A 57,671-nucleotide genomic window follows, 5' to 3' on the forward strand; every position below is an offset into this window, starting at 1 on the left:
ACCAGTCTACGTCAACGTTTCGACAAAATTGACAGACCACTCTCCCGACGAAGAACGCACAGTCAGCACATCCCCAACCAGCCACACCTCGGGAGCGGACGACAACAAGCGGTCCGGTGGTAAAGACGCATCCGACACGCGCTGACCGAGAAAACCATGAATCAGCGTCCCGTCTCCTATCGAGAATTCCTGCGTTAGCATAGGAATCACCGTCGCCGGAAACAACAGATGCGTGTTCGGCTCCGCCTCGACCCATGTGTAGTCCGCATGGCTCCCATAGTCGACCACGCCAGACGCAAGTTGACGGTGCACCCCCAACTGTCCTCGCTCGAAGTTGTGGACGGTAGATTCAAATTTCGGCAGGGCAAATCCGCCGTCTGCCAACAGCAGGCGTCGACCCGACACCACTCGATGGACGCGAATGTGCCAAGGTAGCAGCGGAACAACCCACGTGGTGATGGTGACATCTGGCCACGGCTGCCATGTTCGGCGCACAAACTGCTCCGTAACCGTGTCGTCTGAGAGCCCATATGCCGATTCGTAGAGAGGAACCGCACGGCCTGCTTCAGCAACGGCCAAACAGTTGTCAAATGCCCCTTGCCGCAACGCGAGACGTCCTTTCGGAACACTGAAAGCAAAGCTTGTGGAGTAGACAAATTTCTCATACTTGGCATCCGCGTGCGCGTGTTGTGACGAATGTTGGCCGGCAGTGAACGCCTGCACCTCGTCTCCCTCAGGACTGCGACAGACCAACATTCGCGGTTCGCGTTGAAGCTGTACGTGAGCGCAGTCAACGGGTTGTGGCTCGGCCTGCCAAAACGGATGGGCGTCGTTCACCGCCAACAACAGGTATGTTTTTAAAGCCCAGTAGGGCGATCCCGCTGCATTATAGCCCTCCGCCATCACGACATTGGGGTACTTGTAGCCGACCGTGAGGTACCCACCCTCGCCGATCATCTCCGTATCATCCCAGTACTCGAGGTGACGAAACAGCAACTGTTTGATTTGACCCCAGGGAAGCGCTTCGACATCGGCAAAGACCAAGGCCGAAAAGAAAGCCCCGTGAGCGAACCGATAGGTCAGGCTCCGTCCGAAGGGAATGCTCGCTCCCGTCGAAGCAAACCAGTGGACGTAGTTTGCCGCAAATTCGCGCGCACGGGAACAAAATCGCTCGGCACGTAGCGGATCGTCCAAAGCCATAAACTTGGCGTAAATCAACGAATAATAGTGAAAGGCCATCGGAACATAGTAATCAATTTGGTCGACAAACCCGTCGCAGTACCACCCGTTTCCAAGATACAATTGTTCGAGCGTATCCAGCGCCTCTTCCATGTGCCGCGGTGACCACGCGCAGTTGCGCTGCTTGAGCGCAACATTGACCAGCACGCGAAAAAACAGCCAATTGGTGGCGGGCATCTCGTAGTCGTTGATTTGACCGAGCCAAGTGGCTAGATGCTGCTGCTGTCGGGACGTCAGCGTGTCCCAGAAGCGCTCCGGATGCAACAACAGCGCCGTGGCCAGAGCTGCCATTTCGACCATGCGCTGATCAAACGGGCCAATGTCGCCCCAGTAATGCGGACTGTCTGGATGAGTTCCGGCAATCACGCCCTCAACAAAGACGTTCAACCTCGCGTCGTCAGGCTGTGCACAGCCAAGCGGTGCCACGCCCCAGAGCAAGCGCAAAAACGTCTCCATGTGGCGAATCCGAGGGGCATAGACAGAGCCGCCCCCGGACAATGCGTAAAGCCCTGTTTGAAGCATCTCCGGATGCGCGAGAAACGGTTCCAGGAACTGCTTCACGCGCGCCACCAAGCGCCGCTTGTCAGCGGGCATGTCGATTCGAGGTGAAATGCGAGAGGACCTTGGAGCGCAGCCATCCTCGATGCCCTCTCCCACGGAATGTCGATTCTCGCGCACCACCCCATGCCTCCCCCTTTTCTCGTCAGCGGATGAAAGCGGATGAAACATGTGCCTTGGCTCTCTCAAGGGCGCAAATCCGTGAGTCTTACTGGCTGGCCAGCGACCGCAGCCAAATTGGACGCCTCGACTAGCTTTGTCAAATCGACGGCTATCTCGTTTTGTTCTGCTGCGTCTCGCCCCGTTTCGATGTTCTCCACCCACTGGTGGAAGGCGGACGGTTTAGCTTCTCGCATCGGATACGGCGTCCACTCTGCGAATCCATGAGCTGCACTTTTCACTCGGACTGAAGAACCTGAGCCATCCGTTTGGCTGTAGACGGCGGATCCGCTCATTCCATGCACTTCCATCGTAAACGGGGAACTGCCCGACACAAATCCGGTTTCAGCAATCCCGATAGCTCCACTGGCATACTGGAAAATCGACACCGCGTTGTCTTCCACGGCTTTTCCGAGCATCCGCCCGTAATGCGCCGATACTCGGTCTGGGAGACCGAGCAAAAGCCTCGTCAAATAAAGAGGATGGCAACCCAAATCGGTCAAGGCGCCACCCCCGCACTGCTCGTAATCATAAAAATGTGCGGGCAACCAGTCGTCGGAAGCTCCACCGTGGGCCAAGCGCACTCGCACTTGACTGATGGTACCAAGCAGACCACGGTCCACCACTTCTTGAAACGTAAGGGTATACGCGTCATTCAATCTTGGTAACGAGACCATCAACTGTACCCCTGCCGCACGAACACTGGCGATAATGCGGTTCGCGTCGTGTAAAGTGAGCGCGAGCACTTTTTCAGTAAAAATATGTTTTTTCGCCTCTGCCGCGCGGATCATCACGTCTGGGTGTAAGTTGGTCGGCGTATCGACGACGACCGCATCCACGAAGTCCTGAGCCAATACTTCGTCCAGGGAGTCATAGAAGGGAACTCCGAGACGACTTGCCTCTTCCCTGCCTCGTTCGGGAACTTCATCCCAAACTGCCACTACTTCCGTCTGCGGATGTTCCAACGCCTGTTTCCGGTAGTCTTTCGCATGCACATGCCAAAAACTGAGCATTGCAATTCGAACCATGAGAACCCCTCCTCTGCCGGCGCGTGCCCTTTCATTATACATGTCCCACTTTTTTGCGTCTTTCCTGCGCCGGGCCGGTCCGGGAGTGGAGGTTCCGTCCGAGATAGAACCCTCATTCGAACCCTCCACCCACGCGAAGAGGCAAATGTTCCGATGAATGCATCGCATGGTCGATGCGAGAGAATCAGTCACATCGTGTCAGAGGAGGAGGCGACGACATCTCGATTCCCAAATTGAAAAGCGGCCAACTCACCGCGCGTCTCTCGCAAATCCCGGCGCAGGTCTTCGGTCGCCACCTCGTCTACCTCCGTAGTACCAGGCTTAAAGACAACCCCATACGACTTGGCGGCCTTGTCTCGACTGACAAGCCCCCGGGCCACATCCGCACGAACGCGGTCTGGGTGGCGTTCGAGCGGATCGCCAAAACCACCACTGCCACCCGTCACAAACAGCACCTGATCGCCTTTATGAACCTCCACACCATCGAGTTTCGACGGCAAGTGTTCGACGGTTCCGTCGCTGCGAATAAGAATTTTATACGAGGATGTACCTGGCTCTCCTCCATTGATACCCCACGGTTGAAGTTTGGCCCGGTCATCGTGGATAGACACCAAACCATCGGCGAGACACGTATAGAGTTTCTCGTTGCAATTGCCACCGCGGTGAAGTCCCGCTCCTCCCGAGTCCATACCCGTTCGGTAGTACTCCACACGGAGCGGATAGTATGTCTCTAAGTACTCGGTAGGAATGTTGACGAAAGCAGGCCACCAAGAGTGACCATCCAAACCATCGCCAATCGGTCGGCCCGGCAACCCTCCGTACATGACTTCCATTAAGTGGTAGTCGCGACCGTCCGCATCCGTTCCAGAGTAGATGAAATACGGACTCGTACCGTAACCGGCAGCCGGACTATTTTCCGGAGTGTTCAGCGACAAAGCTCCACTCAACACGTCGAATAGGCGACTCAGCACATGCGTCCGACAACCGAGAGCAGCCGGGAAGTTGGGACGGAGCAGACTGCCTTCTGGGGTCGTGACGTGAAGTAAGTCGTAAAAACCATCATTGAACATGATGGCCGGGTCAAACACAGAAATGAGAAAGGCACCAATGAACATTTTGAACATGGCGTCGCTGAGGTAGTAGCTGATGGGGCCTTGTGCCTGCGGATCGGTTCCCGTCCAGTCAAAGAAAGCTTGGTCTCCCTCTCGCCAGATGCTGAGCTTCATCTTAAAGGGTCCATTGCCGAGCCCATCGTCATCCACGTAATCTTCGAAAGACACGGGTTGCTCCGGTAAAAACCCTTGAATCAACTGACGCATCATGCGATTGGTGCGCGCAAGGAGTTCATCAAGGGCCTCTTGGTAAGTGTCTGGACCAAATCGTGCGCACAATTCCACGACTCGCTTCTCGGCAGTGCGGCAAGCCGCAACAAGTGCCATCAGGTCGCTGTAATTTTCTAGAGGAGTCCGCGTGTTCGCTTGAATGATGCGCAGCACCGCGTCATTCAACTTGCCTCGCTCATAGAGTTTGACAGGGGGAAAGCGCACCCCTTCACCAAAAATGGAGGTTGCCGTCACGGGCAAACTGGCCGGCACAGGACCACCCACGTCCATCACATGTCCAAACATCGAAGCGTATCCGACCAGGCGTGAGCTAAAAAAGATTGGGATGATAATCATCCAGTCGTTGATATGCGAGATAGACCCACCACAACTGTACGGGTCACTTAGAAAAATGACATCGCCTTCGGCCACTCCCTCGGGAAAGTGCGCAATGACTTCCGGCACATGCGACCCAAAGTTGCCAACCACCATTTGACCGTGGACATCCGTAATCATCGGAAAACAGTCGTGTTGCTCCCGAATGACTGGAGACATCGCCGACCGAAACAGGGTCACATCCATTTCGTCTTTAATGTTTTTGAGCGCGTTCTCGACAATGTCCACCGTAATGGAATCCATCGCCATGCCAATCCCTCCCACACATATTGTCAACTCACTCCATCTGTAGCACTGTTGGCACTGTCTTCTCCTATTCCACGACGGTCGATACCGGGGTTATCACCAAGTTACTCAACACGTCCACCGTTGCCACAAACCCCGGAAGCACCAGTGTCGTACTGTCCTTCTGGATGACGATGGCAGGCCCCTCCACTTGGTTCCCAGGTACTAAGCGCGCCCTATCGTACAGTGGTGTACGCCGAAATTCTCCGTCGAAGTATGCTTCGTGCTCCGCATCCACCAGAGCGTGAGATGCATCCTCGTCCGACAGTGCAAGCATCGGCGCTACCGGAGATGTCACCTTTCCGACCGCCACAGCTCGCAAATTGACCACTTCGAGTTCCATGTCCATTTTGAATCCGTAGGTACGCTCGTGAATCTCGTCAAACATTTGCTTGAGCACGCCAAGCCCTTCTTGCTGTAACATATCAACCGAAACCTGCAGCGGAATTTCAAAGCCTTGCCGGAAGTAGCGTACATCCACCTCGTGTGTCACGGAGCGCAGAGCTTTGGCCACCTGCTCCGCCTCCAGCCATCGCTCTGCCTCTTCGGACAGCGCCTTCAACTCTGCAATGAACGTCTCGAGATGCATTTGGCTCTGCGTTTGAATAAAAGTACGAGAAAACTCATTTCGCACATCCGACTCCAAGAATCCGAGCGCGGAGAGCACTCCAGGAGTGGGCGGAATGACCACTGGGTACGATCCCGCTAGATTCGCGAGGGCATTTGCATGCAGCGGTCCCGCTCCGCCCAATGCCAGCAAAGCAAACTGACGTGGGTCGTACCCTTTCTCCACAGACACGACTCGCAGTGCTCCGTACATGTTCTCATTGACGATATCGTAGATGCCTTTGGCGGCACGGTACACGTCAATGCCGAGTTTTTCAGAAATGCGGAGTACAGAAGTCTTCGCCGCCTCAGGGTCCAACTTCATTTCTCCGCCGACGAGACTCGGCGGTAGATAGCCGAGTAGCACATTGGCATCCGTAACCGTCGGTTCCTCGCCTCCCCGGCCATAACATGCGGGGCCAGGCACAGCACCGGCACTTTGCGGCCCAACTCGAAGCGCTCCCGTCAGCGGTACATGCGCGAAGGAACCGCCCCCGGCCCCAATGCTCACCACCTCTAGGCTGGGTGATTTGACGGGAAACACGCCGACTTTCGTTTCCCTTGAAACGCGCGGCTGCCCGTCATACGTCAAAGCCACGTCCGTGGAAGTACCACCCATATCGAAAGAAATAACATTTCGAAATCCCGTTCTTGTGCCGATAGAAGCCGCCGCTGTGACCCCACCGGAGGGACCAGAGAGCATGGTGTGCACTGGCCTCTCGCTTGCTGCAGCTACGCTCATCAGCCCTCCGTCGGAGCGAACGATGCTCACCCGGCTGCCGAGTCCTTCGCTCTGCAAATGCGCTTCCACGTTCCGCAAATAGCGCTGCATCACCGGGCGGACGTATGCATTCATGACCGTCGTCAAAGTCCGTTCGTATTCTCGAAACTCCGGCAGAATCTCGTAAGAAATGGAGACCGGAATATTTGCGTCAATCTCGAACGCGATGCTTCGAATCCGCTGCTCATGTTGCGGGTTGGCATAAGAGTTCAAGAGGCTGACGGTCAAACTCTCTACTCCGGCGTCATACAATTCGGAAATTTGTTCACGCACCGACGCCTCGTCGAGCGCGACGTGAACTTCCCCGCGCGCCGTCATTCGTTCTTTTGCGCCCCTCGTGAGTTCCAAATCTGCCAGCGGATCAGGCTTCAAAAATGCTATCCACGCGGTGACGGGCGCTGGCGTCCACGAGCGCGCCACATGCAGAATTTGTTCGAATCCAGCCGTGGTGATGAGTCCCACTTTCGCACCTTTGCCTTCTAACACGGCATTCGTCGCCACGGTCATACCGTGCACGATGGTGCGGATGTCGGAGACGTTCACATGGGCTTCCGCACAAATCTTGAGAATGCCCGCCAGTAGCCCGCGAGACTGGTCTTCCGGTGTGGATGGCACTTTTGTAGCGACAATTTGACCACTCTGTTCATCTTGCAGTACGACATCCGTAAAAGTTCCGCCTACGTCCACCGCCAAACGATACATTCAAAAGTCCCTCCTCATGTCCCCATTCGATGTTTTCAATCCGTCTTCGTCTCTTTGTCGATAGACCTCCATGACCTGGACGGAGGACACGACATCTGCGTATTTTTGTGCTAGATCGAACAGATTGGCCGCATGAGCAGACGGCGTTCTGTCTCCTACGCAATCGCTCGCTACCACCACACGGTAGCCATATTGCAGGGCGTCCACTGCCGTGGCCCGAACGCATCCGGACGTTGTGCATCCTGTCACAAGGACAGTATCCACACGGGTGCGAGAGAGCATGGAAGCGAGGGGCGTTCCGAAGAATGCACTGGCAAATTTCTTCACCACCAGTGGCTCCGAGTCGGGACGCCGCTGAAGACGCTCATCTAACTGCGTCAGTGCGCTACCTTTGACCAACTGCTTCAAAGCCGGCACTTTCTCCAGAAAATATCCCCCATCCAAAAAATGTGACTCGTATTCAACCGTCGTGAAAAAAATGGGCCAGCCCCTCTCGCGTGCGAACTCGAGCAGACGCAGAGTAGCCTCAAGTTCAGACGCGTAGTCGCTCGATAAGTCAGACCCCGGTTGGGTAAACGCTCGGGTGAAGTCGACCACAACCACAGCTGGATGTTGACCATACCCAGAACTGCCTGCAAACCCAGGAGTGCCAGAAGTGTTATCAGACATGGGACGACTCCTCTCTTGGCGCCTCTCGTCCGTTGGCTCGCTCGGTAGGCCCTGCTCGCCACACGTATCCAGGAAGTTCGTGTTCCACTTTGGATGTCACCCATGACGCGAGGCTGAGCAATCGATCTAGGTCGATCCCGGTAGACACATCCATCTGCTCAAACATATGGACCACGTCTTCCGTGCACACATTGCCCACGGAGAGCGGAGCAAAGGGGCAACCCCCGAGACCGCCAAACGATGCGTCGAATCGACGTGCGCCAGCCACATAGCCAGCGTATACATTGGCCATACCAAGCCCTCTGGTATTATGAAAATGAAGGCCCGGCAACTGTCCAAATTTTTTTTGAAAGACGGTACATGCTCTCTCCACCTGAGCCGGATGTGCCATGCCTGTGGTATCGGCGAGAGTGACCCTGCTGACTCCAACTGCGAGCAAGCGTTCCGTCACATCCCAGACGGTATTAGTCTCTATCTCTCCCTCAAACGGACACCCAAAAGCAGTACCGAGAGTTGCCTCGACAGTCAGTCCTGAGGATACGGCTTCTCGCGCCAGAGGAAGTAGCTCGGCAAGAGCTTCGTCTCGTCCCTTGCCAGCATTTTTGCGCTGGAATGTGTCTGAGACGGCAACAACCACATTGACGGTATCCAACTGTGTAGCCAGGGCTCTCTGCAGCCCAGTCGCGTTCAGTACCAAACCGACGTACTCCACGCCGCTCCGGCGAACTAGGTTTTCCATGACCTCTTCCGCACCGGCCATCTGTGGCACGACTTTGGAACTCACAAACGACACTGCTTCCACGCTTTGAATTCCACAATCGGTCAGTTTGCGAATAAACTCTGCGCGGTCGACGGTCGTCCAGTGAAGTCGCTCATTTTGCAGCCCGTCTCGGGGCCCGACTTCCCTGATGAACACCTTCTCCAACGGTTTCACACCTCCCCACCTCGTCGCTCTACTTCCCGCTAAACAATGCCTTCCCGCTAAACAATGCCTTCCCGCTTCAACTCCTCTAGGAACGTCTCTGAGTAGCCGAGCAACTGACCATAAATTTCGTCATTGTGCGAACCCATGATGGTTGGACCAAGCCACTTGACTTCCCCCGGTGTTCGACTCAACTTTGGCACAATGCCGGGTAGTTTAAACGCTCCGAATTTCTCGTGCTGCATCGACAAAATCATGTCCCGCGCCAAGTAGTGAGGGTCTTCAAGAATATCCTTGGCGCTATAAATTTTCCCGGCTGGAACGCCGTACTGCTCGAGGGTCGACAGCACGTGTTCGCTCTCATGCTCTCTGGTCCACTCTTCAATGATTTGGTCCAATACTTCCATGTTCGCCCCGCGTGCACCATGAGTCGAAAATCGCTCATCCTCGGCCAATTCTGGCCTGTTCATGGCAGCAGCTAATCTGCGAAAGACGGTGTCCGCATTCGCTCCCATGACAATGTACTTTCCATCCTTCGTTGCGTAGATGTTCGCCGGTGCCACACCCGGCAGAACATTGCCTGTCCGTTCGCGAATGTATCCCGTCAAATCGTATTCGGGAACAAGACCCTCCATCAGTGCAAATACCGCTTCGTAAATGGCTGTGTCGACGACCTGGCCTCGCCCAGACCGATGCCGCTCCTCCAATGCAGTCAGGCACCCAATCGTCGAAAAGAGGGCTGCGAGTGAGTCGCCAATGCTGATGCCAACGCGAGTGGGGGGCCGGTCTGGATATCCAGTGACGTAGCGGATGCCCCCCATGGCTTCACCCACGCTACCAAAACCAGCCCGCTCGCTGTATGGCCCGGTCTGTCCAAATCCGCTGGTTCTCAGGAGAATGACGCGGGGATTCACCTCAGCCAAAGCATCGTATGACAGTCCCCACTTCTCAAGCGTTCCTGGCCTGAAATTTTCCAGGACGACGTCCGCGTGGCGAACCAAATCAAGGAAAACTTGTTGTCCCGCCGCTTCCCGCAAATTCAGAGTGACACATTTTTTATTGCGCGACTGAATGGGCCAGAGCAATCCGTCGCCATCCACTTGCTGCCCCCATCTGCGCATCGGATCTTCTCGGTCCGGAGGCTCAATTTTAATGACTTCCGCGCCAAAATCGGCAAGAAATCTCCCGGTGAGCGGGCCAGCAAGCAGGGTTCCTATCTCCAGAACCCGAATGTTCTCCAGTGCACCGGTCAAGGTCATCCTCCCTTTCTTGTCTCACGGTGCAAATTAGCCTTGATTGTATACAATCATATCATTATGCCTATTTTCAGAAAAGAGAACATAGCTACCGAATTTTAAAAAAGCCGGCATATCGAGAATTTATTGCACTGTTGTAAAAGAGGGAGCGTATCTTCGGGTTTCTTTTGTATACAATGAAGCAGATCTATACCGATAGGGGAATGCGTATGAATGCGTACGAACAGCTGAGAAGTGATATTTTATGCGGAAATTTAAAGCCTGGGGAAAGATTGCTCGAAGAACAACTCGCGCTTCGACTTCAAATGAGTCGAACGCCCATTCGCGAGGCTATCCGTCGTCTTACATCGGAAGGATTGCTCATCCATGCCCAAAATCGAGGGGTTACCGTCCGCACGTATCTACCAGACCACGTTCGCGATGCTTACAACCTGCGGGCGCAGGTCGAATCTTATGCCGCAGCATTGGCAGCCGGACAGGCGTGTCATGCCCCCGAAAGCCTCATGCGGCTTTCGGAAGCCAATAAAGAGTGCGAAGAGATGGCGGACCGAATACTGCATCAAAAGTCGGACGAAAACGTCTTGGCGATGGTCGAAGCCAATCGCAAGTTCCATCACCAGATGGCAACGCTGTCGGGCAATCAGTACATTTTGGAATTTTTACAGACCGTCATGGCCCTGCCTGTCACATACAACGGTTTTTATTGGTTTAGCGAAAATGAACTGCGAGAGTCCGTCCAGCAACACCGCATGCTGTTTCAAGCCATCAGCAACGGTGACGCGGAAGCCGCCCGCGCCATCATGGCTTCGCATATATATCACGGGCGGGACGGCGTGCTGCAACACATCGCCGACGCACCCTCCTCAACATCGTAATCCATCCGCAACAGGCGTGTGAAATCTCTCTAGAAATATAGGTTAAAGCTCGCCATCACGGCCACGATTGCACCAACGCCAATGCAATACCAGGCAAACGGTCGAAGCGCCTTGACTTCATGGGTACGAAAGTATCGCATCAAAAACGCCGTGGAGAGAAAGGCCACGATTCCAGCGAGCAGTCCACCCACCAAGCCTAGGTGAAGCATCTGTGTCGAGTGGCTCTTGAGTATTTTCGGAACTTCCAAAATGCCCGCGCCTGCAATGATGGGCGTAGCCAGCAGGAACGAAAAGCGCGCCGACTCTTCATAGGAAAGTCCCGTGCCGAGACCCGCGGTCATCGTGATGCCCGACCTGGAGAAGCCCGGGATGAGCGCAAATGCTTGCACCAGGCCGATAAAGAAGCTCTGCACATAAGAGATTTGGGGCACCTCTTTGGTCGTGCGACGGCGACGCAGACGGTCTGCTAAGAAAAGAACAAATCCGTTGACAATGAGGAAAAGCGAGGCCGACAGAGCGTTTGGGAAGAGCTCTTCAAATTTGTGCTGCAGTAATTTCCCGACAATCGCCGCAGGTATCGTGGCGACTACGATGAGCCCGAGAATGCGCCGCTCCCGTGGCTTCTTCAGCCACAGAGAGGAAATCAAGTCTACCCAGTCACGCCAGAAGTAAATCAAGAGCGCCAGTGCCGTACCCAGATGAAGCATCACGATGAACGGAAGAAACACTTTTGAGCCCGAAATGTGAGTCCAGTGAAACAGGTACGGCAAGATAACCGCGTGGCCCACGCTGCTGATGGGAAACAACTCAGTAATTCCTTGCACCAGCGCGTAGATGTAAATTTGCGAGGCGTGCATGAAGATAAGCTCATCCTTTCGATAGAAACCGCAGTGTGAGACAGTCCGTGTGGACAGACCGCTTGCCAGTGATTATAGCGAATGGAGGCAAGTTCTGTCGATTACGAGAATTTCCATGCTGTCAAAGCGAGCGACCCAAATTCGTCGAAGCGGACCATTTGCTGTGCGCGGCGCCCCCCGTCAGCACTACCCATCGCGAGCAGCAGTGGAATAAAATGCTCATTGCGCGGAACCGCCCGCTTCGCATGCGGTCCTCGGTCCTCGTAGTCAAAGAGCGACTCCATGTCCCATGCCGTAACTTTTTCTCCAAGCCAACTCTCCCACTCCTCAACCCATGGCGCCGATTGACCTTGCGGCATATCCCACGACAGCGCACGAAGATTATGCGTCGTTCCTCCGCTTCCAATAATCAGGATGCCATCGTTTCGCAGCGGTTCGAGAATTGTGCCGATAGCATACTGCGCGGCGTTGCTCAGATGCGGATTGACGGAGAGCTGAACCACAGGAATATCCGCCTCTGGGTACATTAAGCGAAGAACTGTCCAGGCACCGTGATCGAGCCCACGGGACGTCTGCGGAGCGGCTTCCACACCTGCGGTCCGAAACGCCTGCACAATCCGGTCTGCCAGTTGCACGTCGCCTTTCGCCGGATATTGAATGCGATATAACTCCTGAGGGAATCCGACAAAGTCGTACAGGGTTGTGTACGTTGAGACGCTGGACACAAGTTGTTTCTGCGATTCAAAGTGAGCCGTAAAAAGGACAATCGCTGTCGGTCGTGAAATCTCCTCAGACAGGCGATTCTGCAAAAAATCTGTGTATGGATTGTGTTCTAGGACTAAAGTCGGGGCGCCATGAGCGAGAAAAAGAGAGGGTTGCTTCATTAAATATAGTCACATCCTATTTTATAGTTTATTCGATTATATCACAGGACTTTGGTTTGTGGTATTCTGAGATAGCAAGCAAATTGACTTGAGGGGGAAACACCGTGACCAAAGTAGCTCCTTTTGCTGATGCCTGGCTACGCCATCGCCTCATCACATCCGACATACTGGACGGACTGACGGACGACCACGCCCTTGAATTTAAGCCGTGGGACGGGGCTATGTCTCTGCGTGAGTTGGTTGTACATATGCTGGTCGCAGCAGACATGTTCACGAGCACCATACAGAATGGAAGTTTTTCACGCCCCAATCCGGACGCATTGCCAAAACCGACCACTCTCGCGGAATTGCGCGCCGCGACGCACGATTTTACGAACCGCACGAAGGACCAGTTGGCCAGTATCTCTGATGAGACCTACGACAAGATGATTGACACCACTCAGGTCTTTGGGCAACCCCTGCCGGCGCACGCGTTGCTCGGCATTATGAAAGACCATGAAATTCACCACAAGGGTCAGCTGTTCGTTTACGGACGCATGCTTGGCATGGAGAAAATGCCACCCATCGTCCGCCGCACCATCTAAATATGCGTCCTTCTACAGTCAGCATGCCGGCGTGCCGAGTTAAACACCACTCGACACGTCGGTCAACTGCCTGCGTTCGCTGGCGACAGGCGCCACTCTGGCATAGCCAAGATAGGAAATCGCGCCAAACAGTACAAGTAGAGAGGCCACTCCAAAGGCAGGCACATGAGCCCCGATAGTGACGCTCAGCGATGCAAGAACGCGACCCATCCCCCACGTCATTGAGGTGACGGCCAGATACGAAGTTCGTCCCTCGAGCGGTGCCAAATCTCCCATGTACGATTGACGCACTGGCACAGCCAACACTTCTCCAAACGTCGCCACGGCCATTGCCAAAGCCAGAGCCAGCGGGGCTGAAAACACGCATTGAAGTGCAAACCCCAGAGCATTCAAACCAACCCCAAACAACAATGTGGTCTTATCCGGCAATTTTTGCGCCAATTTGACCGCGAAGGAAGCGAGCAGAACCACCAACACAGTGTTCTCAGTCTGTAAAAAACCGACCATGGAAATACCATCTACCGGCACAATCCACTTCAACAAGTGCAAGGCATACGGATGAACCGTATCGGCCAAATGAACACCGATGTAGTTTGGCAGTTCACTTTCCACCGTAGCCGCCAATGTACCCGCTAATAAATAGATCAAAAACGGTCTATCCATCGCAATGCGACGGTAACTTTGCCACAGGTTTAGCCGCGTCCCACCAACTCTCTTGCCGCGTTCCGTTGTCTTTGGAGGATGATACGTTTCCGCGATGAAGAAGTACGTGATAAACCACGTCCCTAGAACGACGATGGCCATGACTGCAAAGAGCAGAAAGCGGTCTACGTTGAAAAACAGAGCACCAATCGACGAACCGATAGCCATGGTTAAATTCATCATCCAATAGAAGAGGGAAAACACATAACGGCGACTATCTGAGTCTGTGACGTCGAGGATCATCGCATCATCCACTGGTCCGTAAATGCCCCAGCAAAGATTTCCGATTATATATGCCACAAAGGTAATGACCGCCGAGTGATACCACGGACTGTTGGCGACCGCCATGGCCAAATAGGTCAAAAAGAACGTCGCCTCCGCATAGAGGAGGATGCGTCTGCGTCCAATCCCATCGGCAACATATCCTCCATAAGCGCTGGAGAAAAGGGCTAAAATGAGTCCCGCAGCCAATAGAATGCCCGTCAGGCCAGCACCAAAATGCTTGGCAAAATAGATCGTCATGAAGGGCTGAGTGGTCGCTTGTGCAATGCCAAACGCAAAAAACACAAAGACCCGAATGCGAATGTTGCGATGCAATCTTCCGAATTGCATGATGGTCTCCCTTCCGAATTTGAGGCGTGAACCAACCGTACCATCCTGTTACCTTCCTGGTGGACCATGGCGGATTCCAGCCAAGGAGCCTACTCGCTCGTCGACCCCGAGTTGGTCATGCAAATTCGGCATGCCGGGCGCACCGCAAAAAGGCGCCACGGGGCGACTTGCCCGTGGCGCCTTCGCGTTCAGAGAATAGAACTAACCGCGAGGTATGGACAAGCCGATGGAAGACACACGGATGGAATGAAACAGAACATAGCCACGTGTGACTCTCATCGACTGCCCAACCTCCTAGTGAAGCAAAGTACGATCATCATAACACAGCAACAAATTCTTGGCAATCGGCTGTCACAACGAGGGAAGGTCGGCGCCATGATAGGGAAGCCAAGTTTGATTGTCTTGCCAAATGTAAAATGCCGAAGGAACGGGCTTAAATCCTACTGAAATCGGGGCCGAGTGGTCCGTCGGACCATGACCTGTACCTACATCCCACGCTTCTGCACCTCTCACCGCTTCATGGACGAATGCCTTCGCGGCACTCATCGCGTCCAAAACCGACGCACCACGAGCCAACATGGCTGTCAGCGCGGACGAAAACGTACAGCCAGTCCCGTGCGTCTTGTGCGTGTCCATTCTCTCGCCAGCAAAATAGGTGAATTGACCCTCTGCATAAAGCAGGTCCACGACCAGATTCGAGGTATTCTTCATCCACTCTCGCGGCATGTGACCGCCCTTGATAACCACAGCCCGCGGGCCGAGAGCGGCAATGTCGATGGCAGCGCGGTGGCAGTCTTCAAAATTGCGAATCGGATATCCGCACAGTGCTTCAGTCTCCATAACATTTGGGGTAATGACCATCGTCAAAGGCAAAAGCTCTTCCTTGAGGGTCGCCACGGACTCCTGACGAAGCAGAGGAGCCCCACCCTTCGCGACCATCACCGGATCGACCACAAGGTTTTCCACACAGATGTGCCGAAGAAAATCAGCGACCGTATGGATAATGCCAGCATTCGCGAGCATACCGGTTTTGACAGCGTCCACACCGAAATCGGTGTAGACAGACTCCAATTGCAGCCGAACAAAATCCGGATTCACTTCGTAAATTCCCTGTACTCCAATGGTATTTTGTGCAGTCAGCGACGTCAGCACCGACATTCCATACACCTGAAATTGATGCATGGTTTTCAAGTCCGCCTGAATTCCGGCACCCCCGCCACTGTCCGACCCAGCAATGGTGAGCGCCCGAACAACATGGCCCTGGTTGGTTCGAATCATGATATCGCCCAAACATTCGTGAAGCTCTTGACATACGAAACCAGACGCGTGTTTAATTCCTTCCTAAACCACATACAAAAAGCCTCCTTATCCATGTAGAGGCCTCCAGGGGGCAGGAAGTTCCGAACTCTCGAGGGAGTTCCCACAAACCTCCGCCACTTCCCTACGCTGGTATTATCCAGATCAGGTATAAGGGTCCAAGGAGAATCTCCTGTCTCAGCATCGTGCTCCCCTAGTGGCTCTATTGCGTTAGAGTCAATATATCACGAGTCATAAAATTGAGCACATAGCGGCCGCACATACAATAAAGCGCATTTTCGGAGAAGGGGAAAAGGAAACTTGACGGTATCACCATACACGTGATAGCCTCAAATCGTGATCACAATAGCCTGTAAGAATTTCAATGTTGGCCAATGCTGAATCCAAATAAAAAACCGATGCAATCAACCAAAGCAAGGTGTCGTTTGTTGGGTTTAGATTGGAAACCCGCCGTCCCTAATTTATTAGGTGCGGCTTTTTTGTTGAGGTGAGATATGCGCGCAGTCTTGCACGTCATCAGTGATAGAACTCGGCATCAGACACCGCTTCTCGAGGCACTTTTACTTGCAGCCGAAGGCGGCGCCGATGTGATTCAGATTCGAGAAAAGAAAGCCCCGGTGGCGGAGACCTACTCCTTCGTCATGGAGTTGTTGGGGCATCTCATGCACAGACAAAGTTCGCCTGCACTCTTTGTCAATGACCGCGTCGACGTTGCTTTGGCGGCAAATGTCTCAGGAGTCCATCTAGCAGCAAAATCTCTGCCTATTCATGTCGTCGACCAACTCAGGCGGCAGGCCAATTGGTATGGGTAAATTGGTTGCTCTGTACACAGCCTAGAGGAAGCTCTAGCCGCTGAGCAGTCCGGCGCAGACTATGTCACCTTCGGACACATCTATGCCAGCGAGTCTCATCCAGGGATACCCCCTCGCGGTCTGACTGCGCTCCGAAAAGTGGTTGAGGCACTGTCCATTCCAGTTATCGCCATCGGAGGGATTGACCGATTTAACCTTGCTTCTGTTCTGGATACGAACTGTAGCGGAGTGGCCGTGATTGGCTCTGTGCTGAACGCGACAAACCCTTTCGATGCAACCAGGACGTTGAAAGAACTCATCGATCATTCACGAGCAGTACCTAAGATTCCCTTTACGTGGAGTCGTCGCAGATTGGACCAACGAAATGGAGGAATTGTGCCATGACTGACGCGTTCGACGTGATTGTCATTGGTGGCGGCGTGATTGGTATGAGCAGTGCTTGGCGTCTCGCAGGGACAGGTCGACGGGTGCTGTTATTGGAGCGAGATCGTACTGGTGCGGAAGCGTCCAGTGCCGCCGCTGGCATGCTCGGGGCTCAATTGGAGACCTCCAGTCCAGGTCCATTTTTTCAATTGTGCTTGGAAAGTCGGTCTCTTTATCAGAACTACGTCGACGAGTTGCGTGAAGAAACGGGTGTCGATGCTCAGTTGAACCACAACGGAATTTACCAACTTGCACTCACGGAAACCGAAGCCCATGCTTTACAACGGCGCATGGAATGGCAAATCCAGGCCGGTGGGCGCGCCCAGTTTCTGAGTAGCCGCGAGGTATATGAGAGTGAACCGCTCGTCGCAAGAAACTTTGGAGCGTTATATCTGCCGGATGACGGCAACATTCATGCGCCCCTTCTCATCCGGGCACTGTCTCTGGCAGTAAAGAGAACATGCACGGTTTTGGAAGGTGCCGAAGCCATTTCCATCGTCACTCACAATTCGCTTGACTATACGGTCTCCACGCACAGTGAGAAATACGTGACTAGGACCGTTGTGGTGGCGACAGGCGCTTGGGCACCCCATTTACTACCATCTCTCACCGGGCGAATCCGACCTGTTAAAGGCCAACTTCTATCCATTCGTCCGCGCCGTGCGACGCTACAGCGCACCATCTTCCATCATCACACCTACCTAGTGCCAAAGCGAGACGGAACCATTGTTGTTGGAGCGACTGAGGACAAGGAAGCAGGCTTCAATCGCGACGTGCGCGCGGACGCCGTCCAATATCTCTTAGACTCCGCACAACAGGTGGCTCCCGGACTGTCCGATGCCGTCTTTGTGCGGAGTTGGATTGGACATCGGCCCGGGTCGGAAGATGCGCACCCATGGATTGGCGAACTCGCCGAGTCTCCTCAGCTTCATGTAGCGGTCGGCCATTTTCGAAACGGGATTCTGCTTGCCCCTGTAACAGCCAACATGCTGCTCGACTCCATTGAGCGTCGACCGTGGCCAGTTCATTGGCAGGCATTCCATCCAGCAAGAGTGTCTCATGAAGGCGAGGTGACTATCTGATGGACGTGAACGTCAACATCAATGGCAAAGCGAGATGGATTGACGCCAACACCACGGTCGAGCAACTCATCAAACAACTTGACCTGGCAAATGAACGAATTGCCGTCGAACACAACCGAATCATCCTGGAAGCAACACAATTCCCCAGCATCACTCTAAAGTCCGGGGACGCACTGGAAATCGTCCGCTTTGTCGGTGGAGGCTGATAAGGACTTGATTCCCTCCAATGCTCGACTGTATCAACATGCCATATAGTCTCATAGAGGAAAAAATGAACGATTATAGTAGGAGGAATCGCTCTTGGAGAAGTTGACGATTGCCGGTCGCAGTTTTCGGTCAAGACTGATGGTCGGTACAGGCAAGTACACCACGTTCCACGAAATGAAAGCAGCACTAGATGAGTCTGGAGCGGAGATTGTCACCGTCGCTGTTCGCCGTGTCAATCTCGAAGAACGTGAGGAGTCCTTACTGTCCTATGTGGATGTCCATCGATACTTTCTGTTGCCGAACACGGCTGGCTGCAAGACCGCAGACGAAGCCATTCGCACCGCTCACCTGGCGCGTGCTGCAGGGCTGTCCAACTGGGTGAAACTCGAAGTCATCCCGGACGACGGTACACTGCTGCCCGACCCCGTTGCAACCGTAGAAGCAGCAGAAGCGTTGGTCAAAGAAGGGTTCGTCGTCTTGCCGTACACGTCCGATGACCACCACGTAGCCCGACGCTTACTTGAAGTTGGCTGCGCCACCGTGATGCCATTTGGGTCTGCCATTGGCACCGGACAGGGCCTACCCCACCCAGAACGACTAAAACGGATTATTGATATGGTGGCAGGACGCGTCCCTGTCGTCATCGACGCTGGCATTGGTGCCCCATCCGATGCTGCATTGGCCATGGAACTCGGCGCAGATGCGGTACTCATCAACACTGCTATCGCAAAATCTGAGAATCCGATTCAAATGGCGAGAGCCATGGCGATGGGCGTAGAAGCAGGCCGCTTAGCCTATCTCGCAGGACGCATCCCGCGCGCCACAACTGCCTCTCCAAGCAGCCCTGCGACAGGTCTCATTGGTTCAACCCTCTAGGAGGATCGACGTTGTCATGGATTTGCGTTATCTCAACGCCTTTGTCAAAGTCTGCGATGCGAAGTCGTTCACGGTCGCTGCGCTGTCGCTTGGACTCACACAACCTGCAGTCAGCAAGCAAATCCGGCGCCTCGAGCAAGACCTTGGCGTACCGCTGTTCAACCGCGACGACAACGGTATCTCGCTGACCGATGCAGGCCGTGAGGCCTACCATACCGCGACTCAGATTCTGGCCGAATGGACAAAACTGACCCTCGCCTGCAAGCCCTACTTCGAAAGCCTGCAGGGCACGCTTTCTATCGGATCATCCACAACGCCAGCAAGACATCTTCTCCTGTCCCACCTACAGCAGTTTCATGCCGTTCACCCGCATGTCACGCTTCGAGTCCAAGTGGAAGACTCGCAGAGAACCCTTGACGCCTTGTTGCAAAGCGAAATTGATATCGCATTTGTGGGTATTGAACCTCATTCTGCCGATCTCGTTCGCACGCCGTTAGCCTCGGACCGTCTGGTTGTGGTGGCAAGCGCATCGTACAACCTCCATGACGACTGGCGATTGTCTCCATTCTTGTTGCGCGAAGACGGGTCCGGCACTGGAGCTGCCGCCAAACAGGCATTGGCCGACCTCGGTGTAGACACGGAACGATTGAATGTCGTGGCGCGGCTGAATTCGTCGACTTTGGTACTCGACTTCGTGGCCGCTGGTCTGGGATTGGCAGTGATATCTTCGTGGGAAGCTGCACAGGCGGTACGTCAGGGCCGCATCCAAGTGGTAGCCGACCTCAACTATCGCCGTGAGTTCCACGTGGTGACGCGGCGCGTGCCGAAGCAGACCGAGCTCACTGACGCCTTTCTCCATGCGATTGCACCGCATTCATCCGGGCCAGAAGAGCAGGATGAGGAATAAAAGCGTGAGAAACCGGGACAGTATCAGAGAGGGAGGTCACGTCTTATGAATCGTCATGACAGGATGGAGGAAAGCCGTCAAGACCAGAGCCCACTCAGGGACGCGCAAGGTGCCGTTCAGAATGCGCTGCATGCGGCAAAGCAGGCTGAGTCTCACCCATCAGACACGATGCTCAAACAGGCAGAACAATCCTTGCAGCACGCATACCACGGGCTGGACGGCGCGGCTCAGACAGACAATGAGAAAGCGCTCGCGGAGGCGCATGCGGCTTATCGCGAAGCGCAAGAGCATCTACAACAAGCGAACCAGCAGCAAAGCCGAAAAAATTGACGATGGCGCAGTGACTGCCGCATCTAAGCGGTCTTCACTGCGCCCTGTATATACCCCTTATACCCCACACACCCATCCGTCACTTCAGCAACGTCACTCTCCTTGTGGAGTACGTCTCATGACGCTGGCCAAGGAGGAACGTTTGCAACCGAATTGCCTTCATTATATTTGACCTTCATCCACTGTGCGTCTCAATTTTGTCTCAATCTTGTCTCTCAACTTCTTTCCGACTGAGAAAGAGAGGATTCTGTACACACAATCAGCATGTTCTGACCTAGAAGTTCGGCCTAGCAAAACGCCGTTGATAAAATTGCACGTCCACCTTACAGGTGCTATCGTTATCATTGTAGTCATAATGTCATCATTCCGCCATAATTTTCGGACAACCATCGGCCCCGCACACAGATGAAAGCGACAATGCCAGTTGTTTTCTGTGCATTTCATTCTTCGTCCTATGCGGCAGAGGAGGTAGAGCATGTCGCAATTCCCTGGAAGGGTGTTGTCTGAATCGACAGCACGGCGTTACCTAGACTCTGGAACCTGGTCGCAACAGACATGGCTCGACATCTTCGAACAGAACGTTTTGCAACACCCGGAACTTACGCACCGAGACGACGAACGGACGCTCACCCATCAAGCGTGGTGGGGCGCATCGGAGTCGGTGGCCGCCACTCTCGTCAAACTTGGGGTGAACAAGGGGGACCGTGTCGTCATTCAGTTCCCGAGCACACTCGATTATCTGATTGCGCTCTTCGCCATTGTCCGGATTGGAGCAGTGGCCGTTCTCCTGCAAACGGATTTGGGACCGGACATGACCCGTCAAAGCCTGTCCACATCCGGGGCGAAAGTCTGGATGTGTGTGTCCAATTATCGTGGTGAGCCGATTCTCGAACATGCGCTCAAAATGCGAGAGCATCTGCCAGAATTACAACACATCATCGTCCTCGGAGAGGCGAACATGGCCGACGGTACGGTACTGCACTTTGAAGAACTCCGTGATGGTGGCGTACAGTTGGACCCTGAAGAGTCACAGACGCGGCGCCCCACCCCGGTCGATCCGTTTGTCATGCTCTTCACAGCTGGCACCACGGGTCAGCCGCGCGGCATTGTCCATCTGCATGGCAACTCCGTGTATGCTGCCAACGCTTACTGCCAACGCTTTGGCCTCCAAGTTGGCGAAGCCACTTTGGACATGGCGCCCATCTACCACCTAACAGGAATGTTGGTAGGAGTACTCATGCCGATTGCTTCCGGCGGACGCATTGTTCTCCTCGAACGATTCGCCGCATCTCGCGCCCTCCGTCTGATTGAGAATGAGGCTCCGAGATACTTGGTAGGTGCACCCCCGCATTTGATTCATCTTGCCGAACATCCGCAGTTGACTGAAACGAATACATCCTCAGTGCGCATCTACTTCTACGCTGGTGCACCTGTCCCACCAGAAGTTCTGGCAAAGTTGCAATCGGACACTGGGTGGATTGTTGGCGGTCTGTTCGGCTGGAGCGAAGGCTTCCTTGCTTGCTCGACGGAACTCACGGATTCTCCAGACGCCATCAGCACGACCGTCGGCAGACCCATTCCCGGCACCGAGATTCGGTTGGTCGACGAAGCTGGCAATCCTCTCCCTGAAGACCCATCATCGGTCGGCGAGATGCTCTGCAAAAGCCCGAGTTTTGCAGCCGGATATTACGGCGATGCTTCATCGGCCAGTGAAAAATGGGATGCGGAAGGTTGGTTTCACTCGGGTGACTTGTTTTCCAAAGACGCCGAGGGACGCTACCGATTTCGTGGCAGGCGCGACAACATCATTAACCGCGGCGGCGCGAAAATTGACCCTCGAACGGTGGAAGACGCCTGCAATCGCCACCCGTGCATTGATCAGAGCGTGCTCGTGTCCGTCGCAGATTCTACTCTTGGACAGAGAACTGCGCTCGGAGTCCTTCCGGCGCCTCTGGCATCCGTGCCGTCTCGAGCCGAATTGATTCAATTTCTGACCGCAGAGGGTTTGGCCAAATTTCAGATGCCCGACGAAGTGGTCAGTCTATCCGACCGTGTGACTTCAGCCGACGGGCCCATCCCAATTTCCACGCTAAGAAAAATTCTGCATGACGTGATGCGCACGACGAGTGTGGACGACCGAACTGAAGCGAAAGGGGACCGCTAACCATGGAAACACTCCTAACTAGGGAATTAGAAGAAAAATATCAGCATATTTGGCCGAACAAAACCATCATCGACTACTTAAAAGACGCTTCTGCACGCTTTCCAGACAAAGTCGCCATCCGAGACCACCGCTCGGAATATACATTTGCCAATCTGGCGAAAACGGTCGACACAATGGCTATGGGACTGCAACAACTAGGCGTAGGCAAAGGCGATGTCGTGTCATTTCAACTTCCCAACTGGAACGAATTTGTGCTACTACATTTTGCGGTGACACGCATTGGCGCCATTAGCAATCCGCTTATCCCCATCTATCGAGACAAAGAGATAAGCTACATGGTGAAAATGGCTGACTCTAAGGTTTTCGTCATCCCCGACCAATTCGCTGGATTTGACTTTCCAGAGATGGTCGAGCGGCTGCGACCCAACTGGCCTCAACTGGAGCACGTCCTCGTGGTCGGCGAACGTATTCCACCAGGCATGAAGGCATTCACGACTTTGCTTGAAGTCGACGCAACAGAGGAGGAGCGCGCAGAGCTAGACCGGATCGAACTTCATCCAAACGACGTGACCGAACTCGTATTCACCTCCGGTACCACCGGAGATCCCAAGGGCGTCATGCATACGCACAACTCGCTTTGCGTGTCCACAGAGTATTTCATTGAACGACTGAACATCACGCCGGAAGATGTCGTCTTTATGGCGTCTACGTTCGCCCACCAGACGGGTTTCCTCTACGGCGCGCGCATTCAGGTCCATGCTGGTTGCACCGCCATTTATCAGGACATCTGGAACCCAGTCGAATTTATCCGCCATATCGAACAAGATGGCGTCTCCATCACCATGGCGGCCACTCCATATCTCTATGATGCCGTCCACGTGGAAGGCATTGAGAACCGTGACTTATCGTCCTTCCGCGTGTTTTGTACGGCCGGAGCACCCGTTCCGCCTGCACTGGTTCGCGAAGCCGCAGAGAAACTGCCGTGCCGTATCTTGGCAGGCTGGGGACAGTCCGAAAATGGTTTGGTGACATTGACGTTCCTCGACGACAGTGTGGAGAAGCTGACAGAGACTTCCGGAGCTCCCTGCAAGGGGATGGAATTGCTCGTAGTTCACCCAGATGGCACAGAGTGTCCAGCCGGGGTGGAAGGCGATTTGTGGTGCCGCGGTCCGGCGATGTTTGTAGGTTATCTTAAGCGGCTTGACTACACACGCGAGCAGCATGTCGGAGATTGGTTTAAGACGGGCGATCGCGCTGTTATGGACGAGGATGGCTACATCCGTCTCGCCGGGCGCAGCAGCGACATCATCCGCCACCAAGGTCGAGAGGTTCCGGTGACACTCCTCGAGAACTTGCTCCACGAACATCCCGACATTGCCGTCGCGCAAGTAGTCGCCATGCCGGGGCGGGACGAGAGCGAAGGAGAACGTGCTTGTGCCTTCGTCAGCCAGAAAGCTGGCACAACACCATTCACCATCGACAAAATGCGAGAGTTCTTGCGCGGTCGCGGTGTTTCTCAACAAGACTGGCCAGAACGGTTGGAGGTTGTCACCGACTTCCCGCGCACCCCGAGCGGCAAAGTCCAAAAATACGTCCTCCGCGAGAGACTGCAACAGGAATTCAAGTCGAGCGCAACACATCCACACGCTTGACCGAAATATGCGGTCACGTCGGTCCCGTCAAACCACTGAAACCGCCCGCAGCGACCGTTCGCTGCGGGCGGTTTATCTCAATTTCATATGGATAATCAATGGATTATTGCTCTTTTCCCCATATCAAAACACCATTCTGACCGCCAAATCCAAACGAGTTACTCAGTCCTGTGCGAATCGCCGCGGCCCGGCTACAATTTTGCACAACATCAGGCGGAGCCAGTTCGTCCTTGTTATCACAGTTGAGCGTCGATGGAATCCACCCCGTCTCAATCGACTTCACAGTCGCGAGACTTTCAATGGCACCAGCCGTTCCTAGCATGTGTCCGACCGCCCCTTTAATAGAACTGACGGGAATGTGGTCCAGATGTGCCCCGAACACTGCCCGCAATGCGTGCGATTCTGCCCTGTCTCCTGCCGCCGTTGCCGTCGCGTGAGCATTGACGTAGTCAACGTCGTCCGCCTCCATTCCTGCGGCTCGCAAGGCTCGTTGCATGGCGAGGCGGGCACCCGCACCCTCCGGATGAGGAGCGGTCTCATGGTACGCATCATTAGAGGCACCGTAACCGAGAAACTCTGCGTAAATATGCGCCCCTCGTGCACGCGCATGGTCAAGCCGCTCCAGCACTAAAAATGCGGCTCCTTCGCCCATCACCATACCTTTGCGGTCGACATCAAACGGTCGCGACCAGCGCGAGACATCCTCTGGTCCTTCGACCGCAAGGGCTCCAGCACTGCGCAAACCGGCCATGATGGACGGCGAGAAGAGACATTCTGAGCCACCGGCCAAGACCATCTTGACCTCGTCACGCTCCAGCCAGTACGCCGCTTCTCCAATGGAATTGGCAGACGACGCACATGCAGTGGAATACGTCAGCACCGAACCGCGAATGCCGTACTTCATAGCCACGGCCGCGGCGCCCGCATTGGGAATCGATTTAGAGACAAGCCTTGGGCTGAGTCGCGCAGCAGCATTCTGTGCGAGTTTCGCACTCCCCGCTTCTAATGTCTGTACTCCTCCAAACGCACAACCCATGGCAATACCCACATCGTCTCCGTCCACTCCGTGAAGCGCTCCTCCTTCCTCAAGGAAGTTTGCATCAGCGAGTGCTTCTGCGGCAGCTACCAGTGCGAGCTGGGTAAAGCGATCCGTATCGTTGATCACCTTTTTCGTCAGCCAATCAGCAGGATTGAACCCATTTGCAGCGGCAACAACCGGAGCAAAAGAGCGCAGGGTCGAGTTCTCGGTCGCGCTTACCGCAGACTCGTTTCGCAGGAGTCTGTTCCAAAACGTCGATACACCGACTCCGAGCGGACTGACAGTGCCAAGACCAGTAACAGCGATTCTAACCCGGGAATTCATGTGGTCGCCTCTCTTTATCTGCCTCTGCAAGGACTGCAGGACGGAAACTGGATAAAAACATTTCTGGACATACTCCAGCAACCTTTTCTCATGGTATCAAAAGGTTGGTTTGTTGAACAGAATGTGAACACTTTCAGAGTTGCTTTTCGACTCCGAACACGGCAAGATATAAGGGTATTCACTCGTCTTTGGAGGATCGGTCATGCACCACTTTTGGTGGCTCTTGCACATTCTTGGAATTTGCTTTTGGCTCGGCGGCACGGCCACTGTGGCACTGGCATGGTCGCGCGCCCAAAAGGCGGTCACCACCCCCAAAGGTGCCGATTCCCGCAGCACTCGTCTCAGTTCCGCCAACGAGTTGCCTCTCCTTATTCGTCTCGCTAATCAGAGCGGACATTTGGGCGCGGGATTGACAGCCATCACTGGAACAGTGTTGTCCTTCTTAGTGGAACCGAAAATCAAGTTGGCCTATGTATGGCTGACATACATGCAAGGTATGGGTGTGGTTGTGTTTGTGTTCTCTGTCTTCGTATTGACGAGACGGGGGAAACAACTGATGCAACACTTGACAACAGAGACAGCGTCCGTCGAAGAGACAGCTCGACTCGCCACGATTTATCACCGCTGGTTGTGGACCATCGTGCTCCTGCTGCTTTCCATTCTCGTCTTTGCTGCCTTCAAACCGCGCTAGTTAAGCTGAACCTTTCCCAGCGAATTAGGTCCACGTCTGCGCCAATCTTTCGCTTCTCAGTCTTTGGTGAGCCGTACGAACATCGTCTATGGCCACATCCATCTCATGGATACTCAGCCAATCTGGAAAGGAGTTGACGGAATGACGCACTTTTCCGGTGCGACTCCAAAGCGCCTTTCCCACGACCATGGTCATCATCACGACCATAGCGGTGTCTTTCATACCCACGCTCCCGAAGGACAGATGAAGCGCGCATTTTTTTGGACTGTGATAATCCTCATAGTGGAAGTCTGCGGCGGACTGATTTCTCACAGTCTGGCTCTGCTTTCTGACGCTGGCCACGTTCTCACAGACCTGTTCGCCTTAGGCCTGTCCTGGTACGCGCTAACTCAGGCGAAGAAGCCCGCAACCGAACGGATGACCTACGGCTATCATCGCTCTGGAATTCTCGCCGCACTCATCAATGGCATGACTTTGCTCGTCATCACCGTCATCATCCTGGTAGAGGCTTATCAACGATTTCTGCATCCAACGCCCATCCAGCCATACTGGATGATTGGCCCCGCCGCCATTGGCCTCGGTATCAATTTGTACTTGGGGTTTGGCATGAAGGGTCACGACAACCTCAATGTAAGGAGCGCCGTACTGCACATGCTCGGAGATGCAGCAGCATCCGCCGGTGTCATCGTGGCCGCTCTGCTCATCGCTATCACTCATCGTGATTTTTTCGATCCGCTACTGAGTGTCCTGATTGCACTGTTGATTGCGTTTGGTGCCTGGCGGATTGTCGGACAAACGGTGTCCATCTTGATGGAAGGTACTCCGAGAGGGATTGAAACCGACGCAGTCGTCACCGCCCTCCGACACATTCCGAGCGTGGAGGACGTTCACGATGTCCACATTTGGAGCATCACGAGCGGCCGGAATGCGCTGTCTTGCCACGTGGTACTGGACGGGTCCCTGACGATTGCCGAAAGTCAAAGCATTCTCCGCACTATGGAGCATGAACTCGAACATTTTGGAATCCAGCACGTCACCATTCAAACTGAGGACGGAAGTCATCCGCACGAAGCGACCGTCCTCTGCGCTGAAGCCACAGAACGCTCTCACGGACATGGCTAGAGAGAAGAGCAACGTCCGCGTGCGAAGCGCAAAGTTTGCTCAAAAAAAGATGTTTTTATCTGTAACATTTTGTTGGTCTGTATCGTCTCATCTGTGAAACGCTCGCCATGAGCCGAATGGCCGAGAACATGACGCGCCGGATTGCACAAGAGGACAGGATGGTGAGAGAGATGAAGCGATGGCATCAGTGGGGACTTGCAGTCGTCGGCCTTGGAGTCGGCACTCTGGTGCTCACACTGAATTGGTCACCGAGACTGACCGAAGTGACGGTTCAACAAGCCTCAGCGGAAAGTTTGCAACTGGTTCCGAAGTCTGTTGAGTGGTTTGCCGACAAAGGGGTTCACTTAGCTTTCAACGAACCCGTCCAAAGCATTTCGTGGCAATACGACGGTACGAAGTACCACGCCAATTTTCCCAACCCAGAAACATCCATGTGGCTACCCGTTCCACTCAAGCAGGGCAGCGCAGCTTCTTTGAATGTGCAAACCGTGGTCACCTCCACCGGCACCACCTTAGACATGAACAAAGAACTGCAAGCGACGCTTCCCACACCGTTGACCGTCACCACCAGCCCTGGCCCATGGCAGATGAACGTCACTCGCAGCGGCCCCTGGACACTTCGCTTTAGTGCGCCAGTCAGAGACCGCGAAGCCATTGACCATGAAGTACAGTTTCAACCGGCAGTTTCTGGAACGTGGCAATGGATTGGCCGCACCATTGCAGAGTTTTTTCCCAGCCAGCGCGTGCGACCCACCGTGCTCGAGAGAATGACCCTTCTCGGAGGCCCGGAAGGACCTCAAGGAGTAGCAGGACAATTTTTAACACAAAAATCGATTGTGCGCCCTTTTTATACGGCAAGTAATCAAAAAATTGTCGTTCGCGAAGGAGACCCAGAGACATTGACGCTGTATCGCGATGGAAAACCCATCTTGGTCAGCAAGTGCAATACGGGAGTCGACCATGCGACTCCACTCGGTCACTTCTATGTTCGCAACAAATTTCTTTGGGTCAATATGATTGGTACCAATCCCAATGGAACGCATTACAACGTACCGCATGTGCCATGGGTCATGCCCATTGACGGGAACATCGCCATCCACGGCTATCCTCGTGCGGCTTACGGATTTCCTCAGAGTGCAGGTTGCGTAGAGCTCCCCATTCCTGTGGCTAAAAAACTTTGGCACATGATTCACGTTGGCACCCCAGTCACCATTAAAGTCTGAGAGAAAGTCTGAGAGAAAGTCTGAGAGTGAGCGGAGGTCTCGATACCTCCTCTGCTCCCTCCATGGCACATCATGTCGAATTTCGCAAGATTTTAGGGAAGGAAGGTCGAAGGAACCGTGCCCAAACCTGCAGAAGGAAAAAGCCGCTACATGGCGGGATTGGACGGGTTGCGCGCACTGGCCGTATTGGCGGTGATAGCCTATCATTTAAATCTCCCATTTGCTCCTGGTGGATTGCTCGGAGTGGACGTTTTTTTCGTCTTGTCCGGATACCTCATCAGCGACATGTTGCTTGCGGAACGTAAGAAATTCGGTCGAATCAACATGAAGCACTTCTGGCTACGCCGCGCCCGGCGAATTTTACCGGCCCTCTTTGCCATGTTGATTGTGGTCGTGGTCTGGGTCACCCTGTTGCAACGGTCACAAATTCCAGCACTGCGCGGCGACGTCATGGCAGCCGTCTTATTTATCAGCAACTGGTATTATATCTTTCACCATGTCTCCTACTTCGCTAAGTTCGGACCACCGTCCCCACTGACCAACTTGTGGTCTTTGGCTGTGGAGGAGCAATTTTATTTGATTTGGCCATTGTTTCTGTCTGTGTTGCTCACGTTTCGGGCTTTTCGCAGGCGCGGTCCGCTGGTCGTTCTGACACTTCTAGTCACTGCCGCATCAGCAGTCGCAATGGCTGTCCTCTACCATCCCGGGATGAACCCAAACCGCGTCTACTACGGCACCGACACACGCGCCTACGCACTGCTGCTCGGCGCCGCACTGGCGATGGTCTGGCCGAGCGCCAAACTGGCTACTACTCTATCTCGCTCAAAACGCACGCTGCTGGATGGAATCGGCATCCTGGGCCTTTTGACCATTCTCTATATGGTCTGGCAGACCACACAATATGAAACCTTTATGTATCGAGGTGGTATGGTCCTGTTGTCCCTCGCCGCAACAGTGCTCGTGGCCACGCTCGCACACCCGGCGAGCTTGCTCAGTCGCCTGTTTGCATGGAAACCTCTTCGTTGGATTGGCGTGCGCTCCTATGCCATCTATCTCTGGCACTATCCAATCATCGCCTTGACCAGTCCCACGATGGACATGGACGGATTTAACGCGACGCGCGACATACTCCAAGTGGGGGCCAGCATCGTCATCGCAGCCCTCTCTTGGCGATTCGTCGAGGAACCGATTCGCCACGGTGCCTTGACTCGGCTATGGAAGCAAGTCCGAGCGGCCGTGAAAGGTCAAGGCACATGGCCTAAATATTGGTGGGCAGCGTCTTCCACGTCTTTCGTCGCTTTGATGATCTCGTTCGTCGGACTCGCTAACTTCTTCCCTGTACAAGCAAAGACCTCGGCGCCTTCTGGAACCGAAATCACGCCCACAGGGACCAACCATGCAGCCGGCACAGACCCAGGCACTCCCGCGTCTCCGTCCACAAGTGCATCGACTCAGCCGATAACCACGGAAACTCTGCGTCAATTGAAAGCGTCGCTCGGTGCAAGCGCACGAACTCATGGAACATCAGGTCAAACTGCGCCTTCCACGGGCACCTACCCATCGACTGCAGCGGCCGTTTACAAACAGTCCGGTGCCGGCGTGACGGCTATCGGCGACTCCATCATGTTTGACGTGTATCCGGATTTAAAACAGATGCTTCCAGGCATCGTTATTGACGCCAAAGTTGGGCGCCAACTTTATCAAACGCCGCCCGTCATTCAGAAACTGAAGACAGAAGGAGACCTCGGACACCGGGCAGTCATCATCGAACTTGGAACCAATGGCTCTTACACAAAAAGTCAGCTGTTGTCTTTGTTGCACTCGCTTGGCCCCGTTCATCGTATTGTCCTGGTCAATACGCGAGAGCCGCGCCCATGGGAGCATGCCGTGAACAAGGTGATTGATGAAGTCGCTGCCACCTATCCACATACGGTCCTTGTCAACTGGTATGCGGTCAGTGCTCCACCCAACGACTATTTCTGGCCAGACCATGTTCACTTAAACCCAACAGGCGCACACTTTTTGGCAAGTTTGATGGTCAAAGCGGTAGAAGCTCCCCCGGGGACGAAAGTTGTTCAGTGACGCCGCGCGGCGGCTCGACTCCCGGGCCAACTTTTGAAGTCGATTCCATCATCGGTCAAGACCATGGCGAATGGCGTAGATGGCCGCTTGCGTCCTGTCTTGCACGGACAGCTTGAGGAAAATACTGCTGACATGAGACTTGACCGTCTTCAGGCCAATCCCTAAATGGTCGGCAATCTCTTGGTTGCTCTTCCCCAATGCCAGCGCCCGCAGCACCTCTCGTTCGCGGACGGTCAAATCCAGAGCAGCGTCCCTTTCTCCCGGGCGCTGCAATTGGCCAATGAGACTTTGCTGAACCTCTTTGGAAAGCGTCCCCTCTCCGCAGTACGCGGCCCGCAACGTGGCAAGAATTTCTTTTGGAGAGGACGTTTTCAGCAAGTACGACGTTGCGCCCACCTGCAAGGCACCGACGACATGTGCGTCTTCAACAGAACTCGTCAAAATGACAATCGGCACGAGACAGCCGCTCTCCCGCAGCAACTTGGTCACCTCGATACCATTCAAACGCGGCATCAGTAAGTCGAGCAAAAGAACATCCACTGCCTGAGCGGTGCACAAAGGGCGCACTTTTTCAAGCGTCTCGGCTCCATCCGCCGCATCGCCCACCACGACAAATTCGGACGTCATCGACAACACCGCCGAGAGTCCAGTCCGAACCACAGCGTGATCGTCCGCTAAAAACACGCGAATGCTCATGTCAGTTTTCCACCTTTCCTCGCGGAACCACAACATTGACGGTCAGACCTGGATTTCTCGGCAGCAGTTCGAGTCGCCCCCCGAGACGTTTGGCTCGTTCGCGCATCGTCTGAATGCCATACGAGTCCGCCGTCGGTTCGCCCATCCCCCGACCATCGTCAGAAATGGACAATTCGAACGAGGCAAGTCCTTCTACCAACTGAACGCGGATAGCGGTCGCCTGTGCATGTTTGAGGGCATTGGCGAGTGCTTCTTGCAAGATGCGAAAAAGCTCTTCTTCCATCCACTCAGGCACTTGCGATTCCACTCGCCACGTTCCAACTACCTCTATCCCATGCCTCTCCGCTACGGCATGGAGCAGCTCGCTGGCTGCGTCGACAAAGGAGCGTCCTTCCAACTGCACTGGGCGCAGGTGCATCAGAAGCGCGCGCATCTCGCGCTGAGATGATTGTGCCAACTCCCCAATCATCCGCAATTGGTCCACGAGAGTCTCTGGCCGATCCGGTGCACTCCGCGCTCCTTCCTCGGCGGCATGGGCAAGAAGTGCCAAGCCAAACAGTTGCTGACTGACCGAATCGTGCAATTCGCGCGCCAGTCGCTGTCGCTCTTCCATAGTGGCAGCGCGCTCAGCATCGGCTGCGAGATTGCGGTTTTCTTCGGCCAACCGCTGTAAATCGGCGACTTGCTCAGCAATGGTCTCGCCCATCTGGTTAAAGGCTTTGGCCAGAAGATCGATTTCATCGCCGTTTCCGAAGTCCGCGACCCGGTGCTGCAACCGACCCGCCCCAAGGAGTGTGGCCGCCTCTTCGATATCCGTCAGCCGATGACGGTAGCCTTGCGAGAAACGAAATCCAATCAGCATCGCCAACACCACGTACGCGAAGCAACCACCAACGAAAAAAGTTGGCTTCACGTGGAGGAATGCCAGCATCCAACCCATCCCGAATCCAGCCAAGGCGAGAAAGCCGCTGATAACGATGAACGTGGTGCGCAGTGTCATCGGCTACACCCGAACAATGGCAACTTCGCCCAAATGGAGATTCACATTCAGACGGCAGCGGCGGGAAGATTGGGCATATCCCGGGTCTTCATGGACAACCTTGCCACCTAAACCGTCGTGCGAATTCTCTTTGTCCGCAAAGAGATGAATGCTGCCCACCCCGACCGTTGCAGAGACCGCCACGTCCAGCGATTCCGGCACCAAGATACGAATTTCGCCCAACCAGCCACTGACATCAAGAACATAGTCACCGTCTTCGATATACGCCGTCGCCAAATTGATGCGCGTCTCGCCGAGACCCGTCCAATACTCTGCGCTGCGAAGCGTCCAGGGACTCCGACCCACCATCAATTCACCAATCCATCGTCTCGCGCCGTAATCTGCGGGTGGTCTCCCATACTCCTTGGAATTTTGCCACGAACGTCTCCGGGGTCCACGAAAGGAGCGGCTCCAGGTACGCTGATACCGATTTCCTCGGGAGTCAAACGGATTCTTACTGTTGCCGTCGCCATCGTCCGTTGAGCGGTCTCCCATGTGCACTCGGACAAAAAATCCTCCCCCTCGTTTGGGGAGAACGAGGTCCAATCCAGCAAATACAAGAAGCAGAGGCCAGACTAAATTCCAACCACTGCCGATGCTTGAAAGTACCGGGGAGACATGCGCATCCTTGACCATCAGCAAAACTCCAAGTACAAATAGATAGAGCGGCCAAACGGCGTTACGGATACTCTTTGCCTCGAAGGCAAAATAAACTCCAATGAGAGCTGTAATGCCGGGCCAAATGACACCCCCGGAAAGCCAGATGGCGCCAAAGTGAATGACGTTCAACTTCGCCAAAAAGTAGAGAATCCCAATGAGCAACAACAGAAATCCCCAGCGAGAACCACGTCTCATGGTGTCATCCTTCTTTCTCGATTCGAATGAGGCTTGACCTTCATGCTATCGTGCGACGACTCTGCAGACAACGCTCGCGAGACGGGGAGCAGTATCCGACCAAAGGCGGAGATGCTTCTCCTCTCCTCGGTCGATGTCAAGAATCCCCGTGTCTTCTATGATTTTTGTACAAAGGTTCGTCCGCCACCTTTCCTGCGGGCCGACCCGAAGCGAAAGGTGGATGGTACTCGTGGGTTCTCTATTTCGCAATCGCAACTTCGTAATCCTCTTCTCTGGACAGATGGTTTCCATGTTCGGAAACAGTTTGTTTGCGCTCGCACTGCCATGGTATGTGTATAGCTTGACCGGATCGAAAGTAGATTTAGGTATTACCGGCTTGGTCAGCACGCTGCCCGGATTTGCGCAGCTCTTTAGCGGCGTGTTCGTCGACCGCTGGCCCAAACGCTTGACGATGATTCTCTCCGATTTTTTTCGTGCCGCACTGTCCGCTGCCATGTTCCTTGTGGCCATCGGTCACGAGAAACTCCTCATACTCTTGATTCTCTTATTTTTCCTCGAACTCGTGGGAACTTTCTTTAGTCCTGCTTCCAGTGCTTTCTTGCCATTAGTGGTGAGTGAAGAGTCGATACCGGCGGCGAGTGGCATGACACAGTCTTCCTCCTCCTTCGCACAATTGGCCGGCACCGTCTCGGGCGGAGCTTTAATTGGCCTGCTGGGGGCACCCCTTTTGTTTGTCCTGAACTCCATCTCGTTCCTGTGCTCTTGCATCAGCCTGCTCTTCTTGCGACATTCGGAAGACCGCTCAAAGTCGTCCTCCGCATCCTCGGTCCATGCCAACCGCGTCAACTCAGAGCAAACCGGATCTCCGGAGGCAGGAGCACAACCCACCATCTCCCGATTGCGCGTTTTCCTCGATGAGTGGCTCGAAGGGTTTCGCTTGTTGACCTCTACCCCATTTGTTCGCGTCATCATCGCCAGCGCAGTGCTCGTCAACTTCGCGTTCGCTCCCCTCTTCACAGCCTTGACGGCCTGGGTGAAAGGTCCTTTGCACGGAACCGCATTCGTGCTCTCCACTCTCGATGGAGGATTTTTTCTGGGTATCATCGGCGGGGGATTGCTCGTTGGCCCGCTCAGTTCCCGCTTGTCCCTGCGTCTTCAACTGGCCTCCGGGTTGGCGTTGATCGGCGTGTTTCTCGGTCTTCTGCCCGTCGTCCGCAACAGTTGGTTTGATGCGAGTTTGATGCTTCTCTGTGGCGTGTCCGTCGGTTTCATCAACGGTAGCTTATTCGCCACGATTGTGCGACTCATTCCACCTGAACTGCGCGGGCGTGTCTTCGGAACTCTCGGTGCACTCGTGAGCGTAGCCAATCCGGTCGGGTTGGCTATCACGACCGTCGTGCTGCCGTTCATTCCGCTCTGGACCATTTTTGTCGCCATCACCGTCATCTCACTCGGTGCGAGTTCCCTCTATCTGCTGCCGATGGAAGCCAATTCGGACTCTCTCCTCCTCGTGCCGGGCACCAGCGACCAGCAGTTCGAGGAGCTGTCCGAACCTCTTCTGTCTATGTCAGATAGCTTCGCGCCCGGCGCGTCATCCACGCCTGATGCACCAGAGTTGTGATTCTTATGATACATTGGAGCGGACAGTAGAGAACAACGCTCTGTAAAGACTGTGGGGGGAATCGACCGATGAACATCGTCATTCTGGGAGCTGGCGCCGTTGGCGGATATTTTGGCGGTAGACTGGCACTCGCTGGATTACCTGTGCACTTTTTAGTGCGGCCAAAGCGCTATGAACAGCTGCAACAAAACGGTCTGGAAATTAGCAGTAGTTATGGCCAATGGACCATCCGTCCGCAATTGGCCGCGAGAGCGTCCGACTTGACCGATGTCGATGTCGTGGTGGTTGGCGTGAAAAATTATCATTTGGAAGCCGCGCTCCCGGAACTCATGGTCTTAGTGGAGAAAGGCGCGCGAATCCTGCCGTTATTGAACGGCATGGACCATTTAACCACGTTGACCGATGCATTTGGGCGCGAACGCGTACTCGGTGGTACCTGCTACATTGAAGCCACGCTCGATGCGGAGGGTCGGGTGCTCCAGACTGGTCCGCTCCAGGACATCGTCTTTGGCCCGCGCGCGAGCGACGAGTCTTCCGTGTCTTTTGCAAAGGACCTCCACAGCGTTCTCCAGCAAGGAAACTTTCGGGTGACATTGAGCGAAGACATCGAGACGGATATGTGGCAAAAATTCACGTTTTTGACGGCGATGAGCGCGATTACCGCCGGAGTTCACAGTCCCATCGGTCCCATCGTGGAAGATGAAGTCACGCGGGCGTTTCTCTGCGGCGTGATTGCCGAAATCGTACAAATTGCCCGGGCTGATGGAGCCAAGCTCCCGGACAACGCCGAGAGTTACATTCTCGAACGGATGCAGCGCGCACCCGCCAACATGACCTCTTCCCTCCATCGTGATTTAGAGAAAGGGCTGGAACTAGAACTTGACAGCCTGCAAGGCGCGTTTCTGCGGCGGGCCGCTTTTCACCAAATGGCAGCACCGCACCTGACGGCCATCTACGCCTTGCTGCATCCGCACATCTACGGTCGCGTTCTCTCCGCGGAGATGGAGGTGACCGTGTGACCGACGCACGCGAGCAGGCCAAACGCATGGCAGCACAGGCTGCCGTGGAACTTGTCGAAGATGGAATGGTCGTCGGGCTGGGGACCGGATCGACCGTCTACTACGTCCTTCAAGAGCTATCGAAGCGCGTACAGCGGGGGTTAGACATTCGCTGCATCGGAACTTCGGCAGAGACGGAGCGCTTGGCCATATCGGGTGGGCTTCGCCTGACCAGCTTCGCAGAGACCGAGCGGATTGACATCGCCATCGACGGCGCAGACGAGGTGGACGCCAACCTCTGCCTCATCAAAGGAGGCGGAGGTGCACTGCTTCGCGAAAAAATTGTCGCCTCTGCGGCGGACCAATTCGTGGTCGTCGTCGACTCCAGCAAAGAGGTAGACAAGCTTGGAGCGTTCCGCATTCCCGTGGAAGTCGTGCCTTTCGGTCACGAACAAGTCGGTCGATCCGTCACGCGCCTTGGCGGCCAAGCTACTTTGCGCCGGGTCAGTGCCGCTGCCACTCTTGCCCACCGGCAAACAGCGAAGGATGTGCATGCGGACGACCCCTATGTCACGGACAACGACCATTTGATCTACGATTGTGATTTTGGCTTGCTGGACCATCCACAGAGGCTGCACGAATCCTTGAAACAGCTCGTCGGCGTGGTGGAGACTGGTCTCTTTTGCGGTTATGCAAACCGGGTCATCCTCAGCGACGGTCAGACGGTCTGGCAGCGGGAAACGAGGTAAAGTGCCAAGAAAACTGTTACAATTTCCTCAGTACCCTTGAATCGTGCGCCTGCCGGACTTGCTGCAGACCTTTGCAATGAGAGACGGCGGGTGCAACCAAGGGCTGCACATGGCCAGACAACAACCATTCTATGCTAGCCAAAGGAGGGAAGAGGTTTGCGCGTCGGCAGGACTCGCGTAGCAACCATCCAGCCCTGGACGAGCCGCGACTGCGCGAACCGCAGAGACCATGAAAGCGAGCGACTTTTTGGTACAGTGTCTGGAAGCAGAAGGGGTCGAGTACATATTCGGCATTCCCGGGGAAGAAAACATTGATTTGATGGATTCTCTAACGAGATCGAACATTCGATTCATCCTCACTCGTCACGAGCAGGCAGCTGCCTTCATGGCGGATGCGTATGGGCGCCTCACGGGAAGACCCGGCGTCTGTTTGGCGACTCTCGGTCCCGGTGCTACCAACCTCATCACTGGCGTGGCGAACGCACATCTTGACCGCTCCCCGCTGTTGGCACTCACGGGCCAAGCATCCCGGATGCGCCTACACAAGGAATCTCATCAAAACGTGGACACCATCAAACAATTCGAAGGTATCACGAAATACAATCAACAAATTCTCCACGGGCGTATCATCTCGGAAGTAGTTCGTAAGTCCTTTCAGCTTGCCACCATGGAAAGTAGCGGCGCTGTCCACCTGCAATTGCCGGAGGATGTAGCTCAGTCGACCATCGAGGAAGCAAAGCCCTTGCCTAAACCCCGCTTGGCAGCCCCACTCGTGCACCCAACGTTACTGACAGAAGCGAGTGCGCTCATCACCGACGCGAAGCGCCCCGTCCTGCTGGTCGGCAATGGAGTCATTCGCCGACGCGCATGGGACGCGGTCAAGGCGTTCGTCGACCACACCCATCTACCCATGGTCAACACGTTTATGGCCAAAGGTGTACTACCGTTCAACCATCCACAGAATTTGTTTACCGTCGGTGGCAGACCCTATGCGGAGGGACTGAGGCCCCTTCAGGAAGCCGATTTAATTCTGGCCATTGGGTTCGATCTCGTTGAGTACGACCCAGAAACATGGAACCAAGACGCCAGCCGCCGCGTCATCCACATTCACGAGACGCCCGTTGAGACCGACCGACACTTCCCTGTCGCCGTGGAACTGGTCGGCGAAATCCAGCACACGCTGACAGAACTGACCAAACTACTGCGCTCACGAGTCATGGCACCGGAGCACGCAGCCGTGCGTGAGCGTCGCCTTGCCGAATTGCAATCCATTCCGAGCGAAGCCGAGCGCATGCCGCGCCATGTCATGTGGACCCTGACCTCGGACTTGCCGGAAGATGCGATTCTTCTGTCGGATGTTGGCCTGCACAAACTTTGGGTCTCTCGCTGGTTCCAACCAAAAGCCCCTGGCCAAACCATTATCTACAACGGTCTCGCATCCATGGGTGCATCTCTACCAGGTGCCATTGCCAGCAAGTTGGTCTATCCCCATCGACCGGTGGTGGTGGTCTCAGGCGATGGAGGCTTTCTCATGAATTCGCAGGAATTGGAGACTGCGCGCCGTCTGGGATTGGCGTTTACGGTCATCGTGTTCAACGACAAAACGTACAGCCTCATTAAAAAGCACCAGGAAGATTCGCATCTGGCGGTGACGGAAATTCACTTCACCAATCCAAACTTTGAGGAGTATGCGCGCAGTTTCGGAATTGAACATCGGAGGGCCCACACGCCAGAAGAATTTAAGCAGCATCTTGAGAGTGCCATCGCCAGTAATACCCTCAATTTGCTCGAAGTCGTGCTTTAAGAAACGGCCTTAGCGCACGCTTGCGTGCCAACATCACGCTCCCAACAAAGGAGGTCATCATGTGGTCAAACAAACCAAACTTTGGATTGGCGGTCAGTGGGTCGATGGTGAAGAGACAATTGCCCTCAAGAATCCGCACACTGGCACCCTGATTGCCGAGGTAGCCTATGCCGGAGAGGCTCACGCCAAACAGGCCATTGAGGTAGCCGCAGAAGCATTTCGAAGCTTCCGGAAAGTCCCTGCCTACGAACGATCCGCCATTTTGCGCCGAGTTGCAGACGCTTTTGCGGCAAAGCGTACCGAAATCGCCTGCACGCTGGCCGAAGAGGCCGCCAAACCCATTAAAGCGGCACTGGCCGAAATCGACCGGACCGTGCAGACATATCTCTTTGCTGCCGAGGCGGCGCGTGACATCCACTCCGAGACCGTCCCGATGGACGCTGCCCCCCGCGGTGAGCACCACGTGGCTTATACCGTCAAACATCCTCTCGGAGTGGTGACGGCTATCACGCCTTTCAACTTTCCGGCAAATCTTGTAGCTCACAAGGTAGGTCCGGCTATCGCTGCTGGCAATACGATGGTTCTCAAGCCTGCGGAGCAAACGCCACTCACCTCTCTCCTGCTTGCTGATTTGTTTCAAGAAGCTGGCTTGCCGGACGGAGTGTTGAACATCATCCCTGGATATGGCGCAAAACTCAGCAAAATGCTCACCACGCACGAAGATGTCGCCTTTGTCACGTTCACGGGAAGTCCGCGCGTCGGCAAGCTGATTCGCCAGCAAGCGGAGTTGCGTCGCGTCACCCTCGAACTCGGTTCCAACTCGCCGTTGCTTATTGACGAAGGATTTACACCAGACGAGTTGGACCGCATTGCAGCCGAGGCCACCGCTGGCGCTTTCAACTACAGTGGGCAGGTATGCATCTCCATCCAACGAACGTATGTCCACCGCTCCTGTTTCGACTCGTTCGTGGAACGAATGGTCACACACGCACGTGCTTTAAAAATTGGCGATCCGCTCGATGCCAACACGGACATCTCTGCCCTCATCAACGACGCTGCTACCACACGGCTTAAACAGTGGCTGGACCATGCTGTTGCCTCTGGCGCAAAAGTTGAGACCGGGGGAACGTTTGACGGTAACATCATGCATCCGACCGTACTCACGAACGTTCCCGACAATGTGGAACTGAGTTGCGAAGAAGCCTTCGGACCGATTGTCCTGTTGGACACGTTTGACGAATGGGGCGAGGCCATCGCCAAGGCGAACCACTCCAAGTTCGGACTGAACGCAGGTGCATTCACCAAAGACCTTCAGCGGGCCATGCAAGCAGCCGAAGAACTCGAAGCTGGCGGAGTATTGCTCAACCAAATTCCCACCTTCCGCATTGACCAAATGCCGTACGGCGGCATTAAAGAGAGCGGTGTTGGCCGCGAGGGAGTACGTTACGCCATGGAAGACATGATGGACATCAAAATGGTGGCCATCCGCACGAATGCGTATGGCCACTGAGTGGGTGCCAAGTCCCTTGGATTTATGAGGTAGTACGGCGAGCCATCACCAATTGTGCCGGATATTCCACAGTCAATTCTTCCTTTGTCAGGCGCGAGCAGATGCTCGCGCCATTTTCTTTCAACTGCCGCAGTAGAGACTGATATTCCGTCCACGGGAGAGTCATCAATTCATCGTTGAACAGTCCAACATTCTCGACAAAGAAGCGGACTACTTTATCGGGATCGTCATAACGACAGGGCGTGAACACAGTCCGCACATCAAACGACGTAAGTTCTAGAGGTAGATACTTCGGAACGACCGTTTCGTCTGGAAGTGCATGGTCATGAGGCGGCAGCCCCGAGACGTGCTGGATGGGTTCAAACCAATCGCGCAAGAACGGCTCTTCAAACGGAAACTTGAGCGCGTGAAAACTCGCAAACAAGCCGCCTGGTTTGAGTACACGAGCAATCTCCTGAAGCGCCTTCGGAATATCCGTCAGATGAATGCTCAGCATGGCCAGGACCGCATCAAAAGTTCCGTCTGGAAAAGGCAAGTCTTCCGCAGATGCCATTTGAATGGACACCCACGGTTTGTCGTAGTGAACTTTCTTGTCCGCCGCCTGTTGGAGAAGCTTCTGAGCCGGGTCCACAGCAACCACTCGACCAGAGGGACCGACTTGGTCGGCGAGTCCTGCATCAAAACTGAGTGACCCGCTGCCACAGCCTAAATCGAGAACATGCATCCCTTCTTGAATATGAGCAAGTTCAAGAAGACGTCGACGCCACTTCGACAGTTCTGGTCCGAGATAGCGAATGACCGACTCGTAATCCTCCATCTCACTGAAGTGAGAAATGCGTAGCAAGTTGCTACGCGTCTCGGTATAACCCGTGCTGTTGAGCAATGCGCGTATGGCTTCAAGACGCTGTCGGCCAAGTTCGGTCAACCGCAAACACCGCACCCCGTCGCGCAAAAAAATTTCCACGGTGCCCATGGCCTGCATCAAAATCAACTCATCGTGAAGTGTATACCCAATCCACGGGCGATGCAGCTTTCCGTACACAAAGTCAGACTCTTTCATTTCACCGTAGTAATGAATGGCTAAATAATTTTCAAATGCAGTAATAACCGAATAGAGACTGACAAACTGGTCGAAACCGTGTTCCTGTACAAACTCATCCAGAAACGCCAGTGATTGGTCGGCGGAAGATTTGTCAATCAGCGGATCGCCCGAGTGATTGTAAGCGAGAGACAACGCCGTCGAGATGGCCGTCTCATAAATAGCGGTTTTCGGCACCCGAGCAGGGACTGGCAACGTGCCAAAAACTTGAGCGACATACTCTTCCCGCCAATGTTCGGTAGCGTAATCACGAGCATTCCAATAAAGAAAATCGAATAAATCCCCCTCAAATTCGACGCCTTGTTTGATGTAGGCAAGCCACGGGCTGATGACAATCGGAGAGGAGCCAAGACGGACCAGGAGTCCCCTCAACTTTTCGATATCCTGCACAAAAGGTCACCTCGATGATTTTATAGACGCGGGGGTGGGGACTTGGCAAAGTGACAGGGAACGCGCTTCATGGGCATGACGGCAAGAAGCCTCATGGCGACCTAGAACAATATGACGATACCACATTCATGGGTAGACGGCGACGGCCCATGATGACAACCACAGAACTTTTTGATATTTTCCAGTTCTACCATACTCTATTGATGTGCTCAAGAGCAACTGCTTTATGTAGACTCAACAGAATAATTCTACATTCAGCTTGGGTCGGCTCAGGTCACGTTTCGTGAGAAAATGTTTAATGGTCGCCTGGTCAAGAAGGTAAATAACAGAATATACAGAATACAATGCAACGACTGTATTGGAGGAAGGGAGGGTGGGTGCCGCTCGTTTAAACTCTTCAATCTAAGTTAGCTTTTGGCACGTATCAAAAGGAAGGTAGGTGCGTGTGTTGTCGAAGAAATGGAGAATGCTGCTCCTCATCTGGCTCATGATGTTCGTGGCATACCTAGACCGCATCAACATCTCAGTGGCTGGTCCTACGATGCAAAAGTCTTTGCATATGAGCCCAGTCGCATTCGGCGGAATTCTGTCCGCGTTTACCTTTGGATATGCCATTTTACAGATACCTGGTGGTTGGCTTGCAGATAAATTTGGCGCCCGCAGGCTTCTTGTCATCGCATTGGTTTGTTGGTCTGTGTTCACTGGATTGACTGGTCTTGCCACATCCGTGACGGTTCTCATCCTTGTCCGAGTTCTCTTCGGAGTAGGCGAAGGTCTGGAAAACGGCGCTCAGTTCAAACTAATTGGAGATTTCTTCGAATCCAAGGAACGGTCTTCTGCCAATGGATTGTTTTTGACGTCCATTGCCCTTGGTCCCGCTTTCGTCGCTCCGCTCGCCGTATGGCTCCTGAAAGTGGCGGGCTGGCACGGGATGTTTTTATGGTTTGTTATCCCTGGCATCGTGATGGCCGTCCTCATTGCCTGGTTGGTTCCAAAACAGCCAGACGGAGGTCCCGTGCATACTCTTGTTCTCACGAAGAAGGGACCATCGACGGTCTGGACGGACGTCTTAGCGCATCCGAGCATTTGGCTCTCCTTTCTAGCGTATTTCTTTTTCAATATTGCCTTCTGGGGATTTCTTGGGTGGATGCCGAGCTACTTGAGTGAAGCACGGGGAATCACATTGAGTAAACTAGGCTTTGACGCATCGTACCCTTATATCCTGGGGTTTTTTGGGCTTGTTCTGTTAGGATGGCTCGGCAACAAAATTCTCTTCAATTACCGCGCGGCGCTGATTGCTGTAAGTTATCTTCTGTCGGGAATTTTTCTATACACCGCCTACAATGCACATACTGCGAGTGGAAGTGTCTTTAGCTTGTCCATCGCTGGTTTCTTTCTGTACGGTGGATTTGGACCTATTTGGGCCGTGGCCCTCGACCTCATTCCGGACAATTTGCGCGCCACCCTGACAGGCTTTGTGAATTTCGGGGGTCAAATCGGGGGCTTTGTTGCGCCGATTACGGTTGGGGCGATTGTTTCAGCAACCAAGTCGTTCAACGGAGGTTTTCTGTTCATGATTGGCGGATTGGTGTTAGCTGCAGCGGTCCTCTTATTCCTTCAGGTCCTTCAGAACCGAACTGCTCGACGCATGTTGTCAACGACTTCGGGAGCACTCACGCCTTAAGTAAACTTCTCCTATCAGCGCAATGAACGTGAAGCAGAGGGCATGTAGCTCCTGCTTCACGTTCGCGGTTCATTTGCAGATGCATCACCAGCGCTATCCAACCGCATCCCCTTCACTCGCGGCAAACGCGAAGAAAGTTTATCTATCGACTGCCTTATACCCTGATTCTGCGACTTGACACAACTAAGGAGAGAACAACCCACGGGAATGAGCGTGTGTCCATCCGACCAGCCCAACGTCAGCATGGGAAACCTCTTGTCGTAGCAGTTTTAAGCGTGATCTTTAAACCGGGCCAGTAGTTCCACGAACTTGCCACGGTTTCGTTCGTACGTGGAGTCATCGACGACGAATACACGGACACGTCCTGTCAGAGGTCAATGCACTTGTTTTATGAATGGCCTCCGTACTAAGAAGTCAGAGGAAACCGTCGCCAGTTGTGACGAGGGGAATTCAGGAATCGATAAATCGTGTCCTTACCAAACTCAGCACCACCAGACTGCCTTAGCCAGCGGTTCAGGCTTCGTTGTGTGAATACGAGACTGAATATGACACTGAACACATCCATGACCGCGATCCCAGCCTGTTTAGTGATGTTCGACAGTCTTAGCAATCGAGCAATCTTGTACTCTTTGAAGAAGGCAAAAACCATAGATTGGAGTTGATCTTAATATTGGGGTTCACGTACCATTAGGGCAAACATCCTCTTCTCTGTAGATGGTTGTCTCAGCAACTTCAATCCAGCAGAAAATGAGGGTGTTTTTGCTTGATCGCCGCCTGAAATCTTAGTCGCGACAAGGATCTAAGCGCTCAAACCGGGTGCGAAACTTGTCTACCTGCCACGAATTTTGCCGCCAACACTGAGGAAATGAAGCGGAGATTTAGATTCCGATAATTGTCGGCTACCGATTCCGGCGACTGCGTAACAGTGGCCGATTTCAGTCGGAATGTCCGGCCGATATTTTCCGGAACAGGTGGCCGAATTGCTCCGGAATACGCAGTTCAAAGGTTAGAGGAGTGCCATGCTTCCAAACTAAGATCTTAAAGAATTCATGGCACCTAATCAGTGGTCTGGCAGTCATCAGGTGAGCTTATTTCCGGCCATGCAATTCAATGATTTCAACAATCTGCTCAAACGTGTAGTGATGGTTCACCACATCGACCACGAAGTCCTCAGCTACGTTTTGGTCCATTACGAAGGTGTACCCGTTGTACCCCAGAAACTGAAGGAGGATAGAAAAGCCGTTCGTTTATTGGCATTATGGAACGCATGATTTTGCGCTAGCGATTCAAACAGTGCAGCTCCCTTTGCAAAAATCGTTGGGTAAGCATCCTCACCGAACACCGATTGTTTAGGCCGACTTACCGCCGAATTGAGTAAATCTGGAGACTTCACTCCGGTCTGTTCATCTGGCGAAAACTCCTTTATTACCCAAAGATTTATCGCAATCGCTTCTTCGTCGGTAAGAAATGGGGTCATCTGTCTTTCAGACCTTCGATGGTCTTACGATATTGATCCACATTGGCTTGCAAGACCTCGAAGAATCGCGGATCAAGCCCTTGTGGAACTTTAGGAGAGTTCCGAAGCACGACTTCACCTTCATTCTCGTTTACGATGATTTCAAGATCATCACCAAGGTCTACATTAATTCTCTTCAACAGTTCTTTATTAAAGGTCACACCTAAACTGTTCCCGATCTTCGTGACTTTCCGGTGTACAGGTTCCATCTGGACTGCCCCCATTGCCAAAGGTTTCTCATCCTAGCGGTTAAAAACAAAACTTGAAATATTCATAACAGTGCCAGTGAGTAGAGCCTTCAATGTTGGTCCGTTTTTAGGAAAAACTTGAACCCCATTGTTCTTTAAGTCCAGGAAAAATTTTTTCCCACCTTGCATTCCTTTTTCTTGAATCATACCGTACAAAAACGGATACGCAGGTCCCGAAATGGACGGATTGTTGATGGCTACTGCGTTTTTAAACTCAGGCTTCAAGAAGACCAATTGACGCTCATTCTACCGAGGGGCCACGAACTCGCCACAGAAAACATGAAGATGCTTGTTGCCGAAGGTCTCGGGGCAGCCATCTTGCCGCTCCTCAGTTGTCAGCGAGAACGGTCGAACGGTCGAGTGGACTTGTGGTGGCACGAAACCTCCCCGCATTCCCGCAGAGGCGATTCATTGACGCGGCACGCCGACCTGGACACAGTCTGCCCGTCATCGATGAGTTCTTGAAGACCGCTCGACTCTACTGCAACCCTGCTGTCTCCAACGCGTGAACCCGCACCGACGTCTCGAGCGTCTGCGCCCCTCCACGATAGACTCCTTTGATGGGCACAATATCCCGGTAATCACGGCCTACCGCCACTCGTATATGTCGGGACCCTACAAAGACGTGATTCGTCGGGTCAACGCCAACCCATCCGAGCGTTGGAAACATGACCTCTACCCAGGCGTGCATGGCGGCATCGCCACGCAGAGCAGTATTTTCGCCGCAATACAGATACCCACTGACGTAACGGGCAGGTATTTGATGAACGCGGCAAAGGGCCAACATGAGATGCGTAAAGTCTTGACATACTCCGGATTTCCTCGCCAAAAACTCCTCTGCCTTCGTTTCGACCGTGGTCACTCCAGCATGATACGTGAATTCGGTGTAAAGAAAGTCGGAAATGCGACGCACATAATCTAGCGCGTCACGAGACGCCCTCCACAACTCGTCTGTCTCTGCTGTCGCAGCTTCTGGCGGTAATGCGGTGTAAGAAGTGGCGGCCAAGTACTCGGCATAGCGACGGCGAAACTCAGTCGAAGTAAGCTCTCCAGACATGGCATCCGACAGTTGCGTCTCGGTCGGCAAGGCCTCTGCCCACACGTCTACGTCGGCACTGGCCGTTACGGTCAATTGCGAGTGCTTGGCGTGGATAGAAAACGTAGCCACCTCATTGCCGAAGTAGTCCTTGTGCCAAGCGCATTTTGATTGCGGTTGAAGGTCTAATGTGAAATCAAGGCAGGCCTGACCTTCTCCTGTGTAAGGTCGTAAGCGCACTTGATTGATGCTTTCAGTCGCACCACCAGCGTACTGATATTGATTAACCTGTAAGATATGGTACTTCATTCTGCGTCCATCGCTCCTAGATAGTAGGTCGTTGCCAAGTGTTGGCCAACCTGATTGCACTCCCATTGTATGTTCGCAAGGAACGCATGGAAGTCCTGCTGAAGAATCTCCTCGATTTCAGCATATTGCAACTTAGCACACAGTTTTCCCAACTGCACATGCAAAGTTCGCGCATATGACTTGACCTCACCATGCTCAATGGTCAGAAAGGCGTCCAACATCTGTTCGAGACAGTAGCGAATTGAGCGTGGAAAGAGTGGATCGAGCAAAAGATATTCACCAACGCGTTCCGGCAAGATGCGTGCTCCGTGTTTCAGAACATACGATTCATGGGCGCTAACCGACTGAAGCACCGCGCTCCAATGGTGATATTCGAACGCCTGTTGATGAGTCTGCCGTTCTTCCACACCCTGCGAGTAGACGTCGACAATCCGAGCCATTTTTTGTGCCCGCTCTAAAAATGTTCCCATGCGCACAAACTGATACGCATCACCACGAGACATAGCGGCATCAATAATTCCCCAGAATTGCAGAGAAAATGATTTGACCATATCCACCAATCGATGCAACGTCTCAGTCCGAAGCGTCTCATTCTCGTACTCGCGCACCGAATAGTAATACGTATTGACCAATTCCCATAGCTCAGAGGGAATCATTCCGAGCATGGTGCGCGCATTCTGACGCGCCGTACTGACACAGCGCAAAATAGAGTTTGGATTTTTGTCAGCCACCGTCAGAAACTCCAAGGAACTCTGGTCATCCATCCGCTCATATAGACTCAGAAACAGCGACTCACTAGCATTGATATGAATGAGCGGGCTCCACAGCGAGTGACCCATATCGTCCCGAAATTCTGCATGCTCCAATTGACGAACGAGTTGGACGGCAATCAATCGAGCATCATTTTCTGCCCGCTCCACATTGCGCGCCATCCAATACAAGGCATCCGCGACTCGACTCAGCATCTGTTCGCCCTCCCCCGGTTCAACCGTCCACCAAAACCCAGGTATCCTTCGCGCCGCCACCTTGGGACGAGTTCACGATGAGCGATCCGTCCTTCATAGCGACCCTCGCCAACCCCCCACCAAATACCGTCGTGTGCTCACCTTGAATGACGAAAGCGCGCAAATCGACATGACAGCCCCGCATGCCTCCTCCAACAAAGGTCGGTACTTTTGACAACTGAACGGTTGGCTGTGCGACAAACTTGTGCGGAGCACCGAGGATACGCTTGCGAAAGTGCTCAATCTCCATTTCTTGTGCTTGCGGGCCAATCAGCATGTTGTAGCCTCCGGATGAATCCGTCTGCTTTACCACCAATTCTGGGAGACGAGACAGTACAAACTCTCGCTCCTCTGGATTGGAAAGATGATAGGTGGGTACATTCGGAAGGATTGGCTGCTCTCCCAGGTAGTAGCGTATCATGTCCGGAACATAGGCGTAGACAGCCTTGTCGTCCGCCACACCATTGCCAAGGCCGTTCGCAATCGCAACATTGCCCGCTCTGTAAGCATCCATCAACCCGGGAACGCCTAGCAGAGAGTCGGAGCGGAACTCGAGCGGATCTAGAAAAGCATCATCAATCCTCCGGTAGATGACGTCCACCTCTTGCAGCCCATGCGATGTTTTCATATACACCACACGGTCCACCACCACCAAATCGCGACCCTCGACCAATTCGATACCCATCTGCTGAGCGAGAAAGCTGTGGTCGAAATATGCGGAATTATACATACCTGGGGTCAAGAGAACGACCGTCGGATTCTGACGTTCATGAGGGTCCAGTTGCTGTAATGCACTGAGAAGATCTGTAAAATAAGTGGCGAGTGAACGCACGGAGTAGTCGCGGAAAAACTCAGGAAAAACTTTTCTCATGACGTAGCGGTTTTGATAGACATACGCCATGCCCGATGGGTTGCGCAAATTGTCTTCGAGGACGTGATATTCGCCTGTCTCGTTGCGAATCAAGTCAATTCCAGACATGAAGATGTGATTTCGACGAGGTATGGCGACATGCGCAACCTGGGGACAAAAATATTCACTCGTGACAATCAGGTCGCGCGGAACGACACCTTCATAGAGAATTTCTTGGTCATTGTAAACATCTTCAAGAAATGCGTTGAGCGCCTTGACTCGCTGCACCAGACCTCGCTCAATGTGCTCCCACTCAGCAGCCGGAATAATTTTGGGAATAAAATCGAACGGCATGGGCCGTTCTGTGCCCCGTTCGTCATGATACACGGTAAAGGTAATTCCTTGGCGAAGGAAAATGGACTGTGCCATACGGTAACGGGTGTGCAATTCTGGCTCAGAAAAATCGGCGAGCGTCCGATGGAGACGAACGTATGCGTCACGCGGGGAATCTGCGCCACGCATCATTTCATCGTAGCCCGAATCGACGACGTAGTTCTCAAACATCGGCCTCTCCCCCAGTTCGCTCGGCACTACTTACTCTCTCAGTATACCGCACAAAAGGAGAAAATTTCGAAACACTTTGTAAACCGTCGGTTCGGAATGACTTATGAGTCGTCTTCCGGGAGGACTGTGCGGGCAATTTTTGCGTCGAGCGCTTCGAAGGCCGCATAGTCAATCAAGTCGTAGAGTTCCGACCTCGTCTGCATGCGAGCGAGGGACTCCCGTTGGGTGCCTGTCGCATAAATTTCGGAAAGCACCAACTCATATGCTTTCGCCGCCACCCGCAGTGACGTTACGGGAAAGAGAACAAAGCGATATCCCAGCGCTTGCAACTCCTCGGCTGTCCACAAAGGCGTCTTGCCAAACTCGGTCAGATTCGCCAGAAGGGGCACTCGAATGGCCTGTGCAAACTGCCGAAACTCTTCCTTCGTCGTCAAGGCTTCCGGAAAAATGACGTCTGCCCCTGCATCTTGATAGGCTTGCGCTCGCCGTATTGCCGCATCGATTCCTTCCACTGCGTTCGCGTCGGTTCGTGCGACGATTACTAACTCCGGGCTCGTCTCTTTGAGCGCAGTGATTTTTTCGACCATTTCCTCTCGTGACACCAAGGTTTTTCCATTCAGATGCCCGCACTTTTTCGGAAGTTGCTGATCTTCCATTTGGACGGCAGCAACTCGGGCTTCGACCATCTCTCGCCCTGCGCGAGCCAGTTGCAGAATGCCTCCATATCCCGTATCGATGTCAACTAACAGAGGGAGATTCGATGCACGAACGAGATCGCGCGCATGATGAGCCACTTCTGTCGAGTGCAACAGCCCTAAGTCCGGGAGTCCACGGCTAGCTGTGTAAGCGGCTCCCGATAGATATAGACAACGGAAGCCAATGCGTTTTGCCACCAAAGCTGCCAGAGCTTCGTGGACGCCGGGAATTTTGACGATTGTTTGCGACGCAAATTCCGCCCGAAAAGCTGTTGCCAACTCTGCTTGACTCCGCTCCCGCTCAACTAACCAAGTCATTCCGAGACCACTCCCAACTTATAATTGCACCCATCGGAACACTCTAACTTGTGGTATGGTAAAGATGCGAATTTTGTCGGCAAGACGTCTCTAGGATGATTCCATAGACGTCTCGGAAAGGTGGAACACGTGTGAATCTCACAGCAGCGTCAACTCATGCTATTTTACATACCTACTATTTGGACTTAATCCAAATTTTAGTAGTACTTCTCTTCCTTGTTGCCTTTAAACTGGGCTTGGTCTGGGGGATGGCAAAAGTCTCCGTAGTGCTCTCCGAAGAGGGAGCGAAAGCCGCAAAAGCCTCGGTCAAGAAGCGCATTCGTCCCCCGGTAGGCTTTCGTGCACTGCGCTATGGCATGGCCGGTCTGTTGCTACTCAACGGACTTCTGCAAATTCGCCCCACGATGGTATTAGTGCATCAACACGCTTTAGACCTACCGCTGCACAACGGCGCTTCCGCTTTCACCGCAATGAACTTGGCGTTCGCTCACTTCTGGGCAGCGCACGCCTTGTGGTTGAACATCTGGATGGTGGTCATTCAATTGGCATTTGCCGCTATGCTGTTGACTTTCAACCAGCGCTCCATTCTCCGGGCAACAGCCGGGGTATTGATTGTCTTTTCGCTGTTTCTGTGGGTGGTTGCCGAAGGCTTCGGGCATTTCGCCACATTCGCGCCATCGTTTCTATACGGTGCCCCTGGAACCGCCTTATTAATGTCGGTTGTCGCTTCCCTGCTCTTTTTGCGTCTCAGTGCGTGGAAGACGAAGCGTCTGCATCGTGGGTTGCAAGTAGGCCTGGGGGTCTACTGGCTACTTTTCGGATTGCTTCAATGGCTGCCCGAAACCAAGCATTGGTCCGTCTCAGGATTCCAATATTTAGACCATCCCATCGGTCTATCAGAAAGCCCATCTTGGTTTGCATTGGCGCACCAGCATCTCGTAGCTAGTGCGGTCTTGCATCCGGTTCTGATGAACTTGGTCTTTGGTATGATTGCGTGGATGCTCGCAGCAGGAGCTTTCTTCATCCGGCGCCGCGGCTTTACCCCCTGGTTTGTCGCTTCGACCATCTGGCTCTTGTTTCTATGGCTCACATTTGACGGCGCAGGAATGTTTGGCGCCTATGTCTACCCAGCGCGCACGGCACCCATCGTCTTCGTCGCCCTGCTGCTGACTCGTCTCACGCGTCACAATGGACTGCCACCTCGCGAACGCGTGGAGGACTAAAGCGGAAGACTAAAGCGGAGGACTAAAATCGAGCTGCGCACGACTCTTATGTTTCGATGATGGGCGGATACGGAGGCGGCTGCCTCAGATAATTTGGCGTAACCATTCGGTTGTCGTAGTTGCGGTGAAAGATGTGCGTAGCTGCTGGTGACACCGGGGGAATGAGCCAAGTCCAGTCGCCTGTTACCGCCCGGTGCGCATCCGTCTCCGTACGCTCAAATTGTTCAAATTGCCGTGCAGCCGTGTGGTGGTCGACGATTCGCACACCGCTCTCCTGGAAAGAATAGAGGACCGCACGATTGAGCTCAACCAACGCTCGGTCGCGCCACAGCGTCCGTTCGCGGTGCACATCCAACTCGAACACTTCGGCGACCTCGGGAAGTTTGTTGTACCGGTGTCGATCCGCTAAATTTCGCGCGCCAATCTCCGTCCCCATATACCATCCGTTGAAGGGGGCTGCCGGGTATCGAATTCCGCCTATCTCCAGGGCCATGTCAGAAATCATCGGCACGGCATACCACTGCAGCCCAAGTTCCGCAAAACGGGAGCAGTCGGGGTGACGAATGGGTACCTCCAGCACCTCGTCTCGCGCAATCGCAAACCACTCGGGCCTCTGCCCATCCACCTGCACAACGAGCGGTAACACATCATACTCGGACGCATCCCCATGCCATCCCAAACTTGTACAAATCTTTGTAAAAGCCAGGGAATCCGGGTCTCCGCGAAGGCCCTTGTCCGTCTCATAGCCCGCATAGCGAACGAGTTGATGGTTCCAAATTCGGACTCCGCACACCTCCGTCTCCGGTCGCTGCGCGGAAAACACCGTAATCGTAGGGCGAATTTTCCCGCCGTTGGTAGCATAAGAGATGTGATTCAAGAGCGCACGCTTCACTTCCTGCGGCGAACGTGCAGAACGCTCGTCAAAGACATTCAGAGATTTCCAAAACAATCGTCCAATGCAGCGATTGCTGTTGCGCCAAGCCATTCGAGCACCATGTTGCAACTCTTCGTAGGTATGTTCGTACGTGCCAGTGTCGCGAATTTCGCGCTCCACTTCCTCGATTCGTTCCTGCAGACACGATTCACTCTTCTCAAGTTCCGCATAACACGTGGAGAGAAAGTCCTTAGCCTGCTGCAACAACCCTGTTGTAGACTGTAACATAAGTCTGACTACCATCCTTCGCTCCGGCTCCAACTACACCCTTTCAGTGTAGCCTATTTCGAACCCCGTTGCCGAAAAGAAAGCGGCTTATCGGCGACAACTTCCGCACGAATTTTCGTCAGTCTCGCGACTCTTCATATACATCGACTTCCAGTTCTGCAGTACCCATCGAAGGTATGTGCAATTTCACCAGACCTGCGTTCCAGACGACCGTTTCTCGAAGACAGATGTCACCCACGCAGTCGACGACCGTCAGGCGCCCGCAGAGCCCTGTGAGATTCTCCGGAATCTCAACCACCATCGCATCCTGGAAAGTCCCGTTGACAAACACGTACCTCTCATGTAAGGGATTGGGTCGATCCGCTCTCGACACCGTCCCGTCCGCACTGTCCGGCAGTTGAATCACCATCGGAGCATACGCGACGCAAAGCCACTCTTCGCGCGTCTTTGCCACGACTAAGGGATACAACAACTCCGGGTGATAGGGGCGAAGTTGACCCTCTAGCAAGACCGTGCGGTGCTGGCGCCAGAATGCGATACAATGGCGAACGACTTTCTCGTGGCGGGAATTAAGCTCGTCCAGTCGCACGGACACCTGAGGAACAGCAAACAACACTTGGAGGAACTGCAACGCGACACTCTGTTCCGAGTCATCAAAATGCCACATCACCATGTCCGAATGCACGGGTGTGTGTTCCGCCAGCAGTCTCACATCCAACGTGCGCACCCGATTTTCCATACCATCCTCGGGACAGTCCACGGCTCGAAACATGTTCCCAAACGCACGCATTCCTGGCCCCACGTACGATTGTCGAAACTCCACGAGAAGGTCCGGACGCACCGCTCCGAGACGATCTACCAGTTCTGCAAACAAGGCCTCGACTGCCAGAACCACACTTTGCTCATCTCGCTGTGCTCGCCTCGGTTCACTCGCGTCGTCTGAAAGCGACGGTACTCCCTCATGCGCCGAGACACCCCCTTGTATCGATCGTACTCGCTGTGAGGAAAAAGTATCGACAAAATCCAGCTTCAAGCCGTCCAACCCAAACTCGGTCACCGCGTGAAGGTAAGTCTCCAACAGATATTCGCGAACATCAGGATAGCGCACGTCAAGTACCCCGGCGCCGAGTTCCTCGCGTACGCCGAGCAACTTGTCCTGAAAGCGTGCCCACACTTTGCTCTGCTTGCCGACGAACGGAACAGCAAACCAGAGCACGTATTTCAGGCCCATTTGGTGGATGCGGTCCACATGTGCACGCATGTCAGGTATCTTCTCCAAACACACGTCCCAGTCCCCACAATACGCATAACCCCGTTCGGCATTGGACGTCTGCCAGCCATCGTCAACAATAACGACTTGAAAGCCCATGTCCTTGGCGAGTTCGCATTGACGCTCCACTTCGCTATCCGTCAAAGGCTGGTGAAAACTGTACCAGGTAGAGTACACCGGCAAGCGTGCCGATGCGGGCACCGACAGCGGCGGTCTCGTCGCATGCACCCGCCACCACGAAGCCACATCCGCGATGGCCTCCGCATAAAACACCGACCGCACATCCAGGCGCAGCATACTCGGCTTTCCACTGACGCCGTTTTGAACATCCGTCGAGAAGAGTTTGAGTACGCACTGAACACTCGCCGTCTCTTCATGCACCTCGGCACACAGAGTGACGGGTAATGTCGCGTCCGACCAAGCGAACGTGAGGCGATTTTGCCCATCGGCGCGATGCATACAGACCACCGGTGCGTGGGACGTGAGGCGTGCGGTAAAACCTTGACTGCCGTTCAAATCTAAACTACGACGGCGGCCAGCTGCAGGAAACCACAGCGCCTGCAGATCAATGCAAGGAACCTCCCAGAGAACCTCCATAGGCTCAAGCGTTTCCATCTCGGAGCGGAGGGCCCATTCAAAAACGCCATCGGCCACCTGTACTGGCCCAGAAAACACCGCAGAAAAAGGTACTTCGTGAATGTCTCCCCCGCGTTCCAAGCGCACACGGAACGATTGCTGTAACTGACCTATATCCAACACGAATGACATAGCCTCCCTACTGCTAACAAGCCAAGTTCGACTTCAACTGCTGGACGAAACAAAGGTCTCCGGACATGTTCCGTATGGGCGGCTGGCAATGCATCCCGCGGTGTGGCGAGAGAGCCGCATCCATTCACTTAGCCGGAGTCCCGACGGTATGAACCGTCAATCCATTAAGAACCCCTTTCGGAAGTTCCCTGCTCGGCACCATTCGACCCTTTTCCCAGCGGTAAATCACGGTCACTGGAGGTAGATTGGGAGCGTACATAGGGTCATTCGACGCATAATTGACATAGGTTACCTGAAATGCTTCTGCGCCATCCGGAATGACCGATTTTATTTGCGTGGCCTCCGCGTGCGAGTTCAGGCCAACCCAAGTATTGTTGTGGAAAAAGAAGAGAATTTGTCCGAGGCCATCTGCCGTCGGATTGCGAGTGCCGACAACAGCGCTAAGCGTCCCGCCTTGGCCGTCCGGTGTGAGAATAGGTTTGGAGGTTTCGGAGAAGTCTTCTCCCGTGTCCTGGATTTCGGATGTTGATGCCATGACCGCATGCACAGCCGACGCGCTCGGCCCATGCAGGACAGGCAACTTTGCCTGTATGGACCATGCGTGACCGTTCCACTGGCTCTCATCGCCGATCCGATGAAGAGCTTGCATGACATACCAGATGGGCAAGTAGAACACTGTCCCAACCTGTTCGGCAGACGTAGTATAAGCTCCGTCGACGGAAAGCCGGAAGTGTTCATAATGATGTGGAACATTCAAATTTGCCAAAACAGTCATGACATCGGTCTCTGGAAAATATGTAGTGGCATGGCTCACGACATGCGCCGAGTGAAGCAGAGCATGCCCGTTTAGGAAGACAACGTCCGCCGGAACTTCTCGACTCGGAGTTGAAGCCGCCCATGCAACTGGAGCCTGCATCCACTGGACGGCCCCCGCTCCCGCGACGGCCACGGTAAACAACGCGAGCAAACGTCGAGTATACCTCATGAGTGCCGTTCCCTCCCGAATACGATTCTGACAACTTCCATTTTACACGGAGGGCGGACTTGAAAACGAACTTTCTAAAAATTTTGCGTCGACGTGTCCGAGTGCGAGTTGACGCACATGACCACTGGCCTAGCGCCATCGCGACATGCGTATCCGTACCAAAGGAACATTTTACGCTTCGACGTTTGCTTCCCCGCTCTGAGCAGAGCCACTGAACGGGATATCCACCGCACTCTGTGTCGGCGCCTTTTTGCGCCGCGCGAACAGAATTCCTGCGACGATGAGTAACCCGAGCAACACGTCCACCCACGGCGAGATAGTCTGTGCTCCCACCACCAAAAAACACCCCAGCAGCGCGAGCAGATAGACGGTCGTGAACGCCGATACCACCAACATGAGGCGATGGGCATGTCGCGTCTGTGCCCGTTGGTGCAAATCATTCGTGTCATGGCGGCGCCAGAGAAAGATGCTGGCCGTTAAATTATCCAGCATAAACTCAAAGATAAGAAAAAATCCGGCGGTTGACAGTACGATATTGAAAAAGACCCCTAGAGACGATACGAACAGTTGTAGTGTCATCACCGCCCATGCCGCCGCAAAGATAACCCATGTGGCTACCGCCGGCACGCCACGGCGATTGAGTCGCCCAAACCACCGGGCAATCATACCGTCTCGACCCATGGCGAAAAGGCCGCGAATGAGAATGTAGGCAGTCAACCAGAGAGAACCCGCAGTAGAAGCAAGGACCGGGATGAGAATCCACAGCGACGCGTGCGGCGGCATGAACGCGCGCATGCTGTGCGCCCAGAGCACGAGCGGATCGGCCGAATTGACCAGCAATTTGCGCGGCGTCTGCAACAACACCAAAGGAATAAAAAGAAGGTAGATGAGCAGCGCGAAAATGGCACCAATGATACCACCAACCCCAGGGTCTCGATGCGGATTGGTCGATTCTTCGGACGCGTAGCTGTCAATTTCCCAACCATCCATGATGGTGCTGGCCACGACCATCGTCAGTAGCAGTCCACCGAGATGAAACGACAAACTGCCGAGGGCCACGTGAATGTGTGGCATGGCGCGAATTCCAAAAAAAGCGAAGGCCCCGAGAAAAATCAACTCGATGACAAAGAAGATTTGCGTCACAAGCGCCGTCGGTCGAGCCCCACGGAGGAGTGGCACGAGCGCGAATGCCATCCAAAACGTGGCCACCGCAAACTGTAGCCAAGTGTTCTGGAGTCCTGACGGATCGACCAAAGCCAACGTATACTGCGCGGCTGGTACAAGAATCGGCGGAATGGACGTGAAGTAGGCGAGCAACAAAATCCAGCCTTGAAAGCGCGCGGCACGCGGCCCGAGCACCCGCCGCGACCAGTGATAGGATGCCCCTGCGTGCGGAAAGTGGCGGTTCAACATGCGGAAGGTGTACGCAGAGATGAGAAACGGCAGAGCAATCAACAAAATGCCGAGAACGCTGTACATGCCACTGTCTGCCACCATCACCCCGGCCGTCGCAGAGATACTAAAGGCCGGCGCCACACTCGAAATTGAGAGACTGCTCAAGTCGAACAGAGAAAACGTCTGACGCATGCGGCTCTTCGCTTGCATCGAACTTTTTTGCTTGTCATCACGAACCGGGGGCGGACCTTGGCTCATCGAGTCCCCTCCTCGGCCGTCCGCAATCGGTCTACCAACTTGGGAGGAAATCGGTCGAAACGATACGGCTCAAGAATGTCTGGAAACGGAGCCACGGCACCCAGTTCACGGCATTCCTCCGCCCAATCGATGAGCGCCAGGAACGGCTCGTGAGTGCGAATACCGCCAAACCACTGCTGCCCGTCTTCCGTCAAAATGGTGAAAACATTCAACACATCGCAGGGTCCAAGGCAACCACTGATGGTGAGTTGCACGGTTTTGAGAAGTTTGCGCTCTTTGAACGCTCGTTTCAGTTCATCCACCGGGATGGAGGGTTTGCGCTTGTCCTCGCGCCCACAGCAACACCCGTTGCAGACGAGAATTTGTGCGAAGACAGAACGCTTCGTCTCGACACGAGCGACTGGCTCCCTCTCTGCACCGAGATTCTGTAGGACATGAGACACCTCAGATACCGCAGCATTCGGGTCCGTCATTCGGGACGCTGCCCCCTTTCCATGTGGATTCGGCGCTGAGGGCGAGCGGGGTCTCGGCGACTTATCCCAAACTGTGTAGAAGCCTCGACAAAACGACGAGCCATGTCTGGGAAGGACGCAAAGTGCAGATGCGTATAACCTGCCAGCAGCCAACCAGTTGCATAGCCTTCCAACCCGCGACCGCGTAAGCCTGCGGTCTCGTAGGCAAATGGCCAATCCTCGGTCTGCCGCGTTGCCGTTGAATAGTGAAACTCGTGGCCGCGCGCCTTTTCTCCGTCCGCGAGCAGCAGTGTCTCTGTCTTTGCCGTGACTTCCCGGTATCCAAGCGCCGCAAGTTTTTCCTGCATCCTTACTGTAAACGGGAGAACACCCGTCATAGGATACCCGCGTCCCTGTCGGTCGAAGAGTGTCTCCGCCAGGTACATGTAACCCCCGCACTCGGCAAACGTTGGCATGCCTCCGGC

At 54.1% G+C, this 57,671-nt stretch carries 49 protein-coding genes, 1 pseudogene and 1 riboswitch (1 of these 51 only partly in view); of the genes and pseudogenes, 21 read left to right on the forward strand and 29 right to left on the reverse strand.

Annotated elements, in window-relative coordinates; translation table 11 throughout:
- Positions 1-6 precede the first annotated feature (6 nt).
- The 7 genes from M4I36_RS15130 to M4I36_RS15160 form a co-directional block, all read right to left on the reverse strand.
- Entirely contained in the window at positions 7-1,917 is a 1,911-nt protein-coding gene (locus M4I36_RS15130; protein WP_258112593.1) for a DUF2264 domain-containing protein, read from the reverse strand.
- Between the two features lie 65 nt (positions 1,918-1,982).
- Positions 1,983-2,984 carry a Gfo/Idh/MocA family protein gene (locus tag M4I36_RS15135; RefSeq protein ID WP_258112594.1) on the reverse strand — a complete coding sequence of 334 codons (1,002 nt, stop codon included), beginning with the start codon at positions 2,982-2,984 and terminating at the stop codon, positions 1,983-1,985.
- Between the two features lie 188 nt (positions 2,985-3,172).
- Positions 3,173-4,951: a hydantoinase B/oxoprolinase family protein gene (locus tag M4I36_RS15140; protein ID WP_258112595.1), complete on the reverse strand. Its 1,779-nt coding sequence runs from the start codon at positions 4,949-4,951 to the stop codon at positions 3,173-3,175.
- A 64-nt stretch (positions 4,952-5,015) separates the two neighbouring features.
- Positions 5,016-7,076 carry a hydantoinase/oxoprolinase family protein gene (locus M4I36_RS15145; protein ID WP_258112596.1) on the reverse strand — a complete coding sequence of 687 codons (2,061 nt, stop codon included), beginning with the start codon at positions 7,074-7,076 and terminating at the stop codon, positions 5,016-5,018.
- Positions 7,077-7,745 carry an isochorismatase family protein gene (locus M4I36_RS15150; protein ID WP_258112597.1) on the reverse strand — a complete coding sequence of 223 codons (669 nt, stop codon included), beginning with the start codon at positions 7,743-7,745 and terminating at the stop codon, positions 7,077-7,079.
- On the reverse strand, positions 7,738-8,679 hold the full coding sequence (locus tag M4I36_RS15155; RefSeq protein ID WP_258112598.1) for a hydroxymethylglutaryl-CoA lyase: 942 nt from the start codon (positions 8,677-8,679) through the stop codon (positions 7,738-7,740). The genes M4I36_RS15150 and M4I36_RS15155 overlap by 8 nt, the downstream gene beginning before the upstream one ends.
- 47 nt (positions 8,680-8,726) lie before the next feature.
- Positions 8,727-9,926, reverse strand: a complete 1,200-nt coding sequence (locus M4I36_RS15160) for a CaiB/BaiF CoA transferase family protein (protein WP_258112599.1) — start codon at positions 9,924-9,926, stop codon at positions 8,727-8,729.
- A 206-nt stretch (positions 9,927-10,132) separates the two neighbouring features.
- Here M4I36_RS15160 and M4I36_RS15165 point away from each other — a divergent pair, with 206 nt between their 5' ends.
- Positions 10,133-10,798 carry a GntR family transcriptional regulator gene (locus M4I36_RS15165; protein ID WP_258112600.1) on the forward strand — a complete coding sequence of 222 codons (666 nt, stop codon included), beginning with the start codon at positions 10,133-10,135 and terminating at the stop codon, positions 10,796-10,798.
- 29 nt (positions 10,799-10,827) lie between these two features.
- Here the strand turns inward: M4I36_RS15165 and M4I36_RS15170 are convergent, their stop codons facing one another.
- A complete protein-coding gene (locus M4I36_RS15170) occupies positions 10,828-11,655 on the reverse strand; it encodes an undecaprenyl-diphosphate phosphatase (protein ID WP_258112601.1) in 828 nt (275 codons plus the stop codon).
- 101 nt (positions 11,656-11,756) lie between these two features.
- On the reverse strand, positions 11,757-12,539 hold the full coding sequence (locus M4I36_RS15175) for a dioxygenase family protein (RefSeq protein ID WP_258112602.1): 783 nt from the start codon (positions 12,537-12,539) through the stop codon (positions 11,757-11,759).
- Positions 12,540-12,643: 104 nt separating this feature from the next.
- Here M4I36_RS15175 and M4I36_RS15180 point away from each other — a divergent pair, with 104 nt between their 5' ends.
- A complete protein-coding gene (locus M4I36_RS15180) occupies positions 12,644-13,123 on the forward strand; it encodes a DinB family protein (RefSeq protein ID WP_258112603.1) in 480 nt (159 codons plus the stop codon).
- Positions 13,124-13,162: 39 nt separating this feature from the next.
- Here the strand turns inward: M4I36_RS15180 and M4I36_RS15185 are convergent, their stop codons facing one another.
- Both M4I36_RS15185 and thiD read right to left on the reverse strand, forming a co-directional pair.
- Positions 13,163-14,437 (reverse strand): MFS transporter, encoded by a 1,275-nt coding sequence (locus M4I36_RS15185; RefSeq protein WP_258112604.1) that lies wholly within the window; start codon positions 14,435-14,437, stop codon positions 13,163-13,165.
- Positions 14,438-14,788: 351 nt separating this feature from the next.
- Positions 14,789-15,715: a bifunctional hydroxymethylpyrimidine kinase/phosphomethylpyrimidine kinase gene (gene thiD, locus M4I36_RS15190; RefSeq protein ID WP_258112652.1), complete on the reverse strand. Its 927-nt coding sequence runs from the start codon at positions 15,713-15,715 to the stop codon at positions 14,789-14,791.
- A gap of 143 nt (positions 15,716-15,858) precedes the next feature.
- Positions 15,859-15,959, reverse strand: a riboswitch (TPP riboswitch).
- Between the two features lie 289 nt (positions 15,960-16,248).
- On the opposite strand from thiD, the pseudogene M4I36_RS15195 reads away from it, so the two are divergent.
- From M4I36_RS15195 to M4I36_RS15230, 8 genes and pseudogenes are all read left to right on the forward strand, one after another.
- Positions 16,249-16,950: pseudogene (locus tag M4I36_RS15195) on the forward strand (thiamine phosphate synthase).
- Positions 16,947-18,071, forward strand: a complete 1,125-nt coding sequence (gene thiO / locus M4I36_RS15200) for a glycine oxidase ThiO (protein ID WP_258112605.1) — start codon at positions 16,947-16,949, stop codon at positions 18,069-18,071. Before M4I36_RS15195 ends, thiO begins: the two are co-directional and overlap by 4 nt.
- Entirely contained in the window at positions 18,071-18,277 is a 207-nt protein-coding gene (gene thiS, locus M4I36_RS15205; protein WP_258112606.1) for a sulfur carrier protein ThiS, read from the forward strand. Before thiO ends, thiS begins: the two co-directional genes overlap by 1 nt.
- 94 nt (positions 18,278-18,371) lie before the next feature.
- Complete coding sequence (locus M4I36_RS15210; RefSeq protein WP_258112607.1) at positions 18,372-19,154, forward strand: thiazole synthase; 783 nt, start codon at positions 18,372-18,374, stop codon at positions 19,152-19,154.
- 16 nt (positions 19,155-19,170) lie between these two features.
- Complete coding sequence (locus M4I36_RS15215; RefSeq protein WP_258112608.1) at positions 19,171-20,061, forward strand: LysR family transcriptional regulator; 891 nt, start codon at positions 19,171-19,173, stop codon at positions 20,059-20,061.
- A 45-nt stretch (positions 20,062-20,106) separates the two neighbouring features.
- On the forward strand, positions 20,107-20,391 hold the full coding sequence (locus tag M4I36_RS15220; RefSeq protein WP_258112609.1) for a hypothetical protein: 285 nt from the start codon (positions 20,107-20,109) through the stop codon (positions 20,389-20,391).
- Between the two features lie 475 nt (positions 20,392-20,866).
- Positions 20,867-22,555, forward strand: a complete 1,689-nt coding sequence (locus tag M4I36_RS15225; RefSeq protein ID WP_258112610.1) for a class I adenylate-forming enzyme family protein — start codon at positions 20,867-20,869, stop codon at positions 22,553-22,555.
- Positions 22,556-22,557: 2 nt separating this feature from the next.
- Positions 22,558-24,207 (forward strand): AMP-binding protein, encoded by a 1,650-nt coding sequence (locus tag M4I36_RS15230; protein ID WP_258112611.1) that lies wholly within the window; start codon positions 22,558-22,560, stop codon positions 24,205-24,207.
- A gap of 103 nt (positions 24,208-24,310) precedes the next feature.
- Here M4I36_RS15230 and M4I36_RS15235 read toward each other — a convergent pair whose 3' ends face one another.
- On the reverse strand, positions 24,311-25,570 hold the full coding sequence (locus M4I36_RS15235; RefSeq protein WP_258112612.1) for a beta-ketoacyl-[acyl-carrier-protein] synthase family protein: 1,260 nt from the start codon (positions 25,568-25,570) through the stop codon (positions 24,311-24,313).
- 202 nt (positions 25,571-25,772) lie between these two features.
- Between M4I36_RS15235 and M4I36_RS15240 the strand changes: the two genes are divergently transcribed.
- The 4 genes from M4I36_RS15240 (at position 25,773) to M4I36_RS15255 (ending at position 30,688) form a co-directional block, all read left to right on the forward strand.
- Positions 25,773-26,261 carry a hypothetical protein gene (locus M4I36_RS15240; protein ID WP_258112613.1) on the forward strand — a complete coding sequence of 163 codons (489 nt, stop codon included), beginning with the start codon at positions 25,773-25,775 and terminating at the stop codon, positions 26,259-26,261.
- A gap of 141 nt (positions 26,262-26,402) precedes the next feature.
- Positions 26,403-27,383, forward strand: coding sequence for a cation diffusion facilitator family transporter (locus tag M4I36_RS15245; protein WP_258112614.1), 981 nt, complete (start codon positions 26,403-26,405; stop codon positions 27,381-27,383).
- Between the two features lie 170 nt (positions 27,384-27,553).
- Positions 27,554-28,606, forward strand: coding sequence for a L,D-transpeptidase (locus M4I36_RS15250; protein ID WP_258112615.1), 1,053 nt, complete (start codon positions 27,554-27,556; stop codon positions 28,604-28,606).
- 150 nt (positions 28,607-28,756) lie between these two features.
- The gene (locus M4I36_RS15255; protein WP_258112616.1) at positions 28,757-30,688 is read left to right on the forward strand and encodes an acyltransferase family protein; all 1,932 of its coding nucleotides are present in this window, start codon (positions 28,757-28,759) and stop codon (positions 30,686-30,688) included.
- 48 nt (positions 30,689-30,736) lie between these two features.
- Here M4I36_RS15255 and M4I36_RS15260 read toward each other — a convergent pair whose 3' ends face one another.
- The 3 genes from M4I36_RS15260 to liaF are packed head-to-tail and all read right to left on the reverse strand — an operon-like array spanning position 30,737 to position 33,278.
- Positions 30,737-31,384 carry a response regulator gene (locus tag M4I36_RS15260; RefSeq protein ID WP_258112617.1) on the reverse strand — a complete coding sequence of 216 codons (648 nt, stop codon included), beginning with the start codon at positions 31,382-31,384 and terminating at the stop codon, positions 30,737-30,739.
- A gap of 1 nt (position 31,385) precedes the next feature.
- Positions 31,386-32,384, reverse strand: a complete 999-nt coding sequence (locus M4I36_RS15265) for a sensor histidine kinase (protein WP_258112618.1) — start codon at positions 32,382-32,384, stop codon at positions 31,386-31,388.
- A 3-nt stretch (positions 32,385-32,387) separates the two neighbouring features.
- Complete coding sequence (liaF, locus tag M4I36_RS15270; RefSeq protein WP_258112619.1) at positions 32,388-33,278, reverse strand: cell wall-active antibiotics response protein LiaF; 891 nt, start codon at positions 33,276-33,278, stop codon at positions 32,388-32,390.
- 229 nt (positions 33,279-33,507) lie between these two features.
- Here liaF and M4I36_RS15275 point away from each other — a divergent pair, with 229 nt between their 5' ends.
- The 5 genes from M4I36_RS15275 (at position 33,508) to M4I36_RS15295 (ending at position 39,960) form a co-directional block, all read left to right on the forward strand.
- Complete coding sequence (locus tag M4I36_RS15275) at positions 33,508-34,899, forward strand: MFS transporter (protein WP_258112620.1); 1,392 nt, start codon at positions 33,508-33,510, stop codon at positions 34,897-34,899.
- A 68-nt stretch (positions 34,900-34,967) separates the two neighbouring features.
- Positions 34,968-35,918, forward strand: a complete 951-nt coding sequence (locus tag M4I36_RS15280; protein WP_258112621.1) for a ketopantoate reductase family protein — start codon at positions 34,968-34,970, stop codon at positions 35,916-35,918.
- Complete coding sequence (gene rpiA, locus M4I36_RS15285; RefSeq protein WP_258112622.1) at positions 35,915-36,646, forward strand: ribose-5-phosphate isomerase RpiA; 732 nt, start codon at positions 35,915-35,917, stop codon at positions 36,644-36,646. Before M4I36_RS15280 ends, rpiA begins: the two co-directional genes overlap by 4 nt.
- A 229-nt stretch (positions 36,647-36,875) precedes the next feature.
- Positions 36,876-38,450, forward strand: coding sequence for an acetolactate synthase large subunit (locus M4I36_RS15290; protein ID WP_258112623.1), 1,575 nt, complete (start codon positions 36,876-36,878; stop codon positions 38,448-38,450).
- 61 nt (positions 38,451-38,511) lie between these two features.
- On the forward strand, positions 38,512-39,960 hold the full coding sequence (locus M4I36_RS15295; protein ID WP_258112624.1) for an aldehyde dehydrogenase family protein: 1,449 nt from the start codon (positions 38,512-38,514) through the stop codon (positions 39,958-39,960).
- A 22-nt stretch (positions 39,961-39,982) separates the two neighbouring features.
- On the opposite strand, the gene M4I36_RS15300 is transcribed toward M4I36_RS15295, so the two are convergent.
- A complete protein-coding gene (locus M4I36_RS15300) occupies positions 39,983-41,449 on the reverse strand; it encodes a class I SAM-dependent methyltransferase (protein ID WP_258112625.1) in 1,467 nt (488 codons plus the stop codon).
- A gap of 445 nt (positions 41,450-41,894) precedes the next feature.
- Here M4I36_RS15300 and M4I36_RS15305 point away from each other — a divergent pair, with 445 nt between their 5' ends.
- Complete coding sequence (locus tag M4I36_RS15305; protein WP_258112626.1) at positions 41,895-43,133, forward strand: MFS transporter; 1,239 nt, start codon at positions 41,895-41,897, stop codon at positions 43,131-43,133.
- 1,189 nt (positions 43,134-44,322) lie between these two features.
- On the opposite strand, the gene M4I36_RS15310 is transcribed toward M4I36_RS15305, so the two are convergent.
- The 7 genes from M4I36_RS15310 to prpB all read right to left on the reverse strand — a co-directional run bounded on the left by M4I36_RS15310 (position 44,323) and on the right by prpB (position 49,673).
- Positions 44,323-44,610 carry a type II toxin-antitoxin system death-on-curing family toxin gene (locus M4I36_RS15310; protein WP_374986438.1) on the reverse strand — a complete coding sequence of 96 codons (288 nt, stop codon included), beginning with the start codon at positions 44,608-44,610 and terminating at the stop codon, positions 44,323-44,325.
- Positions 44,607-44,858, reverse strand: coding sequence for an AbrB/MazE/SpoVT family DNA-binding domain-containing protein (locus tag M4I36_RS15315; protein ID WP_258112627.1), 252 nt, complete (start codon positions 44,856-44,858; stop codon positions 44,607-44,609). Before M4I36_RS15315 ends, M4I36_RS15310 begins: the two co-directional genes overlap by 4 nt.
- A 33-nt stretch (positions 44,859-44,891) precedes the next feature.
- Positions 44,892-45,131 (reverse strand): ABC transporter substrate-binding protein, encoded by a 240-nt coding sequence (locus tag M4I36_RS15320; RefSeq protein WP_258112628.1) that lies wholly within the window; start codon positions 45,129-45,131, stop codon positions 44,892-44,894.
- A gap of 244 nt (positions 45,132-45,375) precedes the next feature.
- Positions 45,376-46,242, reverse strand: a complete 867-nt coding sequence (locus tag M4I36_RS15325) for a transglutaminase family protein (RefSeq protein WP_258112629.1) — start codon at positions 46,240-46,242, stop codon at positions 45,376-45,378.
- Positions 46,239-47,207 (reverse strand): alpha-E domain-containing protein, encoded by a 969-nt coding sequence (locus M4I36_RS15330; RefSeq protein WP_258112630.1) that lies wholly within the window; start codon positions 47,205-47,207, stop codon positions 46,239-46,241. The genes M4I36_RS15325 and M4I36_RS15330 overlap by 4 nt, the downstream gene beginning before the upstream one ends.
- A 19-nt stretch (positions 47,208-47,226) precedes the next feature.
- Entirely contained in the window at positions 47,227-48,660 is a 1,434-nt protein-coding gene (locus tag M4I36_RS15335; RefSeq protein ID WP_258112631.1) for a circularly permuted type 2 ATP-grasp protein, read from the reverse strand.
- A 101-nt stretch (positions 48,661-48,761) separates the two neighbouring features.
- Positions 48,762-49,673: a methylisocitrate lyase gene (gene prpB, locus M4I36_RS15340; RefSeq protein ID WP_258112632.1), complete on the reverse strand. Its 912-nt coding sequence runs from the start codon at positions 49,671-49,673 to the stop codon at positions 48,762-48,764.
- Positions 49,674-49,804: 131 nt separating this feature from the next.
- Between prpB and M4I36_RS15345 the strand changes: the two genes are divergently transcribed.
- Positions 49,805-50,896, forward strand: coding sequence for a hypothetical protein (locus tag M4I36_RS15345; protein WP_258112633.1), 1,092 nt, complete (start codon positions 49,805-49,807; stop codon positions 50,894-50,896).
- 46 nt (positions 50,897-50,942) lie between these two features.
- Here M4I36_RS15345 and M4I36_RS15350 read toward each other — a convergent pair whose 3' ends face one another.
- The 6 genes from M4I36_RS15350 to M4I36_RS15375 all read right to left on the reverse strand — a co-directional run.
- Entirely contained in the window at positions 50,943-52,073 is a 1,131-nt protein-coding gene (locus M4I36_RS15350; RefSeq protein WP_258112634.1) for a nitric oxide synthase oxygenase, read from the reverse strand.
- Between the two features lie 103 nt (positions 52,074-52,176).
- Positions 52,177-54,087, reverse strand: a complete 1,911-nt coding sequence (locus tag M4I36_RS15355; RefSeq protein WP_258112635.1) for a glycoside hydrolase family 36 protein — start codon at positions 54,085-54,087, stop codon at positions 52,177-52,179.
- Positions 54,088-54,220: 133 nt separating this feature from the next.
- The gene (locus M4I36_RS15360) at positions 54,221-55,081 is read right to left on the reverse strand and encodes an LppP/LprE family lipoprotein (protein ID WP_258112636.1); all 861 of its coding nucleotides are present in this window, start codon (positions 55,079-55,081) and stop codon (positions 54,221-54,223) included.
- A gap of 171 nt (positions 55,082-55,252) precedes the next feature.
- Positions 55,253-56,734 (reverse strand): APC family permease, encoded by a 1,482-nt coding sequence (locus tag M4I36_RS15365; RefSeq protein ID WP_258112637.1) that lies wholly within the window; start codon positions 56,732-56,734, stop codon positions 55,253-55,255.
- On the reverse strand, positions 56,731-57,207 hold the full coding sequence (locus M4I36_RS15370; protein WP_258112638.1) for a (2Fe-2S) ferredoxin domain-containing protein: 477 nt from the start codon (positions 57,205-57,207) through the stop codon (positions 56,731-56,733). The genes M4I36_RS15365 and M4I36_RS15370 overlap by 4 nt, the downstream gene beginning before the upstream one ends.
- Positions 57,204-57,671, reverse strand: partial view of a cobyrinic acid a,c-diamide synthase CobB gene (locus M4I36_RS15375; protein ID WP_258112639.1) — the 3' end only. Its footprint extends 972 nt past the window's final position; the window shows 468 of its 1,440 coding nt (coding positions 973-1,440); the start codon falls outside the window, past its right edge; its stop codon occupies positions 57,204-57,206. Before M4I36_RS15375 ends, M4I36_RS15370 begins: the two co-directional genes overlap by 4 nt.

Origin of the sequence: Alicyclobacillus sp. SP_1 (genome assembly GCF_024706985.1) — a bacterium.
Classification (GTDB): Bacteria; Bacillota; Bacilli; order Alicyclobacillales; family Alicyclobacillaceae; genus Alicyclobacillus_I.

Excerpts from the sequence above, each read along its gene's own strand:
- M4I36_RS15135 (WP_258112594.1), bottom strand. The coding sequence starts at position 2,984 with ATGGTTCGAATTGCAATGCTCAGTTTTTGGCATGTGCATGCGAAAGAC.
- M4I36_RS15140 (WP_258112595.1), bottom strand. The coding sequence starts at position 4,951 with ATGGCGATGGATTCCATTACGGTGGACATTGTCGAGAACGCGCTCAAA.
- M4I36_RS15145 (WP_258112596.1), bottom strand. The coding sequence starts at position 7,076 with ATGTATCGTTTGGCGGTGGACGTAGGCGGAACTTTTACGGATGTCGTA.
- M4I36_RS15150 (WP_258112597.1), bottom strand. The coding sequence starts at position 7,745 with ATGTCTGATAACACTTCTGGCACTCCTGGGTTTGCAGGCAGTTCTGGG.
- M4I36_RS15160 (WP_258112599.1), bottom strand. The coding sequence starts at position 9,926 with ATGACCTTGACCGGTGCACTGGAGAACATTCGGGTTCTGGAGATAGGA.
- M4I36_RS15165 (WP_258112600.1), top strand. The coding sequence starts at position 10,133 with ATGAATGCGTACGAACAGCTGAGAAGTGATATTTTATGCGGAAATTTA.
- M4I36_RS15170 (WP_258112601.1), bottom strand. The coding sequence starts at position 11,655 with ATGCACGCCTCGCAAATTTACATCTACGCGCTGGTGCAAGGAATTACT.
- M4I36_RS15175 (WP_258112602.1), bottom strand. The coding sequence starts at position 12,539 with ATGAAGCAACCCTCTCTTTTTCTCGCTCATGGCGCCCCGACTTTAGTC.
- M4I36_RS15185 (WP_258112604.1), bottom strand. The coding sequence starts at position 14,437 with ATGCAATTCGGAAGATTGCATCGCAACATTCGCATTCGGGTCTTTGTG.
- thiD (WP_258112652.1), bottom strand. The coding sequence starts at position 15,715 with ATGATTCGAACCAACCAGGGCCATGTTGTTCGGGCGCTCACCATTGCT.
- thiO (WP_258112605.1), top strand. The coding sequence starts at position 16,947 with ATGACTGACGCGTTCGACGTGATTGTCATTGGTGGCGGCGTGATTGGT.
- thiS (WP_258112606.1), top strand. The coding sequence starts at position 18,071 with ATGGACGTGAACGTCAACATCAATGGCAAAGCGAGATGGATTGACGCC.
- M4I36_RS15215 (WP_258112608.1), top strand. The coding sequence starts at position 19,171 with ATGGATTTGCGTTATCTCAACGCCTTTGTCAAAGTCTGCGATGCGAAG.
- M4I36_RS15220 (WP_258112609.1), top strand. The coding sequence starts at position 20,107 with ATGAATCGTCATGACAGGATGGAGGAAAGCCGTCAAGACCAGAGCCCA.
- M4I36_RS15225 (WP_258112610.1), top strand. The coding sequence starts at position 20,867 with ATGTCGCAATTCCCTGGAAGGGTGTTGTCTGAATCGACAGCACGGCGT.
- M4I36_RS15230 (WP_258112611.1), top strand. The coding sequence starts at position 22,558 with ATGGAAACACTCCTAACTAGGGAATTAGAAGAAAAATATCAGCATATT.
- M4I36_RS15235 (WP_258112612.1), bottom strand. The coding sequence starts at position 25,570 with ATGAATTCCCGGGTTAGAATCGCTGTTACTGGTCTTGGCACTGTCAGT.
- M4I36_RS15240 (WP_258112613.1), top strand. The coding sequence starts at position 25,773 with ATGCACCACTTTTGGTGGCTCTTGCACATTCTTGGAATTTGCTTTTGG.
- M4I36_RS15245 (WP_258112614.1), top strand. The coding sequence starts at position 26,403 with ATGACGCACTTTTCCGGTGCGACTCCAAAGCGCCTTTCCCACGACCAT.
- M4I36_RS15250 (WP_258112615.1), top strand. The coding sequence starts at position 27,554 with ATGAAGCGATGGCATCAGTGGGGACTTGCAGTCGTCGGCCTTGGAGTC.
- M4I36_RS15255 (WP_258112616.1), top strand. The coding sequence starts at position 28,757 with ATGGCGGGATTGGACGGGTTGCGCGCACTGGCCGTATTGGCGGTGATA.
- M4I36_RS15260 (WP_258112617.1), bottom strand. The coding sequence starts at position 31,384 with ATGAGCATTCGCGTGTTTTTAGCGGACGATCACGCTGTGGTTCGGACT.
- M4I36_RS15265 (WP_258112618.1), bottom strand. The coding sequence starts at position 32,384 with ATGACACTGCGCACCACGTTCATCGTTATCAGCGGCTTTCTCGCCTTG.
- liaF (WP_258112619.1), bottom strand. The coding sequence starts at position 33,278 with ATGAGACGTGGTTCTCGCTGGGGATTTCTGTTGTTGCTCATTGGGATT.
- M4I36_RS15280 (WP_258112621.1), top strand. The coding sequence starts at position 34,968 with ATGAACATCGTCATTCTGGGAGCTGGCGCCGTTGGCGGATATTTTGGC.
- M4I36_RS15290 (WP_258112623.1), top strand. The coding sequence starts at position 36,876 with ATGAAAGCGAGCGACTTTTTGGTACAGTGTCTGGAAGCAGAAGGGGTC.
- M4I36_RS15310 (WP_374986438.1), bottom strand. The coding sequence starts at position 44,610 with ATGACCCCATTTCTTACCGACGAAGAAGCGATTGCGATAAATCTTTGG.
- M4I36_RS15315 (WP_258112627.1), bottom strand. The coding sequence starts at position 44,858 with ATGGAACCTGTACACCGGAAAGTCACGAAGATCGGGAACAGTTTAGGT.
- M4I36_RS15325 (WP_258112629.1), bottom strand. The coding sequence starts at position 46,242 with ATGAAGTACCATATCTTACAGGTTAATCAATATCAGTACGCTGGTGGT.
- M4I36_RS15330 (WP_258112630.1), bottom strand. The coding sequence starts at position 47,207 with ATGCTGAGTCGAGTCGCGGATGCCTTGTATTGGATGGCGCGCAATGTG.
- M4I36_RS15335 (WP_258112631.1), bottom strand. The coding sequence starts at position 48,660 with ATGTTTGAGAACTACGTCGTCGATTCGGGCTACGATGAAATGATGCGT.
- prpB (WP_258112632.1), bottom strand. The coding sequence starts at position 49,673 with ATGACTTGGTTAGTTGAGCGGGAGCGGAGTCAAGCAGAGTTGGCAACA.
- M4I36_RS15350 (WP_258112634.1), bottom strand. The coding sequence starts at position 52,073 with ATGGTAGTCAGACTTATGTTACAGTCTACAACAGGGTTGTTGCAGCAG.
- M4I36_RS15360 (WP_258112636.1), bottom strand. The coding sequence starts at position 55,081 with ATGAGGTATACTCGACGTTTGCTCGCGTTGTTTACCGTGGCCGTCGCG.
- M4I36_RS15365 (WP_258112637.1), bottom strand. The coding sequence starts at position 56,734 with ATGAGCCAAGGTCCGCCCCCGGTTCGTGATGACAAGCAAAAAAGTTCG.
- M4I36_RS15370 (WP_258112638.1), bottom strand. The coding sequence starts at position 57,207 with ATGACGGACCCGAATGCTGCGGTATCTGAGGTGTCTCATGTCCTACAG.